Below are 56,491 nucleotides of genomic sequence, written 5' to 3'. Positions count from 1 at the left end.
AGTTATTAAAGAAATTTTTCCATTTAAAGACAGCCATGCATCATTTTTATTTCTGTCAAAAAATCAGGTCTAAGCGTTCTGAATTATTCACTGGCATTGAATGAAGGCATTGGTTAAAAAAGAGTATAAATTTCCCGATGATACGCAGGCACTATGCGAATTAATCTTGATGTATTACTGATCCTCGACGCGCTGGAAAAGCACGGTTCTTTTGCCACCGCGGCAGAATCGCTGTTTAAAACCCCGGCCGCGCTCAGCTACATGATCCAGAAAATGGAAAGCGATCTGAATATCACCCTTCTCGATCGTTCCGGACACCGGGCAAAGTTTACCGATACTGGCCGAATCGTGCTGGAAAAAGGCCGTCTGCTGCTGAGTGCAGCGAAAGATCTTGAGAAACAGGCGGTGCAGCTCAGCTCCGGCTGGGAAAAAGAGCTCGCCATCGCCCTTGATGACTCTTTCCCGTTTGCCGCGCTACTACCCACGATTAACGCCTTTTATGCGCTGAACAAACAGACGCGGCTCAATTTTACGCACCACACGCTGGCGGGTTCATGGGAGGAGCTTACCCACAACGGCGCAGACATTATTCTTGGAGCCATCAACGAACCGCCAACCTCTGCCGCCTGGTCCTACAATATGCTTGGCACGCTGGATAACGTGTTCGTCGTTGCCCCTTCACACCCGCTGGCGCTGGTGGAGCAACCGCTCAGTAACGAACAGCTATGCCTGCATCTGGCGGTGGTGATTAGCGACAGCGCGCGCAGCTGTCACCCGATCAATAGCAACCTGATGGATGAACAGCCGCAGCTGCGAGTGGATGATTTTCACAGCAAGCTGACGCTGCTGCGCGCCGGAATGGGCTGCGGATTTCTGCCACGCTACATCGCCCGCCCCTGGCTTGAAAACGGCGAACTGGTGGAGAAAGAGGTGGTTTCGTTTCGCCAGAAAGATGTCGCCTATATGGCGTGGCGCAACAGCGATGACGGCCTGGCGCAGCGCTGGTGGCGCCAGGCGTTGCTCGAAAGCGAAGCCATTCGCGATATCTACCGCTGACGGCCGCTCCACACCGTGGCCGAAATCGCCGGCAGCGTCAGGACACCGTCGTGCAGGCTGCCGTGCCCCTCAACGCACTGGAGCGACGCTACCGTCAGCAGCGGCGAATCGTCGAGCACCACTTCGCAGGCTTCGCCGCGGTTAATAGCCACCAGCACGCGCTGCTGCTGCCAGACACGGACAAACACCACCACGTTATCTTCGGCATAAACCACCTGGCAGCCGCCGTGACGCAGCGCCTGCTGGCGCTGACGCAGGTGCGCCATCCGCTGATACAGCGCCAGCAGCGCCGTATCCTGTTGGCTGCTCTCCCACGGGAACGGCTTACGACAGAACGGATCGTTGTTCCCGTCAAGCCCCACTTCATCACCGTAATAAATGCAGGGGACACCGGGCCAGCTGAACAACCAGACCACTGCCAGCGGCAAACGCGCCACGTCTTTACCCAGTAAAGATTTAAAGCGCGCAGTATCGTGGCTGTCGAGCTGGTTAAACATCCGCAGCTGCTGCTGATGGGAAAGGCCGGCGCGATAGTTCTCCATCCACGCCATGCAGGTGCGGGCATCAATATGCTGCGGATCGTAAGAGATATCGGTATTAGCCAGGAATCCCCACAGCGGGAAGGTAAAACCGCGATAGTTCATCGCCGCATCTTCGGCATCAACCTGCAGCCACTGACGTGCGTCGCCAAAGTGTTCACCAACCACATAGGCCTCGGGCAGGGTCTCTTTTGCCGCGCGGGTAATGCCGGTGACGTGCTCGAGGTTATGCTTCGCCCCGCCGCCCTCGCCGAGCATATGCACCACATCGAGTCGCCAGCCGTCCATGTTCCACGGTGCTTTCAACCAGTGGCGCACAATACTGTCTTCACCACGGTAAATCTCATCGACCAGCCCTTCAGCACGGTAGTCCAGCTTCGGCAGGCTGGAATACCCCAGCCAGTCCAGCGCCTGACCTTCAGCCGAGAAGCTGTACCACTCTCTCGAAGGCGAGGCGGGATGATGGCAGGCTCCCTGCCCGCTCTGGTTGTGCCGGTCAAACCACGGATGGGTATCGCCGCTGTGATTGAAGACTCCGTCGAGGATCATGCGCATCCCCAGCCGCTGGGTATTGTGCCGCAGACGCAGCAGCGCAGCATCGCCGCCAAACTGCGGGTCGACGTGGCGGTAATCTTCGGTATCGTACTTATGTACGCTGGGGGCAGTGAATACCGGGTTGAGATACAGCGCCGTCACCCCGAGCTTTTTCAGGTACGGCAGCTTTTCGCTGATCCCGTCAAGATCGCCGCCGTAAAAGGTGGAGCCGCCAGCTTCTGCGGTAAGCGGTTCATCCCAGTCGCGCAGTACGGTCTCCCTTCCGGCCGCATGATGCCAGTACACCTTATCCTGTCCGGCGCTGCGGGTCCGGCTGCGGGCAAAACGATCGGGGAAAATCTGGTAGAACACCTGATCTGCCACCCACTGCGGTCCGCTGTCCGGAAAATCTACGGCAAATTGCTCAAGCTTTGCGGGGGGAAAGCGGTTAAAGCCCTGCGGGGTGAACCACAGCTGGCGGTTATCCCACAGCAGCTTAAAGCTGTAGCGACGGCGCGGCTGGCCTTCAGCGAGCGGAATATCCCCGCGCCAGACCGTTACATCGCCTGTGCCGGTGTTGCGCTGGCGCTTCATGGCAATGCCCAGCTCTTCGTTGTCCTGCTCGATACGCAGTACGACTCGCTGCGGCAGCGCATCGCCGCGCAGCCACAGGGTGACCGACAGTTTGTCTTGATGGTGTTTAATAAATGGGGCAACCGGAAGGTGCCAGGCATTCAGCATAACGCATCCCTCAGAACATAATGACGACACCTTGCCATAGCAGGGCACAGTATGACTCATCATCAGAACATTTATTGGGGGAGGATAACGGGGGAGGAGGGATTACCCCCTCTCCTGTCAGGAGAAGGGGTATACTCGTCATACTTCAAGCTGCAGGCGCGTTGGCGCTTTCCAGTTGGCGGTCGCGACGGCGCTTAAACGCCCAGCCAATCAGCAGCAGCACGATCCACGCGAAGCCGACGTACAGCGAAATACGGGTATCCGGGTGGTAACCGATAAGCGCAATGATAAATACCAGGAACACCACGCCCACGCTTGTCGTCACCACGCCGCCCGGGACTTTAAACTTCAACGCTTTGGCTTCTTCCGGCGACAGACGACGGCGGAAGGCAATCTGCGAAACCAGGATCATTATCCACACCCACACCGTCGCGAACGTCGCCAGCGATGCAATCACCAGGAAGACGTTCTCCGGCATGATGTAGTTGAGGTACACCGCCAGCAGCAGCGCCACCGTCATCACCGCAACGGTCACCCACGGCACACCACGGCTCGAGGTTTTAGCGAATACCTTCGGTGCACTGCCCTGCTCTGCCATACCGTGCAGCATACGCCCGACGCCGAAAACATCGCTGTTGATCGCCGAGAGCGACGCGGTCAGTACAACGAAGTTCAGGATACTGGCGGCAAACGTAATGCCTAAATGCTGGAAGGTCAGGACGAACGGACTCCCCTCGGTACCCACCTGGTTCCACGGGTAAATCGACATGATGACGAACAGCGTGCCCACATAGAACACCAGAATACGCATCGGCACAGAGTTGATGGCGCGCGGAATGGATTTCTCCGGGTCTTTTGCTTCCCCGGCGGTAATACCAATAATCTCGATACCGCCGTAGGCAAACATCACCATCTGCAGCGACATCACCATGCCTATCCAGCCGTTACTAAAGAACCCGCCGTTGCTCCACAAATTATGAATACCGGTAGGCTCGCCGCCGTTGCCAATCCCCCAGATGATGATACCGAAACCGGCAACGATCATGATGATGATGGTGGCGACTTTAAAGAACGAGAACCAGAACTCCAGTTCACCGAATACCTTCACGCTCATCAGGTTGATGGCGCAGATGAGCAGCACCACGCTCAGCACCCACACCCAGTGCGGTACCGTCGGGAACCAGACGCCCATGTAAATACCAAAGGCGGTCACGTCGGCAATGGCAACGATCAGAATTTCAAAACAGTAGGTCCAGCCGGTGATGTAACCCGCGAGCGGGCCAAGGTTGTCCTGCGCATAGCGCGAGAAAGAACTGGCGGAAGGGTTATGGACTGACATCTCGCCGAGGGCGCGCATAATAATGTATGCCGCCACGCCGCCGATGATATAGGCCAGCAGCACGCTGGGGCCAGCCATCTTAATTGCATCGGCTGAACCATAAAAGAGGCCGGTGCCGATAGCCGAACCGAGCGCCATAAAGCGGATGTGTCGGGCGGTAAGCCCGCGCTTTAGCTTGTTATTACTTTCCATCGTTCTCTGCCAAATTGTACAAAAACAAAAACCACGGGGTTCGTCACCCCGTGGTTAAATTTGTCACCGCGCACTAATTAATGTGCGTTCGATGCAACCTGACGACCGGCAGCGCGATCCCAGATAATAGCCAGAACCGCCATCACAATCGTCGGCATCAGCCAGGCAAGGCCCTGCTCCGCCATTGGCAGACGAGCCGTCCAGCCCGGCAGAATATCCGCAAACGCTGATGCTTTAACGCCGTCAAGGATACCAAAAATCAGGCTGATAAACATCGCCGGTGCAATAACGCGGGAAGAATTATGCCACCAGCCGCGGGTGAAGCTTAATACCACCAGTACGATACATGGCGGGTAAATAGCGGTCAGCACCGGGATGGAGATTTGAATCAGGTGGCTCAGGCCCAGGTTCGACACCGCCATCGAGAACAGGCCGAGAACGAAGACCAGCGTGCGGTAGGAGAACGGCAGATACTGCGCAAAGAACTCCGCACAGGCACAGGTCAGGCCCACCGCTGTAACCAGACAAGCAATGAAGATCAGCGCCGCTAACAGGAAGCTACCCGCACCACCAAAGGTATGCTGAACATAAGCATGCAGAATAGCAGCACCGTTGGCAGATTGATCCACAAGCGTCGCGCTATCGGAGCCCAGACGGAACAACGCCAGGTACAGCAGCGTCAGACCCACGCCCGCCATCAGGCCAGCAAGAACGGTGTAGCGAGCCAGCAGACGCGCTTCGGTTACGCCACGAGAACGCGCGGCGTTGACGATGACAATACCAAACACCATCGCACCCAGCGTATCCATGGTCAGATAGCCGTTGACGAAGCCGTTAGAGAACGGAGCTGTCTGGTAAGCCTCCAGCGCGTGGCTGATAGGGCCAGCAGGCCAGACAACCGCAGCAACAGACAGGATCACCAGCGCAATAATTTTCAGCGGTGCCAGGAAGTTACCCACGGTATCCAGCAGTTTGCCCGGATAGAGAGAAACCAGCATCACCAGCGCAAAGTAGATAACGCTATAGATGAACAGTGGCATCGCGCCATCACCGGTCAGCGGCGCAATCCCCACTTCAAAAGAAACGGTCGCGGTACGCGGCGTCGCGAACAGCGGGCCAACGGCCAGGTAGCAGACGGTCGCTAACAGAATACCGGCCACTTTACCGATAGGCGTGCTCAGGCTGTCGACACCACCACCCACTTTTGCCAGGGCGACAACGGTCAGCACCGGTAGGCCTACGGCGGTGATCAGGAAGCCGAACGCAGCGGTCCAGACGTGTTCGCCGGCCTGCAAGCCAACCATTGGAGGGAAAATGATGTTACCGGCGCCAACAAACAACGCAAAGGTCATAAAGCCCAGTGCGATGATGTCGCGAGATTTTAACTGATGGGTCATATCGTTCTAACTGCCTGTGGATGTGGTGTTGTCATTATACCCGTCATACTTCAAGTCGCATGTGCGTTGGCTTTCCTCGCTCACCCCAGTCACTTACCTGTGTAAGCTCCTGGGGATTCACTGCGTCGCCGCCTTCCTGCAACTCGAATTATTTGGGGTATAGAATAAATTCGCGTTCACCCTGACGGGATGATACAGCGGTAAGGTCAGCTGACTCAGCGGGATATTCTCCCGGATACGCGTAGCGAAGCATTGTTTTTGGTATTACTACGCGAATGCAGTTGGGATAAACCAGCATGAGGCGCAATTTAAACGCTTATAACGTTTTAAAGCAAGGAGGGATCGTAAAACCAGATGATTATGCTAATACTAATTTTCGCAATGGGATTATCTACCAGTTTTACAAAAAACATGTGGCTAATCATGCGAACAAAAAACAATCAGACGTTCATAAATACAGCGCTAAAAAATGAACTGCAAAGCAAACAGACCAGCCGAAGCTGGTCTGTGGAAAGTTAACCTGACAAGCGTCGATTCAGGCGCTGTTTTTGGCAATTAAACGTTCCGGAAGCAGGAAGCTAAAACGCGTCCCCTTGCCCAGGGTACTTTCAATTTCCAGGCGACTGTCGTGATGATTTACCGCATGTTTCACTATCGCCAGCCCCAGACCGCTGCCCCCGGTTTGCCGCGAACGCGCCTTATCAACACGGTAGAAGCGCTCGGTCAGGCGCGGAATGTGCTCCGGCGCAATCCCCGGGCCGTTGTCCTCCACGCTAAACAGCGCGCCGTGCGGTGCCCGTTGCCAGCGCACGGTTATCTCCGTGCCCGGAGGCGTGTGATTGATAGCGTTATACACCAGGTTGGATACCGCGCTACGCAGCTGCTCGTCGTTGCCCATCACCCGCAGGGAATCATCAATCTCAAAATGCAGCGTATGCTTTTTCTGACTGAGGGTCTGGGCTTCGCGCTCCACCACCCGCAGCATCATCGGCATATCAATACGATCGCTCAGCGCCATCATCGGTGCCGCTTCAATTTTTGACAGAGTCAGCAGTTGTTTAACCAACCCTTCCATCCGGTGAGTCTGTTCACGCATGGTATGCAGCGCTTTTTCACGCGTTGCACCTTCCAGCGTTTGCTCCTGCATCATCTCCAGATAGCCCTGTAATACGGTCAACGGTGTACGCAGCTCATGGCTGACGTTGGCAAAGAAGTTGCGCCGCGCACCTTCCAGCTGGTGCATCTGGGTCACGTCACGCGCCACCATCAGCCACTGATGCTCGCTGTACGGCATCACGCGAATTTCCAGATGACGACCATTATTCAGAACCAGATTCAACGGCTTTGAGAAATCACGATGTTTGAGGTGCTGAGCAAATTCCGGATAGCGCAGCAGGTTGAGGATATTTTGTCCGTTATCGTCCGGCCAGCGCAGCCCCAGCAGCTGTTGGGCCAGTCCGTTACACCAGAAGATAGCGCCTTCTCCGTTGGTCAGTACCACCGCATCCGGCAGCGACTCGGCACCGCTACGAAAGCGCTTGATCAGACTCCCCAGCTCACGGCGACGTTTTTTGTTACGCATCTGCATCTGATGCAGACCGTACAGCAGTGGCTCCCAGCTGCCTCGTCCCGGCGGCGGCGTCATGCTGCGATCAACCCATAACCACCAGGAAAGACGTAATAAATTCCAGAAATGCCAGATAAGCAGCCCGGTTACCGCCGCCAGTAAAAACCACGGCAAATAACCAAAAAATGCCCCGAGAATAAAGGCTGGGATACAACATAAGCAAAGCTCAAGCGCCAGCCTTCTCCATGACAGCCGTTCCAGCACGGGTCATACTCCTGTCAAATTTTAGAAACGGGCAGAAAAACGATATCCCGTACCGCGTACAGTTTGCACCATACGGTCGTGGCCGCTGTGCTCCAGCGCCTTACGCAGGCGGCGAATATGCACATCAACCGTTCTGTCTTCGACATACACGTTCGTTCCCCAGACGTGGTTCAGCAGTTGTTCGCGGCTATAAACACGCTCGGGATGCGTCATAAAGAAGTGTAATAACTTAAATTCTGTCGGCCCCATGTCCAGCGGATTTTCACCGGTCATGACGCGATGCGAAGTGGGATCGAGGCTCAGCCCCTGCATCTCAATTACCTCTTCCACCGCCATCGGTGAAATGCGGCGCATCACGGCTTTAATTCGGGCGACTAACTCTTTCGGCGAGAACGGTTTGGTAATGTAGTCATCCGCTCCGGTTTCCAGCCCCCGCACACGATCCTCTTCTTCCCCGCGCGCGGTCAGCATCATCACCGGAATATCACGCGTCATGGCTTCACGCTTGATATGTTTGATGAACTGTAACCCCGAACCACCCGGCAACATCCAGTCGAGCAGAATCAGATCTGGCCAGGGCTCATTGAGTTGATTCACGGCACTGTCATAATCTTCTGCTTCAACGGGTTGAAAGCCATTTTGCTCCAGAACGAAGCACACCATTTCGCGGATTGGAGCCTCATCTTCAACGACCAGAATTCGTCTCGCCATTATTTACCCTGTGATTTTTTAGTAGCAATTATAGAGTGCGGCGCCATTATGCGTCAGATTTGTGACAGATTTATGAAAAAGATGACCGACAGATGATACCTCTGCGGAGGCTTTATGACAGCCATCGACCCCACCGTATCTGAATGTTTATAATCTCCTTTATGCTTTTTTTGCTACGGAACCGCTATGCGCATCATTCATACCTCTGACTGGCATCTGGGCCAGAACTTTTACAGCAAGAGCCGGGCTCCAGAACACGAGGCCTTCCTCGACTGGCTGCTGCAAACGGCCGAAGCCCGTGAGGTGGATGCCATTATTGTGGCAGGTGACATCTTTGATACCGGTTCGCCGCCAAGCTACGCCCGCGAGCTGTACAACCGTTTTGTCGTCAAGCTACAGCAAACCGGCTGTCACCTGGTGGTGCTGGCGGGTAACCATGATTCCGTCGCCACGCTCAATGAATCACGCGATATTCTCGCCTTCCTTAATACGACCGTTGTCGCAAGCGCGGGCTGTCCACCCTGTGAGCTTATCCGCCGCGACGGCAGCGTGGGGGCCATTCTCTGCCCGGTGCCGTTCCTGCGCCCGCGCGATGTGGTCGTGAGCCAGGCCGGGCATTCTGCCCAGGAAAAACAGCACACGTTGCTTGCCGCAATCACCGATTACTACCAGCAACAATATGAGGCTGCGGTTGTGCTGCGCGGCGACCGCACGCTGCCGATTATTGCCAGCGGCCACCTGACCACCGTCGGTGCCAGCAAAAGTGACGCGGTACGCGACATCTATATAGGCACTCTCGATGCCTTCCCGGCGCAGAACTTCCCACCGGCGGACTACATCGCCCTCGGACATATTCACCGGGCGCAGAAAATTGGCGGCAGCGAGCACATTCGCTACTGCGGCTCACCGATTGCGCTGAGCTTCGACGAAACCGGTAAAAGCAAAAGCGTGCATCTGGTGAACTTCGACGCAGGTAAACTTGCCAGCGTCGAGACCCTTGACGTGCCGGTCACCCAACCGCTGGCGGTGCTGAAAGGTGATTTCGCCAGCGTCAGCGATCAGCTCGCCCGCTGGCCAGAAACGTCGGAAGCCGTCACTTGGCTTGATATCGAAATCAACAGCGAAGAGTACCTGCACGACCTGCAGCGTAAAATTCAGGCCCAGACGGAGGCACTTGCGGTTGAGGTCCTGCTGATCCGCCGCAGCCGCGAGCAGCGGGAGCGCATTATCGCAGGCGAACAGCGCGAAACCCTGAGTGAACTCAAAGTTGAAGAGGTCTTTGCCCGCCGCCTCGCACTGGAAGAATTTGACGACGGTCAGCAGGGTCGCCTGCACCAGCTTTTCGACGATACCCTGCAAAGCCTCTCCGGGGAGGAAAACGTATGAAAATCCTCAGCCTGCGCTTAAAAAACCTCAACTCGCTGAAAGGCGAATGGAAAATTGATTTCACCGCCGAGCCGTTCGCCAGCAACGGTCTGTTTGCCATCACCGGCCCGACCGGGGCCGGAAAAACCACATTGCTCGATGCCATCTGCCTCGCGCTGTACCATGAAACACCGCGTCTTAATACCGTCTCACAGTCGCAAAACGATCTGATGACCCGCGATACCGCCGAGTGTCTGGCCGAGGTGGAATTTGAGGTGAAAGGCACCGGCTATCGCGCCTTCTGGAGCCAGAACCGGGCGCGTAACCAGCCCGATGGCAACCTGCAGGCACCGCGCGTTGAGCTGGCGCGTACTGAAGACGGCAAGATCCTTGCGGATAAAGTGAAAGACAAGCTGGAGCTTACCGCCACGCTCACCGGGCTCGACTACGGTCGCTTTACCCGCTCGATGCTGCTGTCGCAGGGGCAGTTTGCCGCTTTCCTCAATGCCAAACCGAAAGAGCGCGCCGAGCTGCTCGAAGAGCTCACCGGAACCGAAATCTACGGACAAATTTCGGCGATGGTGTTTGAAAAGCACAAAACCGCCAAAACCGAGCTGGAGAAGCTGGAGGCGCAGGCCTCCGGGGTGATGCTTCTGAGCGAGGAGCAGAAACAGGCGCTTGTGCAACGTTTGCAGGTACTTACTGACGAAGAAAAAGCGTACCTGGCGCAGCAGCAGCGTCTGCAAAGCTGGCAGCAGTGGCTGGAGCGTGAACAGGAGCGCCAGCAGGGGCAACGACAGGCCCAGCAAATGCTTGCTCAGGCGCAGCAGGCGCTCGACGAAGCCAGACCGCAGCTTGAATCCCTGGCGCAGGCGCAGCCTGCCGAACAGCTGCGTCCGTTATGGCAGCGGGTACAGGATCACCACAGTGAAGTGACCCAGGTTCAGCAGCAGAGTGAAGAAGTAAATACTCGCTTACAGGCCAGCCTGCGCCAGCGTGAACAGATCCGCACAGCCGCGGATGCCCGCCATGCTGCTCTCACTCAGGAACTGAGTACCCTCAGCGCATGGTTGAAAACCCATGACCACCTGCGTCAGTGGCCGCAGGCACTTGGCGGCTGGCGTGCTGACTTTGCCCACCAGGCGCAGAACGCCAGTCGGCTACAGACGCTCACACTGCGTGAGCAGGCGCTTAGCCAGCAGTTGAACGCGCTCCCTGCCAGCACACTAACGCTTGAAAGCGACGACGTGACCGCAGCGCTGGCCCGGCATACGGCGGCCAGACCGCAGCGCCAGCAATTACACAGCCTGTACAGCAGCGCTGCCCCGCTGGAAACACGCCGCCGGCAGTTGCAAACGGCACTCGACCAGCGTCAGCAGGATGTCGCCAGACAGCGCGCCGAACTTGACCTGCGCCGCCAGCAGTATAAAGAGAAGCAGCAGCAGTTGACCGACGTCCGGGCGCTGTGCGAAATGGAAGCGACCATCGTGCGCCTTGAGGCCGAACGCGCCCGCCTGCAGCCCGGTGCGCCCTGTCCGTTATGCGGTGCCACCGATCATCCGGCGGTCGCCGAGTATCAGGCGCTGCAGCCCGGAGTCAACCAGACCCGCCGGGATGCCCTCGAGCTGGAGGTGAAAAAGCTGGCGGAAGATGGTGCCAGCCTGCGTGGCCAGCTTGAAGCGCTGGATAAGCAACTGGCAAATGAACAACGCGAGCTGCAGAGCATCCTTGAGCAAGAGCAGGCGCTTACTCTGCAATGGCAAACGCTGACCGCCGGGCTACAGATCTCGCTGACCCCGAACGACGACATCCCCGGCTGGCTGAGTGCCCAGGACGAGCACGAGCAGCAGCTCTACCGCCACAGCCAGCGCCTGAGTCTGACCCAGCAAATAGCAGAAGTAGCCCGCGAGCGCAGCGCGTTGATGCAGGAAAGCGAAGAACGGCGTACTCGCCTCGAAACGGCGCTCACCGCTTTCGGCCTGACGTTACCGGCAAGCGGTGAAGAAAACGCCTGGCTTGCCGGACGTGAACAGGAGAGCCAGCAGTGGCAGCGTCAGGGCGAAGTGCACCATCAGCTGGAGCAGCAGCTCGCCCAGCTTCAACCATTGCTGGATACCCTGCCGGCGGCACAATCGGATGAGGCGGCAGCATCGACAGACCTGAGCCGATGGCAGCAGGTGCACAGCGAGTGCGTCTCCCTGCAAAGCCAGTGGCAAACTCTGCAGCAGCAGGCGCAGCAGATCCAGCAGCGCCTTGGGCAGGCGCAAGAGAGCTTTGATAACGCGCTGGCGGCAAGCCAGTTCCGCGATCGCGAAGCGTTCCTCGCCGCCCTGCTGGATGACGCCGAACGCCAGCGTTTACAGACGCTTTCGCAGACGCTTGAAAGTCAGTTACAGCAGGCTCAGGCGCTGGCTAACCAGGCCCGGCAGGCGTTGAAAACCCATCTGGAACAGCGCCCGGCAGACCCGGAAATGCCTGCCGATCGCCTGGTGGTGCAAACGCAGCTTCAGCAACTGGCGCAGCAGATCCGCGATAACAGTGCCAGCCAGGGCGAACAACGTCTGCAGTTAAAACAGGATGAGGAGCATCGCCAGAAACAGCAGGCGCTACACGAAGCGATCGCCCGCGCCGCCGAGACGCTGGAAGACTGGAGCACCCTGAACGCACTGATTGGCTCCAAAGAGGGTGATAAATTCCGCAAATTCGCCCAGGGGCTCACCCTCGACAACCTGGTGTGGCTGGCAAACCAGCAGTTAACTCGCCTTCACGGGCGCTATCTGCTGCAACGCAAAGCCAGCGAAGCGCTGGAGCTGGAAGTGGTCGATACCTGGCAGGCCGACGCCGTGCGCGATACCCGCACCCTTTCCGGCGGTGAAAGCTTCCTGGTGAGCCTCGCGCTGGCGCTGGCGCTCTCCGATCTCGTCAGCCATAAGACACGAATTGACTCGCTGTTCCTTGACGAAGGTTTTGGCACCCTGGATAGCGAAACGCTGGATACGGCGCTGGATGCGCTGGATGCACTGAACGCCAGTGGCAAAATTATTGGCGTGATAAGCCACGTGGAAGCGATGAAAGAGCGCATCCCGGTGCAGATCAAGGTGAAGAAAATTAACGGACTGGGCTACAGCCGCCTGGATAAGGCGTTTGCCGTCGAGTGACAGGCGCTACGCTTTTCCAGGCCCGATAAGCAATGCGCATCGGGCACAAGCCGGATAAGGCTGCGCCTTATCCGGCCTACAATACAGCCCCGAATACTACAGCGGCCACAACCATGCGGCGCCGCGCACGCCGCTGGAATCGCCATGCATGGCTTTGCGAATCGGGGTTTCGCACTCGCCGCCAAACACCCAGTTTTTCACAAGCTCTGGCACCGTCTGGTACAAACGATCGACGTTGCTCATCCCACCGCCGAGCACGATAACGTCCGGATCGAGAATATTCACCACGTGCGCCAGCGACTTCGCCAGTCGCTGCTCGTAACGGCTCATGGCCTGCTCTGCCAGCAAGTCTTTCGCCTCGACCAGGCGCATAATCTCACTCCCGGCAAGCGGCTGGCCGCTAAGGCGCTGATAGTCCGTCGCAAACCCGGTACCGGAGATAAAGGTTTCAATACACCCTTGCTTACCGCAGTAACAGGGAACCTCCGCGCGATAGCGCAGTTCATCTTCATCCATCCACGGCAGCGGGTTGTGCCCCCACTCACCGGCGGTGCCATTACCACCGATATGCGCGCGACCGCCAAGCGCCACGCCCGCTCCGCAACCGGTACCAATAATGACCGCAAACACCGTCTGTGCCCCGGCGGCAGCGCCGTCAACGGCTTCAGATACCGCAAGACAGTTGGCGTCGTTCGCCAACCGTACTTCCCGGTTCAGACGACGGCTCAAATCCTTGTCGAACGGCTGACCGTTGAGCCACGTCGAGTTGGCATTTTTAATCACCCCGGTATAGGGAGAAAGCGACCCGGGGATCCCCACGCCGACCGTCGCGCGCTCGCCTACGGTGGTTTCTGCCATTTCGACAAGCGTTGCAATCGTTTCGATGGTGTTGTGGTAGTCCTCACGCGGCGTCGGCAGACGGTGCCGGTAAAGCTGTACGCCTGCGTTGCTGAGCGCAATCACCTCAGTTTTCGTGCCGCCTAAATCAATCCCAATTCGCACAGATAGCCCCTCTGAACCTGATTAACAATGCAAGCATACCGACAATTCGCTATCATGCCCGCAGGATTTAACGACAAAGCCGTGGAAAAATATCATGCTGTGGTTCAAAAATTTAATGGTTTACCGTCTCAGCCGCGACATCACCCTGCGCGTTGAAGAGATGGAAAAACAGTTAGCCGGGCTGACATTCACCCCGTGCGGTAGTCAGGATATGGCGAAAACCGGTTGGGTACCGCCGATGGGCTCACACAGCGATGCGCTGACCCACGAAGCCAACGGGCAAATCATCATTTGCGCACGCAAAGAAGAGAAAATTCTGCCTTCTCCGGTCGTTAAGCAGGCGCTGGAAGCCAAGATTTTCAAGCTGGAAGGCGAACAGGGCCGTAAACTGAAAAAGACCGAAAAAGACGCCCTGAAAGACGAAGTGCTGCATTCTCTGCTGCCGCGCGCGTTCAGCCGCTTCAGCCAGACCATGATGTGGATTGACACCGTCAATGGCCTCATCATGGTGGACTGTGCAAGCGCTAAAAAAGCGGAAGACACCCTGGCGCTGCTGCGTAAAACGCTCGGCTCACTGCCGGTCGTGCCGCTGGCGATGGAGAACCCAATTGAGCTGACGCTGACCGAATGGGTACGCTCTGGCGACGTTGCCCAGGGCTTCCAGCTGCTGGATGAAGCCGAGCTGAAGGCGATTCTTGAAGACGGCGGCGTTATCCGCGCCAAGAAACAGGATCTGGTCAGCGACGAAATTGCGGTGCACATTGAGGCCGGGAAAGTGGTCACCAAGCTTGCTCTCGACTGGCAGCAGCGCATTCAGTTTATGCTTTGCGACGACGGCTCCCTGAAGCGCCTGAAGTTCAGCGACGAACTGCGCGATCAGAACGAAGATATTGACCGCGAAGACTTTGCCCAACGCTTTGATGCCGATTTCATCCTGATGACCGGTGAACTGGCAGCGTTGATTAAGAGTCTGGTTGAAGGGCTGGGCGGCGAAGCCCAGCGCTAAGCAGCTTAGAATAAAAAACCCGGCGATTGCCGGGTTTTTTATTTCAGATAACGGCAGAGATAAGAGGTCGGCTCTGCAACCTGCAGATGAAACTCGCTGCTGCCAGGTACGTTAAAACTCTGACCCGCGTTATACACCTTCCACTCCGTTTCCCCCGGCAGTAAAACGTTTAACGCGCCGCTGACCACCGTCATCTCTTCCGGTTGTGCGGTACTGAAGGTGTATTCACCCTCTTCCATAACCCCTACGCTGGCTTTGCCCGTGCTGCTGCTGGTAAACCCGATAGACTTCACTTTACCGGAAAAGTATTCGTTACTCTGAAGCATAGACTGGCCCTTTTTTTCATATGGTTAGCCTTCAATATAGGGGGCAGTGACGACCGCTGTCACGCAATATTATTGCTTAAACCAGCAGCTCAGAGGCCAGCCGGGCCACCAGCATGTTCGACAGTAAAACCGGGACATCCAGCGTCTTTTGCAATAGATCACGATGCTTTTGGCTATAGCCCATACAGTCGAGCATTAAGACATCAGCACCGCGCGCAATCAACTCGCGACCAGCCGCAACAAAATGCGCATCGCTGTCCTCCCGTGGGTTGGCAAGCGCATAGTGCGGCGTATGCTCAAGGGTCTGCCATTTTTGCTGTTGCGAAGGGATAAGTTCCTCTGCCGGCACCATGACCCCCACCTGATGTCCGTCAACAATAGAGGCCACCAGCGGTGGGATAATCCGTAAAGGTTCCAGAAGTATGGCGTTGTGTGCCACCAGCCCGCGGATAGGGGCAGTGCTCATGAACAGGATCACGTCGTAATCCTGGTTGTCGAGGACCTCAATCACGGCCTGCAGATCGCGCTCGACCTTCATTCTTGAGACCTGGGCAAGGTCGTTGTCATTGAGAAGCGTCAGAATCGTCTCCTCACCGGGTTCTACCGCGTAATCTTCCATAACGTCGTCACGCGCCATCTTCCCCAACAGACTAATATGGGTGATTTGGTCTTCCCTGATATGCTCAGTTAAAAACGGCATTGATTCACTGACTGGCACCACGCCAATCGTCAGGATCGCCAGACTTGCACTCATGTTATGTACCTTCTCACTACGACTGCTTCAACAACAGGCTACCGCTGACTCCCGCCCCCCTGATGGCAAAAATACAACCGTTCAAAAGCGTAGCAGCTGCATCGTCCTCCGATATGTAAAGATTCCAAATGCTTCCCAAACGCCCATGATATATCTTCATATTAACCTTTCATTAACACTTTAATTAAGTCAAAAGTGTGATGAAGGTAGAAAGTTTGCCGAAGCGAAGGAAAAAACAGCCTGAAGGCCCCACAAAGCCTGCGGGGCATAGAAAGGTATTAACTGGCGCGGGCGACCTGCAGTGCGGTCAGGATCTCATTCACCACCTGCTCTGGCGAGCCGGAGGCATCAACAATATGGTGCGCCGTTTCGCGGTACAGCGCATCGCGCTGCGCCAGCACTTCACGCACCTCTTCACTGATCGGCTTGCCGGTGAGCGTTGGGCGTTGCGCATCTTCTGGAAACGCCTCCAGCCTTCCGGAAAGCACAGAAACCGCCGCTTTCAGGTAAATGACAACCCCGTGACTGCGCATAAACTCCCGATTACAGGCCGCCAGAATAATTCCGCCGCCGGTCGCAATCACGGTGGAAGGATGAGTGACCGACTGTAAGGTTGCCGTTTCCCGTGCCCGGAAACCCTCCCAGCCCTCCTGCGTCACGATATCCGCCACGGACATCTGCGCACGTGCCTGTAAAACCTGATCGGTATCGACAAAGGCAAAACCACAGGCGCGAGTGAGCGCTTCGCCAACGGTCGTTTTCCCGCAACCGCGGGCGCCAATAAGAAAAATAGGTTGAGTCATAACCATAACCTGGGGATCCCCCTGGTACCGCAATGTGCGGAACATACGTTCAAAGAATAGTGTACCATCAAGCGAGTACATCGCAACGTGTCAATAAACGGTTACAACACTGCTTCATTGCTGATTAAAGTGGTTCACAAATAGCGCTATGAGCGCCAGAAAGAGTGTAAAGTTTTTATGTCACTCAGTGTTGCGCCAACCTTACATTAAACAATTACCTTTTGACAAGCTTCTGTCTGCTGCAATCGGTAACACATTTATGCGTAGCTTTACGCTCAACACATTTACACGGCGAATAATTCAGACAAACTACAAAGGTAGATTCACACTGTTACAGAGGGATGTACCATGCAATCTGAAGAGCAACGCCTTATTGATGGGCTGTTTTCACGACTGAAACAAGCCGAGGCTAACAGCGCACCGCGCGATGCTACAGCCGAGGGCGTTATTGCGCAACATGTGAATGCGCAACCTGCGGCGCCGTACTATATGGCGCAGACTATCCTGATTCAGGAAGCTGCCATTAAGCAGCTCAACGATCGTATTCAGGCGCTGGAAAGCGAAGTCTCGCAGCTTCAGTCCGCAAAACAGAGTAGCGGTGGCTTCCTGGCCGGTCTTTTTGGCGGCAGTAATGCCAGCCCGCAGCCTCGCGTAGCGGATCCGATCCCAGGAGCAGATCAATACGCACAGCAATATGGCCAGCGTGCGCAAAACGCCGCGCCGATGGGCCAGAACTATGCCCCTGCGCGCGGTGGCAGCGGTTTTATGGCGGGTGCTCTGCAAACCGCAGCCGGTGTGGCCGGCGGGGTGGTGCTGGGTAATGTGCTGATGAATATGTTCGGCGGCTCGCATCCGCAGGAGATAGTCAACATCATCGAAGAACCGCAGCAAACGCCGCAGACCGATACCGCACAAGCGGCGGATAACAACTTCCAGAACGACGACAGTCAGACCTGGGCGCAAAACGATAACGGCCAGGACGACTCGTTCTTCGACAACAATGATTTTGGTGGTGACGACTACAGCAACGATGACGACAGCTGGGTTTAACCCTGCTGGCGTTTCACCTGCAGCAGCCACTTTTCCAGCTCGGCAGCAAACTGTTGTCTGTCGCGCTGGGACAAACTGTCCGGGCCACCGGTCTGAATACCGCTGGCCCGCAGCGTATCCATGAAATCACGCATCGTCAGCCGCTCACGAATGGTCGCTTCACTGTAGCGCTCACCCCGCGGATTCAGCGCAACGCCTCCCTTAGCCAGTACTTCTGCCGCCAGCGGTATATCCGCGGTGATCACCAGATCGCCCGCTTCGCAAAGGCGCACAATTTCGTTATCGGCAACGTCAAACCCGGCAGGTACGCGCATTGAACGGATAAATCGTGAAGGAGGAACGCGTATATTCTGGTTAGCGACCAGCGTCATCGGTATCTGCGCCCTGTCGGCGGCGCGAAAGAGAATTTCTTTAATGACGTTCGGACACGCGTCCGCATCTACCCAGATTGACATGGTAACCTCTGATTTCTGCACAACATGATAAGCTATATCCTGAATAATACAGAACAACGAGCTGAGGGAGAACGAGATGGACAAGAAGATCGGTTTTATCGGCTGCGGGAATATGGGGAAAGCGATTCTCGGCGGGCTCATTGCCAGCGGTCAGGTGCTGCCGGGTCAGATCTGGGTCTATACCCCATCACCGGATAAGGTCGCAGCGCTCCAGCAGGAATACGGTATCAACCCGGCGGAAAGCGCGCAGGAAGTCGCACAGGTAGCCGACATCGTCTTCGGTGCGGTAAAGCCGGGTATTATGGTTAAAGTGCTGAGCGACATCGCCTCCAGCCTGAATAAAGACTCTCTGGTGGTCTCCATTGCCGCCGGGGTTACACTGGAACAGCTGGCACGTGCGTTGGGACACGATCGTAAAATCGTACGCGCCATGCCGAACACCCCATCTTTAGTGAACGCCGGGATGACCTCGGTGACGCCAAACGCGCTGGTCACCACGGAAGACATCGCTGACGTGCTGAACATTTTCCGCTGCTTTGGTGAAGCCGAAGTCATTGCCGAGCCGATGATCCACCCAGTGGTGGGCGTCAGTGGTTCAGCGCCAGCCTACGTGTTTATGTTTATTGAAGCGATGGCAGACGCGGCGGTGCTGGGCGGAATGCCGCGGGCGCAGGCCTATAAATTTGCCGCTCAGGCGGTGATGGGATCGGCCAAAATGGTGCTGGAAACCGGTAAGCATCCGGGTGAGCTGAAGGATATGGTCTGCTCCCCTGCCGGTACCACGATTGAAGCCGTGCGCGTGCTGGAAGAGAGAGGATTCCGTTCTGCGGTTATCGAAGCGATGACCAAATGCATGGAAAAATCGGAAAAGCTCAGCAAGTCCTGATTCGTGCCCAAAAAAAACGGGTGAAGTCAGCTGGCTTCACCCGTTTTTAGCGTCTGGCTTATTTTTTCTTCAGACAGTCGCTCATAAAGGTCTTACGCGCATCACCTTTCAGAGCTTTTTTGGAAGCTTCTGCGTTACAGGTGCCCATCTTTTGCTGCTGCGGGGTCAGGCTTTTTTCGTTAGACGGAGAGGAGCCATTTTTCAGGCAGTTGCTCATATACGTCTTACGCTCATCACCCTTCATGCTTTTCGCCGTCGCCTGCTGGTTACAGCTGGTCATGCGCTGCTGCTGCGGGGTCATCGTCTTCTCCGCCGCCGCAGGTGCCGCGGCGGTGGTTTGCGCCGCTTGCGCAGTAGCCATACCTGTCATCCCAACCAACAGAGCTGCCAGTAACATCATTTTCATAGCACAATCCTTTTATAAGTTATTCCCGTTAATTCTGGACGTTTATGGGAAAAAAACCACCCGACAGGCACGATTTTCCTGTCGGGTCAGAGGATTATTTCAAACCCAGCGCATTTTTCATGGTGAAGAACAGATCGGTCTGATCGGTTAATCCCACTACGTTTGCCGCCTGCGGGCCGTAAGCCGCAATGCGCAGCTGCGTGCCGGTATGCTCCATGGACTCTTCTTCCGAGTTACCGTAGCTCATCACCATTACCGCGCCGTCTTTGGTGTTCAGCGCCTGGGTCAGGCCCGGAGCTTTAGTTTCCGGCGGAATAATCTGGCTGGCGTGGGCGTGGTCAGCGGTCACGATAACCAGCGTGTTGCCATCTTTTTTGGCAAATTCCAGCGCTTTCTGTACCGCCTCATCGAGGTCGACAGTTTCGCCAATCTGGCCACATGGGTTTGCCGCGTGGTCTTGTTTATCAATAGACGCGCCTTCTACCTGCAGGAAGAAACCTTTCTCGCCGTTACTAAGCAGTGAGATAGCCTTCTCGGTCATCTGGGCAAGCGTCGGTACGCTGGCATCGCGTTTCGGGTTTGGCGTACAGGTGACGGCAGCTTTATCGATGTTGCCGTGGTAAGAGGCTTTTGGCCCTTCCCAGCGGACCGGCATGTTGCCGTCAGAAAACAGCCCGAGCAGCGGTTTGTCCTGGTTAGCATCGGTGATGGCCGCCAGCGTCTGGGCGTTATCAACCAGCTGATAGCCGCGAGCCTGCGCCTGCTCACGCAGGGTTTTCCCCGCCCAGTCACCTGCCGTCGCCGTTTCGGCGAAGGTTTTCGCGCCGCCACCTAACGTGACATCAGGACGCACATTCAGCAGTTGCTCGGTAATCGAGCCTTTACCGCCCTTCTCCAGCGCATTGCTCGGGCATTTTTCACTGGTTACGCTTGGGCCATAGCATTTACGTGAGGTCACATGAGAGACCAGCGCCGCCGGGGTGGCATCCTGCAGTTCGGCGGTTGAAACGTTACCGGTTTTCAGCCCCGCCGCCTTCGCCATTTCGAGGATGGTCACGTGGTCTTTTTCGTGAATATCAACGCCCAGCGCGCCGTTATAGGTTTTTACTCCGGTACTCCAGGCGGTTGCCGAGGCGGCAGAATCCGTCACGTAATCCGGCTTACCGGTTTTTTTATCCAGCGCATAGTGGGTGTACTGACCGGTGAGCGGCAGTGCATCAATCCCTTTAAAATATCCGCCCGCCCCTTCAGCATAATTTCGCGCCGCCGTTATTTCCGAATCCCCCATTCCGTCGCCAATCAGCAGAATAATATTTTTGGCTGGACGCTCGCTAATTGAAGCGCGCAATGCTTCAGTCTGGTCACCAGATAAACGACGGGCACCACCAGGCGCGGTGATATCGCCCTGGGCGGCACGACTTTCAAGCCCCACGGAAACCGGGGCATCAGCGCTGAATACAGGGGCAGAAAACAGAGGTAATAAGGCAATAAATAAGGCGGAATGTTTCACTTTTATCTTCTCCATGTAATAAACAGAGAGACTTTATAAAAGCCAGATGACACTCTTATGACAGCACCCGCGATGGCGGGGTAAGCGTTTAGCTACGCGGATGCCGTAATAGCTTTTTTATATATTGCTGCAGCAATTCGCTATCGCGGTCAGAGACCTGAGTCTGCGGCTTCACCTGATCCATAGCAGATTCAATATCACTAATCAGCGTCTGCTGTTCATCCTGACGCATATGCCGGAGCAGCGCCGTCACCACAATTTCCAGAGCCTCAACCTGTGCCACCAGCTCCTTTGACTCTTCTTCCTTTTCGGCAAGCTTTAACAGCAATTCCGCGATCAGATTTTTCATGGCGCTATATCCTTATCAGACGTTCATTGACGTAAGCGGTATGGCCCGATAATTCCTGGCGTGAACCGGTATTATTTTTATAAAAAATAAAAAAATGCAAATAAAAAAGTCAGCGAAACGTTTTTATGATACTTCGCAGGCAATACTGTGCTAATTGTCGGGTAAACACAAAGCGCCGATAATTACGATATAGTATATATCTGGCAGCAATTAATTTATTGCTGCCAGTAAGCATCAGGCTTTTGTGAGCCGCTGCTGGCGTAATGCAAAGCTCAGCTGAATGACATTTATCAGCACCACGATAGCCGTAGCGACAAATACCCAACGGAAACCGGCCATAGCGGATACCGAGGCACCAATAAGCGGTCCAGCGACATTTCCGAGGTACATAAACGACTGGTTATAACCAAAGATCCGCCCGGTGACCTGATCGCTGGAATATTTAAGCAATAACGTTTGTACCGCCGGTAGCATCGCGCCATCGGCAAAGCCAAGCAGAAACCGCAGGATCCCCAGCTGCAGCGGCGAAGTGACAAACGACATGGCAAAGAACATCACCACCGCGCAGCACAGCGTCGCCAGCAGGATCCTGGCAGTACCGATGCGATCGCCCAGCTTGCCCAGTTTTGGCGCAGAGATAAGTGCCGAGATACCCGGTACCGCGGCAATCATGCCGCTTAAAAAGGCAATATTGTTGCTGTCTGGCGCCATTGATTTAATAAACAACGCCAGAATCGGGCCAATAGATCCGTTGCACATTTGAATGACCATGGTGGTCACGAAAAGGCTAATCACCAGACCTGGATACGGCAGGGAAGCAAATACCGCTTTACCGCTAAGCCGTTCCGCCTTCGAAACCTTAGGCCGCCCGCCCTCTTTAATCAGAAACAGCGTCACCAGGAAGCTCACGGTCAGCAGAAATGCAGTAATGAAGAAAACCGCCCTGAGCCCGACGTGGTCGGCGAGGAAACCGCCGAGCAGCGGCCCACCGATAACGCCGCTAATTTGTGCCGTCGATAACGTGCTGAGCGCCCAGCCGCTGCGCTCGCGCGGCACCTGCGAGGCCACCAGCGCCATGGCGTTTGGAATATACCCAGAGGTCAGCCCCATCACCGCCCGCAGAATAAACAGCTGCCAGACGTTGGTGGCAAAGGCCTGCAGCAGAATGGCGATAGCCATACCGAGGGACGCGCGCAGCAGCATCAGCTTGCGGCCTTTGCGGTCTGCCAGGCTGCCCCACATCGGCGAAACGATCGCGGAAACCAGGAACGTGACGCTGAAGGTCAGCCCCGACCACATCGACAACGCTTCATGCGAAGTCACGCCAAGCTGTGAGACATAGAGCGGGAGAAACGGCAAAATTTGGCTGATAGCAAGCCCGGTGAAGAAACAACCAAACCAGACCGAGATGAGATTAACCTTCCAGGATTCCATAACTGCGCAATTTATTCAGATGCTAAATTTGTTAGCCAGCTTATCAAATTTCAACGTGGCCAGAAGTAAAAGATTATGGCAGATACACTGAAATTGACGTGGTATGTTATGTGTTTTGGAATTTTAGACGGATGGTAGTTGAGATGGCTAAGTTGCGGGTGGGCATTGTTTTTGGCGGTAAATCAGCAGAACACGAGGTGTCGTTGCAGTCGGCGAAAAACATCGTTGAAGCAATCGATAAAACAAAGTTTGACGTGACCCTGTTGGGAATTGATAAGCAGGGCCAGTGGCACATTAACGATGCCAGCAGCTACCTGCTCAACGCCAATGACCCGGCACGTATCGCGCTGCGCCCTTCCGACGTAACGCTGGCTCAGGTGCCAGGCAAAGTGTCCCAACAGCTGATCGATGCCGGTAACGGCCAGCCGCTGCCGGGCATTGATGTTATCTTCCCGATCGTCCACGGTACGCTTGGCGAAGATGGTTCCCTGCAGGGCATGCTGCGCATGGCCAACCTGCCATACGTCGGCTCCGACGTGCTGGGCTCCGCCGCCTGCATGGACAAAGACGTGACTAAACGTCTGCTGCGCGACGCCGGTCTGGCGATTGCGCCGTTTGTCACGCTGACCCGCGCCAACCGCGATAAAATCAGCTTTGCCGATATCGAATCCCGCCTCGGCCTGCCGCTGTTTGTGAAACCGGCAAACCAGGGGTCTTCCGTTGGCGTCAGCAAAGTCACCAGCGAAGCGCAGTATCATACCGCCGTGGCGCTGGCGTTCGAGTTTGACCACAAAGTGGTGGTTGAGAAAGGAATTAAGGGCCGTGAAATTGAGTGTGCGGTACTGGGTAATGACTTCCCGGAAGCCAGCACCTGCGGTGAGATTGTGCTGAACAGCGAATTCTACGCCTACGACACCAAGTACATTGATGACAACGGTGCTCGCGTGGTGATCCCGGCGGATATCGATAGCGCGGTGAATGACAAAGTGCGCGCCATCGCCGTACAGGCCTATCAGACGCTGGGCTGCAGTGGTATGGCGCGCGTTGACGTGTTCTTAACCGAAGACGACGACGTTATCATCAACGAAATCAATACGCTGCCTGGTTTTACTAACATCAGCATGTATCCCAAACTGTGGCAGGCGAGCGGTCTGGATTACACCTCGCTCATCACCCGTCTGATTGAGCTGGCGCTCGAACGCCACCGCGCTGATAACGCGCTGAAAACCTCAATGTAGCCGTTCAGGTATAAGATTTACTTTTCCGCCGTCTCAGCCTCGGGACGGCGGCGAATGATAAACCCCGCCAGCCAAAAGCTAATCACCCAGGTCACCAGCCCTACCGCGTAGGTTTGCCACCCTTTGGCTTCAAAACCGAGCAGTCCGACCACGCCGTTAAGAATGAAGATAAGCCCAATCGCAAAGGCATAGTAATGCCAGTCACGGCGTATTTTTAAAGGCAGATTCATGACCACTCCAGAAGCAGGAAAACCCTATCATCACACATCCGCGTGCCGCCGCAACGTCCGTTTACACTAAGGCAACGCAATTGTGATGCTATGCAAGTTTCGCAAAATTAGGAGCAATCCTTAACGGAAATTACCACTATTCCGATATTGACATTCGCCTTGCACTGCCACACTACAGCCATCTTCAGCAGGCAGGAAGCCAGAATGTCCGGGAGGCTTTTATGACAGATTTTACGATGTCGAAACCCATTATCAGTGGGAAGAAAAGGACCTCTTCTGCGCCAGGTAATATTGCCTATGCGCTCTTCGTTCTATTCTGCTTTTGGGCCGGCGCGCAGCTGCTGAACCTGTTGGTTCACGCACCTGGCGTCTATGAGCATCTGATGCAGATGCAGGACAGCGGTCGCCCACGCATTGAAATGGGCCCCGGGGTCAGCACCTTGTTTGGCCTGGTGCCGTTTCTTGCAGGATGCGCAGTGCTGGCGTTAGTGATGCTCATCGCGCGCTGGCGCCGTCATCACTAATTCTGCGCCATACAGCGAGCCCGACGCTCGTCAACCCGTTTTGCGAACCACGCGGTGGTGAGGTTACGGGTGATCTTCGGGCTCTCTAACTGAATTCCCGGTAAGATCTGTCGCGGCAACGCTTTACCACTTTTCGCCTCGGCGAGCGCATACACCTTCTGATACACCGCCGTCTTCTCAAACTCCAGACTGTCACCCTTCGCCAGTTGGCGATGAATGTCGCTATCGCTTATTCCGAGCTTCGGCGCGAGCTTGCGCACCGCCATTTCGGTCGTGCCGGGTTCATCGCTGTCGTAACGAATCAGGTCGCCATCAAGCGCCAGCTTTACGCCGCTCGCCCGACTCACCGCACTCTGGAATGCGGCATTTCGGCTGGCGTACCAGCCAGCGTTAAAATCAGCAAAGCGGTAAAGCGGCTCCGGGTAGTTTGCCGGGTAATTCAGCAGATGACGGGTCCCGAACCACACGCCGCCGCGCAGGGTAAAGACTTCCTGGCGCACCGTCCCGGTCATTTTCCACGGGTAACCGTCTTTATGCGCTTGTGCAAAGGCGATACTCACCTGCATTGGCCCACCGGTATGCACCGGGTTCAGTGAACCAAACAGGGTTTGCCCCATCGGCACCATCCCGATGAAATCGTCAAAAATGGCGCTCAGCTGTTTCTCCGTTTTCACGGTATCCAGCCGTTCGCTGTAGGTTTTGCCGTTCGGAGATTTGAGCTTCAGCGCGGTATGCACGAGGAAAACCGGGACGTGCATCCGCTCTGCGCGCTTGTCTATCTCCTGCCAGGCAATTTTACTGAGCCCCGGCACCGCCGGATCGGCCTGATAGTTCGACTCCTGCTGCGCCACCGCCAGCACCGAACAGACGTTCTCTTCGGTCGGCGCAATTTTCTGGCTGGCAAAGGTTTCGGCGATGCTCTGTGCCCAGAGCTCGCGGTCTTTAACGGTCGAAGGCATTTTCTGGCGCACCACGCTCGCCACGTCGATAGCCTTCTCCCCTTCTTTCAGAGCGGGAGTTTTACTGCTACAGGCGCTAAGCACCAACCCCGCGAGCACCGTCAGCGAGGGGATCAACAAACGTGGTACGGCCATTCTGCTTCCCTGTTATTGAGAGGTTTGGGTGACTTCCTGCAAATCCTGATTATCCAGTTCACGCTCAAAGCTGCGCAGACGTTTGTAAATCGACATCAGCTCAACCAACGTCGTCCAGGAGCTAATCAGGTACTGGAACGAACCGCGAACCTGCCCGAAGGCGTTGGTTATCTGCTGCATCAGTCCCAGCGTAATAGTACCTGCTGCAATCGACGGGAAAAGCAAGAAAACGCCGAAAACGTTGTCTACCTGCAGATAGAGAATGCGGGCAATGTTGAAGTACATGTAGTGGAAGTAAAGACGGAAATAGTTCTGACGAACAGCGCTGAACAGCTCGCGCACCGTCGGCGGCGTAGCGCGAGCCGCATCGTCTTCACCATAAACCAGCTCTTTACGATAGGCGGCTTCTACGCGCTGATTTTTAAAGGCCAGACCCGGCAGCTTGATCCCAACCACCGCCAGCATCCCGGTCCCCATCAGAGACCAGACGATAGCCGCAATGACCAGGCCATAAGGGACATGTCCGACAATCGGCAGTTCCGGTACGTGCGGCGACAGCGCCACCAGTACCGGAAGGAAAGCAATCAGGGTCATGACCGCCTGAATAAAGCTCACGCCCATATCTTCAAGGGTAGAAGCAAAGCGCATGGTATCTTCCTGCACACGCTGCGCGGCCCCTTCGATATGGCGCAGCTTCTGCCAGTGTTCCATGTAGTGTTCGTTCATCGCCGTGCGCCAGCGGAACACGTAGTGGCTGATGAAAAAGTTGTTCAGTACCCCAACGACCACCGCGATAAGCGCGATCCCAAGGAAGACGCCCACCTCGGAATAAAAACGATCGATAGGGATTTTATTCGGGGAGCTCAGTGCGGTCTGAATGAGGTCAAAAAACGGGGCGTACCACGCGTTGACCGCGACGCCGACTTCCACCAGAAACCAGGTGACGAAGATAATCAGCGAGGAGCCGAGAATTGACCAGTACTGCCAGCGATGCGGACTGCGGATAAACCAGAACAGCGCAAAGGCGCCAACGCAGATGAGGTAATAAGCGTAAAACAGCAGATAACTTGCTGACCAGAAGCGCGCGGCGCTGATAGGAACTTTATCACTGGCGTGGAAAAGTCGTTCAAAAAACGCGCTTCCTCCGGCCTGCCAGAACACCACGGCGATGAGTGCCCAAATAAACGCCGAAAGAAAAAACGGCCCCGGCTTTGGGAAAAAAGACTTGAACATGGTTCTCTCCTGCTAACTTCTTATTTTTGGCTATTGCTGTGGACTAAACGTCCGTCCAGACCGTTCAATCAGACTGGATCTTAACGACATAGTTCGCCGGTTGTTTCTGGATAATTGTTTCGTTGAATGTTTATTTCATTGTTTAATTTATAAACAAATACTACGAAAGCGCCTTTCCAGAAGGAGTTTAATGCTTCCCTTATAATAAGCGCTCGATCACAAAATGGATAACACGCCGCAGTAAAAACAGACATATTTACCCATCGTTACGTTTTTCCCTCATGGTTTAGCGCGAAAGGCCCTTTGCAACATGCCGGTTAGTAGTATAAATACACATTATCTTTTTATTTAGATTCATGGATACTCCCGTTGAAACGTCGTCTGTTATTAAGCGTTGCGCTGTTAACGTCAGCCCTGTCCGTGGCTCATGCCGCCCAGACATCGCCTTCCCCGGTTTTTGCAGCTGATATCGTCGACCGATACGCGAACCTGATATATTACGGCAGCGGCGCTACGGGAATGGCAATCGTGGTGATTGATGGTAATCAGCGCGTATTCCGAAGTTTCGGAGAAACCCGTCCCGGGAGCGACGTCCGCCCGCAGCTCGATTCGGTTATCCGTATCGCTTCTCTTAGCAAGCTGATGACCAGTGAAATGCTGGTGAAGCTTCTGGATCAGGGCACGGTCAAGCTCAACGATCCGCTCAGCAAATATGCCCCGCCGGGCACACGCGTACCAACCTATAACGGTGCGCCTATTACCCTGGTGAATCTTGCGACCCATACCAGTTCTCTGCCCCGCGAGCAGCCAGGCGGCGCGGCGCACCGTCCGGTGTTTGTCTGGCCAACCTATTCGCAGCGCTGGAACTGGCTCACCACCGCCAGCCTGAAGGCCGCCCCGGGATCGCAGGCCGCCTACTCAAACCTGGCGTTTGATCTGCTGGCCGACGCGCTCTCCAGCGCCGCAGGTAAACCCTATACGCAGCTGTTCGAAGAGAAAATTACCCGTCCGCTTGGGATGAAAGACACCACTTTCACGCCTTCACCGGATCAGTGCCGACGCCTGATGGTGGCGGAGAAAGGCGCCAGTCCGTGTAATAACACCCTGGCGGCTATCGGCAGCGGCGGCGTTTACTCCACGCCTGGCGATATGATGCGCTGGATGCAGCAGTTCCTCTCTTCCGATTTCTACTCCCGTTCGCCACAGGCGGATCGGATGCAAACCCTCATCTATCAGCGTCATCAACTGACGCGGGTTATCGGCATGGACGTGCCGGGCAAAGCCGACGCGCTGGGTATGGGCTGGGTCTATATGGGGCCGAAAGAGGGGCACCCGGGCATCATTCAAAAGACCGGCGGTGGCGGCGGGTTTATCACGTATATGGCGATGATCCCACAGCACAACGTCGGCGCCTTCGTGGTAGTGACCCGCTCGGCACAGACCCGTTTCGTCAATATGAGCGACGGCATCAACAACCTGGTCAGTGAGCTGAGCTCGAACAAAAACGTCGTGGTACCGGCTTCCTGAGAAACCATGGCGGTTAATAATCCGAAGGCAAGCGGTTGACCGCAACCAGCTTGCCTTTGTGCATCTGGATATATTCCCCCTCCCGCAGTGCCGCAAGCACTTCGGCAATCACTGAACGTGAAATGTGGGTGCTGCGCTGAATGTAGTTCATCACCCCGACCCTCGCGCGTAGCGACTCCTCCCAGCCCGTCATGCTGAGCAAGGTGGCACGAATTTGGTTGTAGCTGTTACTCCCTACCAGCTGGCACTCGCGTTTTTGCAACACCCTCACCTGCCAGGCCAGCCACTGAAAGGCCTCACGCCAGAGTTGATGTTGTTCAAGAAGACTTGCCGCAGCCTCCGCAGGCAGGTAATAACCGTGGCAGGCACTTTCCGTCACCATCAGGTACTCTTCCTGATTTTCTATTATCCCGGCGGCGAGCCCCGTCACGAACGGAGCCTGAACGTAGCCAAGCAGTAGATTGTTGGTTTTTCGCGTCAGGGAAACGCAGCCCTGTAGTAAAAAAATAGTATGCCCACCGACCTGCTTCCCCGCGGATAACACCGCCTCGCCTCGTCGGGTGTCAAAGGAGGTGCCATGGATGTGAAAACGTTGGTTCAGGACTTCAAATGCTTGCAGAGGTTTTAATTGATTTGGCATAAACGACAGTCCGTATAAAAATGCCCACCATAGTCATGGTGGGCATTCAAACATGAAGGCTACGGGCAGATTACCAGGTGTACTTCACGCCAGCATTGGCAGCCCAGTCTTGATCAACATCGCCGCCGCCCAGGTAGTTCACACCGGTATAGGCGCTGAAGTTTTTGGTGAAGCTGAACTGGCTCCCCACACCGACGCGCACCGCCGATCCTTCAACACCGTTATCAATGGAATCACCGTTGATGTTGGCATCGTTGCTGGAGTCGTCATAGACGTACGCCAGCTTGAAGTACGGCGTCATCGCCTGATCGCCGAAGTTGAAGGTATAACCAGCATCCATACCAAGCTCATAGCGCAGGCTGTCATAATCCTGGCCATTTACACGCATATTATTGCTCAGACGATAGCTGTCGCCAGACTGGAACAGGCCAGAAATGCTGCCGTAGGGCGTCACGTAGCCGTTATTGTCGAACTTGTAGTCGTAGCCCAGTTTCAGACCAAAGCCCCACGCATCGGTCGTGGTGTTACCATCCACATAGTCGCCGTTGCTCATATTGGCAGACAAATCGTTATTGAAGCGGGAATAGCTCAGGTTGCTGTCAAAGAACACGTTGTTGGCAAAGTGCGCCGAGGAGTACAGATAAGCAGACTGGCTATCCTGATCGACCTGACCGGTACGATCGTTCATATCACCTTTCGCAAGACCGGCAGCGGCACCGACGATCCACTGTGCGTTGTTGCCCTCAACTTTAGTATCGAGGCCAACCATAATGCCGTTAACGTCCTGATCGTAGTGGATAGTGCCATTATCGCCGTCAAAGTTACCGCCGAAGTAGCTCACCCATACGCCGCCGTTATCGTCGAAGCCATGACGAGCGCTGTTCAGGCGGTTGGTTAGCGTATCCTGCTGCAGATTCCAGATATTGGTGTTAGCGGAAGGAATGCTCAGCGCCATGTTAGCGTAATCCGTCAGACGATCCTGACGCAGAACGACAGTGTCGCCCTCCTGCTGCGCTTTATAGGTGTAAGCCCCAAGATCGGCGAGGTTCGCCGCGCTGAAGGTTGCAGTAGTAGCTGCGTTATCGTCATAAACCCGAATCAGCTCATTGCCGTTGTAATCAGCCACCGCGCCTTCGCCGGTCGCGTTACCAATACGCACCTTGTAATTACCGGAAACATCACCGTTGACCGCCAGATGACCATCGGAATTCAGCGCCACTACGCCGTAGCCATAGTTGCTCTGGGTCGTGTCGTTGGTATGGCCATTGATCATGCTACCGTTCAGCACATAATCGCGGCTTGCGACGTCAAACGTACCGCCGTTGGTCAAGGTCAGCTGCGCAGTATCGATCTGGCCCAGACCCAGGTTGAGCGAAGCGCCACCGTCAACGGTGATGGTATTCGCATAGAGCTCGGCGGTTTCTTCCGTCAACGTAGCGGAGCTGTAACTGTTGAGGTTAACGCTGTCTGTCGCGACATAGCCGGTATCACCAATATTCAGCGATGACGCATTGTTCAGCGTGATGCTGTCTGCCACCAGCGTTGAGTTTTCAACGTTCACCTGCGAGGCGTTACTGACGGTTAATGTGTCGACGAGAGAAGATTTGCGCGTATCCCACTCTGAACCGTGGTCCAGCGTTACATTGAACAGACCGCTCTGATACACCTCATTGCCGACAACGTGGCTGCCTTCGCTCCATGCGGTGTTATCGTTATCAACACCATAGGTCGAGGTTGGCCACAGGCTGTTGGCGGAGATATCGTACAGCGTTGCGGTGGCTTCAGTTCCGGCGGCGAAGCTGTCATAGACACCGTCTCCGTCACTGTCGACCTGATGGACGGAGACCGCCGCGCCGACCCACTTGCTTGCGTTATCCAGCGTCAGATCCAGACGATCGGTGCCGTCCCAGCCGTTGGTGTCATTATCGCCGTCGGTGTCGCGATAGCTGTCGGCACCGTTCGGGAAGAAGTTTTCGTCGAAGTTGCTCGAGAACACCACGTCGCCGGTCAGGGTCGAATTGCTGAAGAGCGCGGTGGTTTGCATCGCGTTATCCGCATTCGGGTCAGCGATCGCCGCCAGCGCGACGTCGTCAGCGGTCCAGGATTTGCCATCGTAGTCACTGGCGCTGTCGGAACGTCCAAACCAGCCTTCGGTCCCTTCATCGGACCAGGAGCCCGACGTCACTACCGAGTCACTGACGGTAATGGTGTTATTAAACACTTCACCGCTATTCACGCCGGTGCTAACGGTATTATCGTCAACATCCTGCCACTCATAGCCCTGGGTTAGCGTAATCCCTGCCACGTGCGAGTTATTCTGGATATTCAGGTCTACTTCCTGATCCAGGGTAATCGCGGTACCGAGATTATAAACATCAACAACGTGGGTATCCGGCGCATCATTCCAGGTACCGTTATAGGTATAGTGTTCGTAATTATCGTCGATCGTGGAATTATCAACCGTCAGCGCCAGACGGTCGTAATAATAATCCGTACCGCTGCGGTTGGTGCAGTCAGTGGTCATACATTGTGACGTAATCATTCCGTGAATGGTGCTATTGCTGATACTCAGACTGTTAGCATTACTATTTGTAGAAAGACCGTCATCAAGATAATAGGTTGAGATAACGCCATTCACCACAGAATTATTAATAACGGGGTAAATATCACCATTATAAATACTATCGGTCGCGTAGTTATTCCAGCCAACATAACCGTCATAGTAGACACCATCAGCGTAGCTGGCATCATTGTAGTGAACAAAGGTCGTGTAGTCAGTACCGGAGATATCCGTGCTCGCATTTGCCTGAGAAGCGATTGCCAGCGCACAGGCCATTGCTAATTGAGATACCGCTAGTTTCTTTTTCCAGGAGTGCATTAGTCATCCCTCCTCAGGGACTTATTATAAGTTGGTCCATCAATTAATATTTTATTGCGGAGGGAATTATGCGTTCCGGTTACAAAACAGTTCAATAAATCTTTGGCATAAGTTTGAATCCGGACGAATACTGAAAAAAGAACATAACCAGCCAGCGCATCATTCAATTTAAAATTCAATAAATTAAAAAGAAAATATCACCACGAAATATATAACAACGTAGTTCCAATACAATATAAAATATATTCAACAATGTAATGAATAATAAAACCCCATCCTTATAAATAATAATTCACGCGATGTTTCGGCCGTCACCCACGTTCAGAAAACGCCCCACTTTGATAAACATTCGTCGCACAAATGGAGTAGACTAGCGTCAATGTTCCACAAACATTAGGCAAACCATGACTGTGCTAATTAATCGCCCTCGTCGCCTGCGCAAATCTGCTGCGCTGCGCGCTATGTTTGAAGAGACAACACTGACCTTAAACGATCTGGTGTTGCCGATCTTTGTTGAAGAAGAAATTGACGACTACAAGCCCATTGAGGCTATGCCGGGCGTGATGCGCATTCCGGAGAAGCATCTGGCGCGTGAAATTGAGCGTATTGCCAATGCCGGGATCCGCTCGATCATGACCTTCGGCATCTCTCACCACACCGATGCAACCGGTAGCGATGCCTGGAAAGAAGATGGCCTGGTGGCGCGGATGTCGCGTATCGCCAAGCAAACCGTGCCGGAAATGATCGTCATGTCCGATACCTGCTTCTGCGAGTACACCTCCCACGGTCACTGTGGCGTACTGTGCGATCACGGAGTGGATAACGACCAGACTCTCGCCAACCTCGGCAAGCAGGCGGTCGTTGCCGCCGCCGCCGGTGCCGATTTCATCGCGCCTTCTGCTGCGATGGACGGTCAGGTGCAGGCCATTCGCGAGGCGCTGGATGCCGCCGGTTTCACCGATACCGCCATCATGTCCTACTCGACGAAATTTGCTTCCTCCTTCTACGGCCCGTTCCGTGAAGCGGCGGGTACTGCGCTGAAAGGCGATCGTAAAACCTATCAGATGAACCCGTTGAACCGCCGCGAAGCAATTCGCGAATCCCTGCTCGACGAAGCTCAGGGGGCGGATTGCCTGATGGTGAAACCCGCGGGCGCGTATCTCGATATCCTGCGTGATATCCGCGAGCGCACCGAGCTGCCGATTGGCGCTTATCAGGTCAGCGGCGAATACGCGATGATCAAGTTTGCCGCTATGGCAGGCGCCATTGATGAGGAGAAAGTCGTGCTGGAAAGCCTGGGGGCCATTAAGCGCGCCGGTGCCGACCTCATCTTCAGCTATTTCGCCCTCGATCTGGCTTTGAAGAAAATCCTGCGTTAATCCTCCGGCCCGGTGACACACCGCCGGGCCTGACCCCGAATCTTCATCCCCTTGCCACAAAAACGTCACGCTGGCCTTCTACTGTCTGCTCAGGACCGGGAGGAGGAACCGCCATGTTTAGTCTCGACAACGTACTTGAAGATCTCTGGCCGCAGGCAAAACCGGCCCCCTGGCAAAAAAGCCTGCTGCGAAAACTGCTTCACGAGGAAGAGTTTCAGCAGTTTGCCGACCGCCACCGGCACCTTAAAGGGCTGGATATGGTGGAACAAGTCCTCGAACATCTGCAAATACGCTGTGAAATCCCGCCAAAATCCCTGGAAAACATCCCCGAAAGCGGCCCTCTGGTCATCATCGCTAACCACCCTACCGGTACCCTCGACGGGTTGGCGCTGCTGTATGCCGTCTCCCGCGTGCGCCGCGATGTGAAAGTCGTCACCAACCGAATGCTGAGCCACCTTGAGCCGCTAAGCTCACTGTTTATTCCGGTCGATAATATCAACGGCCGCACGCGCAAGAGCGCCTTTACGTTGATGGAGCAGCAGCTCCAGCAGGGCGGCGTGCTGATTTTCTTCCCGGCAGGTGAAGTCTCACGCCTGACGCGTCGGGGTATCAGCGACGGCTACTGGCACTCCGGTTTTATCAAGCTTGCGGCAAAATACCGCACCCCGCTGTTGCCGGTGTTTATTCACGCCCGCAACAGCGCCCTGTTCTATGCCAGCACGCTGATTTCTTCAACGCTGCCGTTATTGTTACTGGTGCAGCAGATGTTCCGCCGCCGCAACTCGAGCCTGCCGGTGACCGTGGGCCAGCGTATTCCCTGGGAAAGCTGGTACAACACGCAAACGCCATCGCGCGAGCTCGCCAAAAAATGCCGCCAGCACGTCGCGCTGCTGGGTAAAGGTCTTGCAGGGAAATTCAAAACCGAAAGCGCCATCGCCCGCCCGGAAGACCGCACCGTACTGCGCCGCGAACTGGCGCAGGCGGAATGCCTGGGCAGTACCGCCGACGGTAAACGGATCTACCTGTGGCAGCGAAACGGCCAGGAAGAAGCACCGCTGCTGCGCGAACTGGGACGACTGCGCGAGATTGCGTTTCGCGCCGTGGGCGAAGGCAGCGGCAAGCGTCGCGATGTCGACAGCTACGACGACAGCTACCTGCACCTGATCCTCTGGGATGATGACGATCTCGAGATTGTCGGCGCTTACCGCTTTATGCCAGGTGCCATGCTGCAACAAAAACAACGCGTAGAAGATCTCTACAGCCACAGCCTGTTCCACTACGACGCCTCGATGGACGGCATTTTGCAGGAGGGGATCGAGCTTGGGCGCAGCTTTATTCAGCCGCGCTACTGGGGCCGCCGCGGTCTGGATTATCTGTGGTTCGGCATCGGCGCTTATCTGGCGCGCTATCCGCAGTATCGCTATCTGTTTGGCCCGGTCTCAATTTCAGGCGGTATGCCGCCCGCAGCGCGCGATCTGCTGGTAGCGTTTTACCGTCAGTGGTTCCCGGCGACCTGCCAGCTTGCGGTCTCACGCCGTCCCTACCCCACCAATCTGACCGAGGCGCTGGGGCAGTTTACCGGTGAGGATTACAACGAAGATCTGACCCGGCTTAAATCCCTGCTCGGCAACCTTGGCTGCGGTATTCCGCCGCTGTACAAGCAGTATTCAGAGCTTTGCGAGCCAGGCGGCGTACAGTTTATGGATTTTGGCAGCGACCCGGATTTCAATGACTGCGTGGATGGCCTGGTCATGGTTGACCTCACCCGACTTAAGGCCAACCGCTACCAACGTTATATCGGCGCCCATCTCTAACCCCGATAAAACGGCTTATCCCCCAGAATGGTCGCCCGGTGCATAATGCGCCGCTGCGGCAGATAATCGGCGTTGGCGTAATGCTGCGTCACCCGATTATCCCAGATGGCCAGGTCGTTCGGCTGCCAGCGCCAGCGCACCTGAAACTCCGGTTTGGTGACGTGGGCGAAGAGAAAGTTCAGCAGCGCATCGCTCTCTTTTGCCGTCAGTCCGTCAATGCGGGTCGTAAAACCTTCGTTGACGAACAGCGCCTGCTTGCCGCTGACCGGATGGGTACGCACCACCGGGTGCAGCAGCGGCGGATGCTTAGCCACCGCTTCACGCCAGCGCTGATGCTCACCTTCGCTTCTAAGGTGCTTATATTCCGGGAACGACTTTCTGAAATCATGCTCCGCCTGCAATCCGCTCAACAGCGTCTGTAGCGGCGGTGAAAGCGCTTCAAAAGCGGCAATCCCGCTGGTCCACAGCGTATCGCCACCGGTGGAGGGCAGTTCCTTCGCTGCCAGAATGGCGCCAGCAGGCGGCGTGTCAATAAAGGTCACATCGGTGTGCCAGTTGTCGTTATCCGGTGGATTATCGTTATGGGTATCGAGCAGGATTATCTCCTCCACCCCGTCGGCATGCGGATACACCGGATGAATATGCAGGTCGCCGAAGCGCTGCGCCAGCGCCCGCTGCTGCAGGGGGGTAACCGGCTGTTCGCGCAGGAAAATCACCTGATGGCGCAGCAGCGCATGATAGAGCTGCTCGAACTGGTTATCGCTCAGCGGACGGCTGAGATTCAGGCCAGAAACCTGCGCGCCAATATACGGGCCAAGGGGAATTATCGTCAGACGTTCACTCATTGTGTTTCTCCATGCCAGGGCGTCAGGCGGCGTTGCAACGCGCGCAGTCCCAGTTCTAAAACGAAGGCGATCGCCGCGATCACCGCGATCCCGGCCAGTACCACATCGGTCGCCAGAAATTCACCGGCCGACTGCACCATAAAACCTAAGCCCCGGGTGGCGGCGATAAGCTCCGCGGCGACAAGCGTTGACCAGCCGACGCCAAGGCCAATCCGCAGCCCGGTCAACATCTCCGGCAACGCGCCGGGCAAAATCACGAACCACAGCACCTGCAGCCTGCTGGCTCCCAGCGACTGCGCCGCCCTCACCCGCACCTGTTGGGTACTCTTCACCCCGGCCAGCGCCGACATGGCCACCGGTGCAAATATCGCGAGGTAAATCAGCAGGATCTTCGAGGTTTCACCGATACCAAACCAGATAACCATCAGCGGTAAATAGGCGAGCGGCGGCACCGGGCGATACAGTTCAATCAGCGGATCGAGGATCCCGCGCAGCGTTGGGCTCAGGCCCATCGCAATCCCTACCGGGATACCGATAATCGTGGCGGCCAGCAGGGCGATAAGGATCCGCATCAGGCTGGCCGCCAGATGCTGCCAGAGGGTCGCATCCATAAACCCCTGTGCGCCAGCGATGGTCACCAGCTTGTGCAGTACCTGTCCCGGCGGCGGCAGGAACAACGGGCTAATCAGCTGTAACGCCGCGACTGCCCACCACACCGCGAGCACCACCAGCAGCGTTGCCGCGCTCAGGGTCAGCTGACGTGAGAACGGCCAGCGCCAGGCAGCACGGCGACGAGCCGGTTTATCATTAATGACGATGCTCATGAGAAGGCCTCCCGCTCGTCAAAGACCCGGCTTAAGATGTATTCCCGCTTTGCGATAAACTGCGGGTCAGACTTGATGCTGCGGCAGGATTCCCCGGCGATAAAACGGTGGGCAAAATTCAGCGACAACCGTTCCACCACCCGGCCTGGGCCCGGCGAAAGCAGGACAAGGTCGGTCGCCATAAACACCGCCTCTTCGATATCGTGAGTGATCAGCAGTACCTGTTTGCCGGTATCGTGCCACAGGCGCAGCAGCAGGGTTTGCATCTGCTCGCGGGTAAAAGCATCCAGCGCGCCGAAGGGCTCGTCGAGCAACAAAAGCTGTGGATCCGCCGCCAGCGCCCGCGCAATCCCGACCCGCTGACGTTGGCCGCCGGAAAGCTGCCAGATAAAGCGCTTTTCAGCCCCTTCCAGCCCGACTTTTTTCAGCAGCTGCTGCGCGACGGCCCGGCGCTCTTCACGACCCACGCCCGCCAGCTGCAGACCAAACGCCACGTTGTCCTGCACGTTGCGCCACGGCAGCAGACCTTCATTCTGGAACACCACGCCACGTTCAGCCGCAGGCCCGTTAACCTTCTGCCCGTTCAGCAGAATGTTGCCCGAGTCGTACGGCTGAAACCCGGCAATCAGGTTTAGCAACGTTGTCTTACCGCTGCCAGAAGGGCCGAGCACAACCAGCAGCTCGCCGCGCTCAACGCTGAGGTTAATGTCCTCGAGCACCGTTTTACCGCCGTAGCGCGCCGATAAATGAGAAACCTGCAGCATCATGCCCTCCTTATTTCACAAAGCGGTCGGTCACATACTGGCTGTAATCGCTGGCCACAGCCGGAACTTTGCCCTGCGCTTTCAGGAACTCAGCGGTGTCGACGATGGCTTTATTCACCGGTCCGGAGAGCTGTTGCACCTGCTGTTCACGGGTGAGATAGGTGTTACCTTTCACCAGCCCCGGCACGTCGGCCTCCGGTACCCCGCTCAGGCGCGCCAGACTCTGGATGTTCTGCGGCTGCCTGAGCCAGGCTTCCGGGTTGTCGATATAGGGACGCTGTGCCGCAATCGCGCTGTTGGCAAATGCTTTCACAACTTCAGGATATTTTTGCGCGAAGTCTTTACGCACCACCCAGACGTCGAGCGTTGGCGCTCCCCAGCTTGCCACGGTCGAGGAATCGGTCAGCACCGTGCCGTCTTTCTCCAGCGCGTTCACCGCGGGCGCCCAGACGTAGGCACCGTCAATGTCTCCCCGTTGCCAGGCCGCAATAATCGCCGGTGGTTGTAAATTGAGGATCTGCACCTGGCCGGGCTTGATGCCCCAGTGCTTGAGTGCCGAAAGCAGGCTGTAGTGCGTGGTTGAAATAAACGGTACGGCAATGCGTTTTCCAATCAGGTCTTCTGGCTTGGTGATCCCCTTTTTCACCACCAGCGCTTCAGAGTTGCCGAGCTGCGAGGCCAGCAGGAAAACCTCAATGGGTACCTGTTGACTGGCGGCCACCGCCAGCGGACTGGATCCGATATTGCCAATCTGCACATCGCCCGAGGCAAGCGCGCGCACTACGCTCGCACCGCTGTCGAATTTGCGCCAGTCGACGGTCGCCCCGCTCTCTTTCGCAAAGGTGTTCTCTGCCTGAGCGACTTTCGCCGGTTCAGCTGACGTTTGATATGCCACGGTCACGTTAACGGCCTGAGCCTGAAATGCCAGCAGCGCCAGCGCCGCAAGCCATGTAATACGCGATGTCTTTGCCATATTGACTGCCCCTCATTTTGTTATGAGAGGCAGTATTTCCGTCATCGCGGAGTTGATAAAGGAATAAAAACGTCTGGTTCATTCCAAATCGTTTTTAGAAAAAAACCAGTAATCGATAGTGAAAAAACCGCTAAGCCACCAGGTGCAGGCGGGCGCGCCGTGGGCTGAGCCGGGGATGTTGGGTGATGATAATATAGAGGAAGGGTCGCCAGGCCATTGCAGTATCTCCCAGGCAGTACTTTATTTAAGCCTTATCTTATTCCGGGAAATAACCTTCAACCGAAGGTATGAACATTAATTACACAACTCATGAAAAAGCACGAGAGATTATTTCAATCGCTTTAATATTTAATTTTAAACTTATCGTAAATATACAAATTTAAATTTTACACTATCCTTCTCACCTGTTTTTTAAAACCTAATTAGAATAGCCCCCATTGTTCTGGCTCACCTTCGGGTAGAGCCTTTTTACTTTTATCCCCTGGAGTCAATATGGTTCTGGACTATGTGGCTTTAGCCGTCCTGGTGGCGGTAAGCCTGATCCTGTTTTACGGTATCATCGCTATCCACGATATTCCGTATGAGCTGTCAAAAAAACGCAACCACCCCCATCAGGATGCTATTCATTACGCGGGCTGGGTTAGCCTCTTCACCCTGCACGCCTTGTGGCCTTTCCTGTGGATCTGGGCCACCCTCTGGCGTGAAGATCGCGGTTGGGGACTAAAACATCTGACCGATGAGCACCGGGATATTAGTCAGCAGATGGTGGTTCTGCATAATCAGGTTCTGGTACTGACTCAAGAACTCGGACAATTAAAAGAGAAGCTGGATAAAAAAACTACCGCTGAGGGTAATAAGTAATGGATGCTTTATTACTGCTGACCTATGCCGCTCTGTGCATTGCTGCATTTAAAATTTTCAAAATTCCATTAAATAAATGGACGGTGCCAACTGCGGTACTCGGCGGTGTCGTATTGGTGGGGTCATTAATCCTGCTGATGAACTACAACTTCCCGTACAGCGATATTGGTAAACAAGCCTACCGTACCATTCCGATTGTGTCTCAGGTTCGCGGTCGGGTGATGGAAGTGCCGGTCAAAGCCAACGTGATGCTGAAAAAAGGCGACGTGCTGTTTACCCTCGACCCGACGCCGTTCCAGGCGCGCGTTGACGATCTGCGTGCGCAGGTCAAAGCCGCCAGCCAGGATGCGTTGTCGCTTGATTCCGGCCTGAGTGAAGCCAAAGCCCAGCTCAATAAAGCCATCGCCGAGCGCGATCAGGCCCAGCGTGAATATGCCCGTTATAACGAAGGGCACGCAAAAGGCGCGTTCTCCGATCAAATGGTCGATACCCGCCGTCAGACCTATAAAGCTGCGGAAGCTACCGTCGTTGCCGCCCGGGCGAACGTCGCCTATGCGCAAAACAGCCTCGATTCCGTTGTGAATGGGCAGAACACCAAAGTCGCATCACTGTTGGCTCAGTTGCGCAAAGCCGAATTTGATCTGGAAAATACCGTCATTCGTGCCCCCTCTGCGGGCTACGTCAGCATGGTTGGTCTGCGTCCTGGTACAATGTCAACGGCGCTCGGTCTGCTGCCGCTGATGACGTTTGTACCGACCGACGATAACACCGAGCTGACCTTCGTTGCGGCCTTCCGCCAGAACTCAATGCAGCGTCTGAGCGAAGGTTACAAAGCCGAACTGCTGTTCCCGGGAATTCCGGGTACGGTCTTCAGCGGTGAGGTAGTCGAAGTGCTGCCTGCCATTGGTGAAAGCCAGTTCCAGGGCCAGGGCACGCTGTTAACTACCAATACGCTGAGCCAGCAAGGGCGAGTGATGGTCAAAGTGAACGCCACCGACGAACGCCTGAAAAACTACAAGCTGCCGCAGGGTACAGAGGTGCACATCGCCATCTATTCTGACCACTTTAAACACGTGTCGATCATCCGAAAAATATTGATCCGCATGAAGAGCTGGGAAAGCTATCTGTACCTCGATCACTAATCCTCTAAAGCCGGTCTGCCATGACCGGCTTTTTTTTTGCCTGCCCCACCAATTCACGCGGCTATCCGAAAAAGCGTTATTAGGCTACTTATATAGCCCCTCAGATCCCCCTTCTGAAAATACGGTCAGAAAGTCCTCAAATTCGACGGATTGAACTGCGCCGTACCTGCAACAATGTGTAAAGTTGTGTGTGTTTTTATTTGCATCAACCTGATGGGATCTGCAGTCTTTATCTTTCTCTTGTGAAATGGAGTGTTTATGAAAAAGTGGATGAAGTGGTTAGCCGCCTTTGCGGTTGTGGGTGCGCTGGCTGGCTGTGCGCGTACTGCACCGATTGATAACGTGCAATCAACCGTGAGCGCCGGTCATACCGAAGCACAGGTTAAAAATGCCATTCTGAAAGCGGGCGCACAGCGCCAGTGGATCATGAACGACGCGGGCCCGGGCGTGATTAAAGCGCGTCAGCAGAACCGCGACCACGTTGCTGAAGTTCGCATCACTTACTCAGCTACTGGCTACAGCATCAAATACGACAGCAGCCTCAACCTGCTGGCTTCCGGCGGTAAAATTCACAAAAACTACAACCGTTGGGTACGTAACCTCGATAAAGACATCCAGATCAATCTGGCCTCCGGCGCGGCACAATAAATCGCGCTAAAGTCGGGCCAGTTTTGGCCCGATAACTCTTTTTTGCCCAGGACAGGTCGCCCACGCATGTACGAAAAGGACTCCCTCAGCGCGCTTGATGCCATCACCGAAGCTCAGCGTATTGCATTTGCCCCTATGCTCTTTCAAACCGCACTCAGCCTGCGTAACGCGGGCGTGCTGGCCTATCTTGATAAGCAGGGGAAACAAGGAGCAACGCTCGACGAGATCGTTGCTCACGGCGCGCTCAATGAGTATGCCGTGAGTGTTCTGCTCGACATGGGGCTCAGCGGTCGCATCGTCACCTGTAAAGATGAGCGCTACTGTCTGTCGAAGGTGGGGCATTTTCTGCTCCACGACGCGATGACCCGCGTGAACATGGATTTCACCCAGGACGTGTGTTACCAGGGGCTTTATTTCCTCGACGATGCGTTAAAGGCAGCGAAGCCTGCCGGGCTGAAAGTCTTCAGCGACGCCGAGACTATTTATCCCGTACTGTCGCAGCTGCCGTCCCCGGCGCGGGAGAGCTGGTTTGCCTTCGATCACTACTATTCTGACGCCGCCTTTAACGCCGCACTGCCGCATATTTTCGCAAGCTTGCCCGGAGTCCTGTACGATGTCGGCGGAAATACCGGTAAATGGGCGCTGCGTTGCTGCAAATTCGATGAAAATGTCGCGATAACGATCCTTGATTTGCCACAACAAATTGCGCTGGCCCGCCAGAATGTCGAAAATGCAGGATTATCTCATCGCATCAGCTTCCATGCGGCGGATATGCTAAGCGATGCGCCGCTACCCGGCGAAGCCGATATCTGGTGGATGAGCCAGTTCCTCGACTGTTTTTCACCCGAGCAGATTGTCGCCATGCTGACACGCATTGCTGCGGTGATGAAACCCGGTGCCCGGCTGTGCATCATGGAACTGTTCTGGGATGCGCAGAAATTTGAAGCGGCTTCGTTCAGCCTGAACGCCTCGTCGCTCTATTTCACCTGTATGGCCAATGGCAATAGCCGTTTTTACAGCATTGAAAAGTTTTACCGCTATCTGGAAATGGCAGGTTTCCGGGTGGAACAACGCCTCGATAATCTCGGCGTTGGGCATACTTTATTGATATGCGAGAAGTTTTAATATCCAACGGACACACGTTGATGAAATTTGCATTAAACCTTATCGACTGGCAGGCACGAGCGCCTGGACTGAGTGAAACGTCACAGTGGCAGCAATGGTCACGGCAGCCCTTTGCCATCGATCCCAGCGCCGCGCAGGCAAAACTGACCGAATTGCCAATGATGACCGCCCGACGTCTTAACTCGGGCAGCAAACTCGCCGTTGAGTGCGGGCTGGCCATGCTGCGCCAGCATGCCATCGACGCCGTGCTCTACACCAGCCGCCACGGCGAACTGGAGCGCAACTACCGCATCCTGCAGGCGCTGGCGACCGAACAGGCGGTCTCACCCACCGACTTCGCGATGTCGGTACACAACTCCGCCGTCGGTAACCTGACCATCGCGGCAAAACAACCGGTGGTCTCTTCATCGTTGTCTGCCGGGCGTGACACCTTCCAACAGGGGTTATGTGAAGTTATCTGCCTGCTGCAGGCGGGCTATAAGCGTGTGCTGATGGTCGATTTTGACGGCAGTTTGCCGGAGTTTTATCATCCGGGTCTGCCGCCGCAAATGCCCACCTGGGCCTACGCCGTCGCGCTGGTGTTTGAAGCCGGAGAGGCGCTGCAGTGCACCTCAACGCCGGCAGACGAAAGCGCAGAAACACCGTTGCCGCAGAGCCTGCAATTTTTACAGCACGTTCTTAGCGATACCCCGGACTTTACCCTTGCGGGCGATAACCTGCAGTGGCGCTGGAGCCGCACGCAATGAGCCTGGCCGCCCGTCTCAATCAGTTCTGGCGTCTGCTGATGACCGGAATGTGCTTCGCGCTGTTTGGCGTGGGCGGGTTGCTGCTGTCGCTGGTCTGGTTTAACCTTCTGTTACTCACGGTGCGTAATAATAACCGCCGTCGACGCATCGCCCGGCGCAGCATCTCTTTCAGCTTCCGCCTCTTCCTGCGGGTCGCCAAACTGACCGGCGCGCTGGATTACCGCATCGAGGGCGCTGAAATTTTGCGTCAGGAGCGAGGATGTCTGGTGGTGGCGAATCATCCCACGCTGATTGATTACGTGCTGATTGCGTCCGTGATGCCGGAAACTGACTGTCTGGTTAAGAGTGCCCTGCTGAAGAATCCCTTCATGAGTGGCGTTATCCGCGCCGCAGATTACCTGGTCAACAGCCAGGCCGATGCCCTGTTGCCGCAAAGCCAGCAACGACTGGCGCAAGGTGACACTATCCTGATTTTTCCGGAGGGCACACGTACCCGTCCGGGAGAAAAAATGTCGCTCCAGCGCGGCGCGGCCAATATCGCCGTGCGCTGTGAGAGCGACCTGCGCATTGTAGCGATTCGCTGCAGTGAACACCTGCTCGATAAACAGAGCAAATGGTATAACGTGCCGCCCGCCAAACCGCTATTTACCGTCACGGTGGGTGAACGGGTACGCATTACCGATTATTATGATGCTAAAACACAAGAACCGGCGCTGGCGGCAAGGCAGCTTAACCGGCATCTTTTAGAGCAATTACAATTAGTTGAAACTCCTTTTTCAGGACTTAATGATGCAAGCGCTTTATCTTGAAATTAAAAATCTTATTATTGAAACCTTAAATCTGGACGAACTGACCGCGGACGACATCGATGCCGATGCTGCGCTGTTCGGGGATGGATTAGGTCTGGACTCTATCGACGCATTAGAGCTTGGTCTGGCGGTGAAAAATCAGTACGGCATCGTCCTGTCCGCAGAGAGTGAAGAGATGCGTCAGCACTTCTACTCCGTGGCAACCCTGGCCGCTTTTATTCACTCACAACGCGCCTGATAACGAGTCCGATATGACAGAACAACACGCTATCTACCAGGAAGTCTCTGCGCTTCTGAGCAAACTTTTTGAACTCGCCCCGGAAGACATTACCCCCGAGGCACGCCTGTACGAAGATCTCGAGCTGGACAGCATTGATGCCGTCGACATGATCGTGCATCTGCAGAAGAAAACGGGCATCAAGATCAAACCGGAAGAGTTTAAAGCCGTGCGTACGGTGCAGGATGTCGTCGACGCCGTAGAACGTCTGATGCAAGACGCCTGATCCCATGCGAGGCTTCAGAACGCTGCCTGTCGTTCAGGTAGCGACCGGGGCGCTGCTGCTGGCCTGGCCGTTTGTCATCTGGTTTGGTCTGGCACACAACAGTTTGCACTGGCTGCTGCCGCTGATGGCACTGCTGCTGGTTTTACGCTTACGCCAGGCGCGGAAAAATGCCGGGCCGATGCGCTTTGTCATGCAGAGCGTGGCGCTGGCGGGCATCGCGCTGTGCGTGGCAAGCGTACTGCTGAAAACCCACCAGCTGCTGCTGTTTTATCCGGTCGTGGTTAATGCGGTGATGCTCAGCGTCTTTGGTGGGTCGCTGTGGAGCGCCATGCCGCTGGTCGAGAGACTGGCGCGCCTGCGCACCCCCGATCTCCCCCCGCAGGGCGTACGCTACACCCGTCGTGTGACGCAAATCTGGTGCCTCTTCTTCATTTTTAACGGAACTATCGCGCTCTTTACCGCCCTGCACGGCGATATGCAAATGTGGACCACCTGGAACGGGATGCTGTCCTATTTGCTGATGGGCGCACTGATGGCGGGCGAATGGCTGATTCGCCGCCAGGTCATGAAAAGAGACACACCATGAATCAGACGCTTCCCCTGTCGCAGTGGCTTTGCGCCCCGCGCAGTGATGAAACCGTCATCGCCTGGCTTGGCGATCACAGCTGGACTCTGGCTCAGCTACGCTACGACGTCGCGACGCTGCTCGCAGACCTGAATAAGCAGGAAGGCTCCCGCTGGGCGCTGTGCTTTGAGAACAGCTATCTGTTTATCGTCGCGCTGCTGGCGACGTTGCATGCGGGTAAAACACCGGTTATCCCCGGCCACTGCCGCGCTTCGCTGCTGGACGAGCAGCGCGCGCTGTTCGACGGCGTATTGAGCGACAGCCCGCTGGCGTGGCACGGCCCGCAGCTGCTGGTCGATTCCGCGAAATGCGCTAAGGCACCAGCAACCGCGCTGCCAGCCATAGCCGCCGATGCTTTTGTCGAGCTGTTCACCTCTGGCTCAACCGGGCAACCGAAACGGGTGGTAAAAACCATCGCCATCCTCGATGCGGAAGCCGCCCTGCTTGGCACGCGTTTCGCTGAACGTCTGGTGGGTTGCCGGGTGGTGGCCTCCGTGGTGCCGCAGCACCTCTATGGTCTGACCTTCCGTATTTTCCTGCCGATGGCGCTGGGGCTACCGCTGCACGCAGCCATGCTCTACTACGCCGAACAGCTGGCAGCGATTAGCCCGCAGCACCGCTATCTGTTCGTCAGCAGTCCGGCGTTCCTCAAACGCCTTGACCACCAGCTTGCGCCGCCGCCGATAGAAATGATCCTCTCCGCGGGCGGTATGCTGCCCTGGCAGGACGTAACCGATTCGCAGTCCTGGTCTGGTATCTGGCCGGACGAAATTTACGGCAGCACCGAGACCGGGATCCTCGCCTGGCGTCACCGTCAACAGGACGACATTCCGTGGCTCCCCTTCCCCGGCGTGCAGATAACCCCGGAAGGCGATGCCTTTCGCGCACGATCTTCGCTTATCACCGATGCCGACGGCCTGCTGCTTGACGACGTGCTGCACTTCAACGACGACGGACGTTTCCGCCTTGCCGGACGTCGCGGGCGGGTCGTGAAAATTGAAGAGAAACGTATTTCACTGAGCGAAGTGGAACGGCGTTTGACCGATCTCGAAGGGATCCGTGAAGCGGCGGCTATCCCTGTCGCCCGCGGAGGTCGTCAGGGCATTGGCGTGCTGCTGGTGCTGGATGACGCTCTCCACCACCGCTGGCAGGAGACGCACAGCAAAGCGCTGGAGCTGTCCTGGCGCCGGGCGCTGCTGCCGTGGCTTGAGCCGGTAGCCATCCCCCGCTACTGGCGGGTGCTGGACGAGATCCCGGTCAACAGCATGAACAAGCGCGTTTATGCTCAGTTACAGGAGTTATTTGATGAAACCTAATGAAATTCAGCGCCAGCAGGCGCCGGGCGGGGAGACGGAGATTGTGCTGCATCTCGATCCAGCCCTTTTCTGGTTTCAGGGCCATTTCGCCGTACAGCCGCTGCTGCCCGGCGTCGCCCAGCTGGAGTGGGTGATGCACTATGCCACCACCCTGCTGGCGCCCGGTTTTCGTTTTCACAGCATTCAGAACGTCAAGTTTCAGGCGCCGCTGCTGCCTGACACCACCGTAACCCTGACGCTGAAGTGGCTGGAAGCGAAGCAAATGCTGACCTTCAGCTTCCAGCGCCACGAAGGCGACGCCCGCCACACCGCCAGCAGCGGGAAGATCCGTCTATGTCAGTAGCGTTCTCTCCCTGCATTCTTATCCCCTGCTATAACCACGGCGCAATGATGCCGAAGGTTCTGGCGCGTCTCGCACCGTTCGACCTGCCGTGCATTATTGTCGATGACGGCAGCGACGAGGCCACCCGCACGGTACTGGAAACGCTGGTCGCAGAGCAGCCCGACGTGACGTTGCTGCGTATGGCGCAAAACGCCGGTAAAGGTGCGGCGGTGATGCATGGCCTGCAGGCCGCGCAGCAGATGGGCTTCAGCCATGCAGTGCAGGTGGATGCCGACGGTCAGCACGCTATCGAAGATATTCCGCGGATGCTGGCCCTTGCTGAACAGCACCCGCAGGCGCTGATTTCCGGTCAGCCGATTTATGATGACTCTATTCCCCGCGCCCGGCTGTATGGCCGATGGGTCACTCACGTCTGGGTGTGGATTGAGACCCTGTCGCTACAGCTGAAAGACAGCATGTGCGGCTTTCGCGTTTATCCGGTCGCCCCAACGCTGCAGCTGGCGCGCCGGGTGAAGATCGGCAAACGGATGGACTTCGATACCGAGGTGATGGTTCGCCTCTACTGGCAGGGTAACACCAGCTATTTTGTTCCCACCCGGGTGACCTATCCCGAGGATGGACTGTCGCACTTCGACGCCCTGAAGGACAACGTGCGCATCTCATTGATGCACACCCGGCTGTTCTTCGGCATGCTGCCGCGCATTCCTTCCCTGCTGCTGCGCCGTCGTTCATCGCACTGGGCGCAGCAGAAAGAGGTCAAGGGTCTGTGGGGGATGCGCTTTATGCTCACCGTCTGGCGGCTGCTCGGGCGCAACGCGTTTACCGTGCTGCTGTGGCCGGTGGTTGCCGTCTACTGGCTGAGCGCGACCCGCGCCCGCCAGGCCTCGCAGAACTGGCTCGCGCGGGTGCGCCTGCAGCTTGCCGCCCGGCAGATGCCGGTGCCAAAGCCCTTCAACAGCTATCACCATTTCCTGCGCTTCGCCAACGCCATGCTGGATAAGATAGCCAGCTGGCGCGGTGAGCTGCACTTTGGCCGCGACGTGGTCTTTGCTCCGGGAGCCGAGGCCACGCTGGCGCTCGATAAACCGCAGGGCAAACTGCTGCTGGCCTCGCATCTTGGCGACGTTGAGGCCTGTCGGGCGCTGGCGAGCCTAAAAGGTACCAGCACTATCAACGCGCTGGTGTTCAGCGAGAATGCTCAGCGCTTTAAGCAAATCATGGAAGAGATGGCCCCGGAAGCCGGAGTGAACCTGTTACCGGTGAACGACATCGGCCCGGAAACCGCCATCATGCTGAAAGAGAAGCTCGAACGCGGTGAATGGGTAGCCATCGTCGGCGATCGTATTGCGGTCAACCCGCAGCGCGGCGGCGATTTCCGCGTCACCTGGAGCCCGTTTATGGGCCAGCCGGCACCGTTCGCCCAGGGACCGTTTATTCTCGCCTCGATTCTGCGCTGCCCGGTGCTGCTGATTTTTGCGCTACGCCAGCAGGGCGTACTTAACATCCACTGCGAACCGTTCGCCGACCCGCTCCTGCTGCCGCGCGCCGAGCGCCAGGCCGCGCTGGAGCAGGCCATCCACCGCTACGCCGCGCGTCTTGAACATTACGCGCTGCTATCGCCGCTGGACTGGTTTAACTTTTTTGATTTCTGGCAGCTGCCAGACGCCGCCGATAAGGAGTAAAGGGTGCTGACCGATCCCCGCTTTACCGCCGAGGTTGAACTGACCGTACCGTTCCACGACGTCGATATGATGGGCGTGGTGTGGCATGGCAACTATTTTCGTTACTTTGAAATCGCCCGCGAGGCGCTGCTCAACCAGTTTGATTACGGCTACCGGCAGATGAAAGCCTCCGGCTACGTCTGGCCGGTGGTGGATACCCGGGTGAAGTACCGCGACGTACTGACCTTTGAACAGCGTTTTCGCGTGCGCGCGAAGCTCGAAGAGTATGAAAACCGCCTGCGTATTGGTTATCAGATTTTCGATGCCGCCAGCGGTAAACGCACCACGACCGGCTACACCATTCAGGTAGCGGTAGAGGAACAAAGTCGGGAGATGTGCTTCGTCAGCCCGGCGGTCCTGTTTGAACGTATGGGAGTCACGCTATGAAATTCTGGCCCGTTGTTCTGCTGCTACTGAGCCCGTTCGTCAGCGCCGTAACCCTCGACGAGCTGCAGCAGCGCTTTACCGAGCAGCCGGTGGTGCGCGCTCATTTTGATCAGACCCGGACGATAAAAGATCTGCCACAGCCGCTCAGATCGCAGGGTGAAATGTTGATCGCCCGCGATACCGGCCTGCTGTGGGATCAGAAAACGCCGTTCCCGATGCTGCTGATGCTCGACGATAAGCGGATGGTGCAGGTGATAAACCACCAGCCAGCACAGGTGATCACCGCCGAAAATAACCCGCAGATGTTCCAGTTTAACCATCTGCTGCGCGCGCTGTTCCAGGCCGACAGAAAGGTGCTGGAGCAGAACTTCCGTATTGATTTCCAGGATAAGGGACAGGGCCGCTGGACGCTGCGTCTGACGCCAACCACCACGCCGCTGGATAAGATCTTCGCCACGATCGATCTGGCGGGACAAACGTATCTGGAAAGTATTCAACTGAATGATAAGCAGGGCGATCGCACCGATATCGCGCTTTCTCAACATCAACTGACGCCCGCCACGCTGACCCATGACGAACGCCAACGCTTTGCCGCCCAGTAATTCCCGCCGCCCGGCGCTGCTGTGGGGCATATTGTGCCTGGCGCTTGTCGGCGCACTGCTCGTGCTGCTGCCGCAGTCGCGGATGAACAGCAGCGTGCTGGCGATGCTGCCAAAACAGGCGCTGGGGGCAATCCCTCCGGCGCTGAATGACGGCTTCATGCAGCGCCTCGACCGCCAGCTGGTGTGGCTGGTAAGCCCGGGGAAAACCGCCGATCCGAAAGCCGCACAGGCGTGGCTCACCGCGCTGCAAAAATCATCCGCACTCAGCGAGGTGAAAGGCCCGATGGATGCAGCCGGTCAGCAGGCCTGGGGCGCGTTCTTCTGGAGCCATCGCAACGCGCTTATCGATAGCGCTACCCGTGCGCGGCTGCAAAACGGCGGCGAAGCGCAGGCGCAATGGATCCTCTCCCAGATGTATTCGGCGTTTTCCGGCGTCAGCGGGAAAGAGCTTAAAAACGATCCGCTGATGCTGATGCGCGGATCGCAGCTGGCGTTAGCGCAGAACAGCCAGCGCCTGCAGCTCAAAGACGGCTGGCTGGTGACCCAGGACGAGCAGGGCAACTACTGGTATCTGCTGCACGGCGAGCTTGCGGGCAACTCCTTCGATATGCAGCAAACCCACCAGCTGGTTACTACCCTTGCCGGACTTGAAGGCGAGCTTAAAGCGCAGTACCCACAGGCGCAGCTGCTGTCACGCGGCACGGTGTTCTACAGCGATTACGCCAGCCAGCAGGCCAAACGCGATATTTCGACCCTCGGCGTGGCCACCATTCTTGGGGTTATTCTGCTGATTGTGCTCACCTTCCGCTCCCTGCGACCGCTGCTGCTGTGCCTGATTTCTATTGGCATCGGCGCGCTGGCGGGTACGGTGGTGACGCTGCTGCTGTTTGGTGAACTGCATCTGATGACGCTGGTGATGAGCATGAGCATCATCGGTATTTCGGCTGACTATACGCTCTACTACCTCACCGAACGGATGGTGCACGGCGCGGAGCATTCGCCGTGGCAAAGCCTGCTTAAAGTGCGTAATGCTCTGCTGCTGGCACTGCTCACCACCGTGGCCGCCTACCTGATTATGATGCTGGCCCCCTTCCCCGGCATTCGCCAGATGGCGGTGTTCGCGGCGGTGGGACTGAGCGCTTCCTGCCTGACGGTGCTGTTCTGGCACCCGTGGCTGTGCCGTGGTTTACCGGTGCGCCCGGTTCCCGCCATGGCACCGATGCTGCGCTGGCTGGCGGCCTGGCGGCGCGACAAGCGGCTGCGTATTGGTCTGCCGGTGGCGTTGACGCTGCTGTCGCTAACCGGGCTGGCGCTGTTAAAAGTGAATGACGATATCTCGCAGCTGCAGGCGCTGCCGCCGTCAATTCTGGCACAGGAAAAAGCCATCACCCGCCTGACCGGCCAGAGCGTCGATCAGAAGTGGTTTGTGGTGTACGGCGATACGCCGGAGCAGACCCTGACGCGCATGGAAGCCTTTACGCCAGCGCTCGAAGCGGCGCGCAGAGACGGTGTGCTGAAGAGTTACCGCACGATCCCATTAAACTCGCAGGCGCGCCAGCAGCAGGATCTGCAGCTGCTGCGCGACGCAACGCCTGCGGTTGAGCGCACGCTGCAAAGCGCCGGACTCAGTGCCGTCACGCCCGATCTCAGCCCGATGACCGCCACCGTCGACGCCTGGCTGCAAAGCCCGGCCAGCGAAGGCTGGCGGCTGATGTGGTTGACGCTGCCAAACGGTGCCAGCGGGGTGCTGATCCCGGCCGATGGCGTCACCGACAGCCACGCGCTGGCGGTGCTGGCGGCGAAACAGCCGGGTATTGCGTGGGTCGATCGTAAGCTGACCTTCGATGCGCTGTTTGCCGAGTACAGAACCCTGCTGACCGGCCTGCTTGGCATCGCGCTCGCGGTGATTGCCTGCGGCGCGGTTGCCCGCCTGGGCTTACGCAAGGGGCTGATAAGCCTGGTGCCGTCGGTACTGTCGCTCGGCTGCGGGCTGGCAGCCTTGTCGCTTAGCGGTCATTCGGTGAACCTGTTTTCACTGCTGGCGCTGGTGCTGGTGCTCGGTATCGGCATCAACTACACCCTGTTCTTCAGTAACCCGCGCGGTACGCCGCTGACCTCGCTGCTGGCGATTACCCTCGCGATGCTGACCACGTTATTAACCCTTGGCATGCTGGTCTTCAGCGCCACCCTGGCTATCAGTAGTTTCGGCATTGTGCTGGTGAGCGGTATTTTCACCGCTTATCTGCTTTCGCCATTAGCCATGCCGGACAAAAAACGAGAAAAACGATGATGAAACTCTCCCTCTGGCGCGCTGTCGCCCTGCTGGCCGCCTTCACCCTTGCGGGCTGTAGCCATTCGGTTCAGGAAAATAACGGTCGCCCGCAGGCCTGGCTGGAACCTGGCGCGCGCGTCACATTACCGAAGCCGGGGATAAGCCCGGCGGTCAACTCGCAGCAGCTGCTGACCGGCAGCTTCAACGGCCAGACCCAGTCGCTGCTGGTGATGCTCAACGCCGACGACAAAAAGCTGACCCTCGCGGGGCTCTCTTCCGTCGGGATCCGTCTGTTCCTCGTGACCTATGATGAAAAAGGGCTGCATACCGAGCAGTCGATCGTCGTGCCACAGCTGCCGCCGGCAAGCCAGGTGCTGGCAGACGTGATGCTAAGCCACTGGCCGATCAGCGAGTGGCAGCCGCTGCTGCCAAAAGGCTGGACCCTCATCGATAAGGGTGATAAACGTGAACTGCGCAACGCCCGTGGCACGCTGGTGACGGAAATTATCTATCTGCAGCGCAAGGGCAAACGCGAGCCTATCAGCATTGAGCAGCACGCCTTTAAATACCACATCACCATTCAATATCTGGGTGACTGAGATGATCTACATTTCTGCCATCGGCATGATTAATGCGCTGGGCAACAACGCAGCAGACGTGGCGGCGAACCTGACCCGTGGCGTGTCGCCGGGGATGCGCCCACGCGCAGGCTGGCTGCAGGGCTTCCCTGAGGCGGTACTGGGCGGCGTGGACGCGGAGCTGCCGCCCATTCCCGATAGTTTTTCTGCTCATCGAACGCGCAACAATCAACTGCTGCTCGCGGCGCTGGCGCAGATCCAGCCGCAGGTGGATGAAGCCATTGCACGCTATGGCCGCGACCGTATCGCCGTGGTGATGGGCACCAGCACCTCGGGGCTTAACGAAGGCGACGCGCACGTTAATCTTTCGCTGAACCAGCAGCCGAGCCCGCACTGGCAGTACCCGCAGCAGGAGCTCGGCGATCCGTCACGTTTTCTCAACCGCTGGCTGGGGCTTGCGGGCCCGGCGTTTACCCTTTCCACCGCCTGCTCATCCAGCGCCAGAGCTATCATCAGCGGTCGCCGCCTGATTGAGGCCGGGCTTGCCGACGTGGCCATTGTCGGTGGTTCTGACACCCTGAGCCGGATGCCGGTTAACGGTTTCAACAGCCTGGAATCCCTTTCCCCCACCCTGTGCCAGCCGTTTGGCCGCGACCGCAGCGGCATTACCATTGGTGAAGGTGCCGCGCTGATGGTGCTGACCCGCGAACCGCAGCCCATTGCGCTGCTGGGCGTCGGGGAATCCAGCGACGCATGGCATATCTCCGCGCCGCATCCGCAGGGCGAAGGGGCGATTCGGGCGATTACGCAGGCACTCAACGACGCCGGGCTACAGCCGGATGACGTGGGCTATATCAACCTGCACGGCACCGCCACACCGCTCAACGATCAGATTGAATCCAGAGTGGTGCATGACCTCTTTGGCGAACGAGTTCCGTGCAGCTCGACCAAACATCTCACCGGCCATACGCTGGGCGCGGCGGGGATAACGGAGGCGGCGATCGCCACGCTTATTCTGCAAATGCAGCTGCCGCTGCCGCCGCAGGACTTCAGCCGCGGCGAGATTGACCCGACGCTGCCTGCCTGCGGCGTTCTGCGTGAGGCGCAGCCGCTGGCCCGCCCGGTTATCCTCTCCAACTCATTTGCCTTTGGCGGTAACAACGCCAGCATTCTGCTGGGGAGAGTGTCATGAGCCACTATTTAGCCCCTGCCAGCTACCTGCCGCACGAGGCGCCGATGCTGTTGCTGGAAGAGGTGGTTAACGTCACTGACAATACCGCCCATTGCCGGGTCACCGTCAGCCGCCACGGCGTACTGGCACCGTTTATCGATACCCAGGATCATCTGCCAGGCTGGTATGCGCTGGAGCTGATGGCCCAGACCGTCGGCGTATGGTCAGGCTGGCACCGTCAGCACGACGGCAAAGAGTGCATCGCGCTCGGCATGGTGCTCGGCGCGCGCGAACTGGTCTGCGCCGAAGGGCATTTACCGGCGGGAGCAACTCTCGATATTGAGGTGAAACTGCTGATGCAGGACGAACGTTTTGGCAGCTTCGAATGCACCATTAAAGCAGATGGCGCTCAGCTTGCCAGCGGTCGCGTTAACACCTTCCAGCCGACGAACGAAGAATTAACCACGCTTTTTAATCAGGGAGATAGCGCATGAGTCGCTCAGTGCTGGTCACCGGAGCCAGTAAAGGAATTGGACGCGCAATTGCCCGTCAACTTGCCGCCGATGGATTTACCGTTGGCGTTCACTACCACCGCGATGAGGCGGGGGCAAAAGAGACGCTGGCCGCCATTGAGCAGGCGGGCGGCACGGGCCGCGTACTCGGTTTCGACGTTGGCAACCGCGAGCAGTGCCGCGAGGTGCTGGAGCAGGAAATAGCCCAACATGGTGCCTGGTACGGCGTGGTCAGCAACGCGGGCATTACCCGCGACGGCGCGTTTCCGGCCCTGAGCGAAGACGACTGGGACAGCGTTATCCATACCAATCTCGACAGCTTTTACAACGTCATTCACCCCTGCATTATGCCGATGATTGGCCTGCGCCAGGGTGGGCGGATAATTACGCTGTCTTCGGTATCCGGAGTTATGGGTAACCGCGGCCAGGTGAACTACAGCGCGGCGAAGGCCGGGATCATCGGCGCGACCAAAGCGCTGGCTATTGAGCTCGCCAAACGCAAAATCACCGTTAACTGCATTGCCCCCGGACTGATTGATACCGGGATGATAGAAATGGAAGAGGCGGCGCTGAAAGAAGCGATGGCGATCATCCCGATGAAGCGCATGGGTCAGGCCGAGGAAGTCGCCGGGCTTGCCCGCTATTTAATGTCCGACATTGCGGGCTACGTCACCCGACAGGTCATTTCCATCAACGGAGGGATGCTATGACTCGTCGCGTTGTGATAACCGGGATGGGCGGCGTCACCGCCTTTGGCGAGAGCTGGGATGCGGTTTCCCGCCGTCTGCTGGGCTACGAGAACGCCGTACGCAAAATGCCAGAATGGCAGGTTTATGACGGCCTGAACACCCTGCTCGGCGCACCGATCGACGATTTCACGCTTCCCGAGCACTATACCCGCAAGCGCATCCGCGCAATGGGCCGCGTGTCGCTGCTCTCGACCCGTGCCAGCGAACTGGCGCTGGAGCAGGCCGGGCTGATTGATGACCCGGTACTCACCAACGGTGAAACCGGGATTGCCTACGGCTCTTCTACCGGCAGCACCGGTCCGGTGAGCGAGTTTGCCACCATGCTGACCGAGAAACACACCAACAACATCACCGGCACCACCTACGTACAGATGATGCCACACACCACGGCGGTGAACACCGGGCTGTTCTTCGGCTTGCGCGGTCGGGTGATCCCGACCTCCAGCGCCTGTACCTCCGGCAGCCAGGCCATCGGCTACGCCTGGGAAGCCATTCGCCACGGTTACCAGACCGTGATGGTGGCAGGTGGCGCGGAAGAGCTCTGTCCTTCGGAAGCCGCGGTGTTTGATACGCTGTTCGCAACCAGTCAGCGCAACGACGAACCCAAAACCACGCCTTCACCGTTCGATCAGAAGCGCGACGGGCTGGTGATTGGCGAGGGTGCAGGCACGCTGGTGCTGGAAGAGTTAGAGCACGCCAAAGCGCGCGGGGCGACCATCTACGGGGAGATCGTCGGCTTTGCCACCAACTGCGACGCGGCGCACATCACCCAGCCCCAGAGCCAGACGATGCAGGTTTGCATGCAGAAGGCGCTGAATATGGCAGGGCTTGGACCACGCGATATTGGCTACCTCTGCGCGCACGGCACCGCGACCGATCGTGGCGATATTGCCGAGAGCCAGGCCACTGCGGCAATCTACGGGGATAACGTGCCAATCTCCTCGTTGAAAAGCTATTTCGGCCATACCCTGGGTGCCTGTGGCGCGCTGGAAGCGTGGATGAGCCTGCAGATGATGCGCGAAGGCTGGTTTGCCCCTACCATCAATTTGACCCATCCGGACGAGCAGTGCGGCGCGCTGGACTACATCATGGGTGAAGCCCGCCGTATCGACTGCGAGTATCTGCAGAGCAACAACTTTGCTTTCGGCGGGATCAACACCTCCATCATCATTAAGCGCTGGGCGTAACGTGCTGCGGGTCTGGCTTGGAAGTCTCTCACAGCTGAGTCAGGCCCCGTTGCCCGCGGGGCTGCAGGTGCCGGTTTCACCACGCGCAGGCTGGCATGCCGGCCGCGTGCTTCTTGCGCACGCCCTCTCCCCTTCCCCATTACCAGAGCTGGTGACCCATCAGAACGGTAAACCGGCGTTCGCCGGGAAACCGAGGCTGTGGTTTAACCTGAGCCACAGCGGCGATGATATTGCGCTGGCGATAAGCGATGAGGGCGAAATCGGTTGTGATATCGAGGTGGTTCGCCCGCGTAAAAACTGGCAGGGCGTGGCCGAGGCGGTATTCAGCGACGGGGAGCGTCAGCAACTGACCGACGCGCCGGAGCCGGAGCGGTTAAACCTCTTCTG

55 protein-coding genes (1 of these 55 running past the window's edge) are annotated in these 56,491 nt (G+C 56.7%); 32 read left to right on the top strand and 23 right to left on the bottom strand.

Features of this window, described 5'->3' with window-relative positions; genetic code table 11:
* Window positions 1-153 precede the first annotated feature (153 nt).
* Complete coding sequence (locus C7387_RS20555) at window positions 154-1,056, top strand: LysR substrate-binding domain-containing protein (RefSeq protein ID WP_120817383.1); 903 nt, start codon at window positions 154-156, stop codon at window positions 1,054-1,056.
* On the opposite strand, the gene malZ is transcribed toward C7387_RS20555, so the two are convergent.
* The 5 genes from malZ to phoB form a co-directional block, all read right to left on the bottom strand.
* Window positions 1,047-2,870, bottom strand: a complete 1,824-nt coding sequence (gene malZ / locus C7387_RS20550; RefSeq protein WP_120817382.1) for a maltodextrin glucosidase — start codon at window positions 2,868-2,870, stop codon at window positions 1,047-1,049. The genes C7387_RS20555 and malZ overlap by 10 nt on opposite strands.
* A 145-nt stretch (window positions 2,871-3,015) precedes the next feature.
* Window positions 3,016-4,401: a proline-specific permease ProY gene (proY, locus tag C7387_RS20545; RefSeq protein WP_120817381.1), complete on the bottom strand. Its 1,386-nt coding sequence runs from the start codon at window positions 4,399-4,401 to the stop codon at window positions 3,016-3,018.
* Window positions 4,402-4,478: 77 nt separating this feature from the next.
* Window positions 4,479-5,798 carry a branched-chain amino acid transporter carrier protein BrnQ gene (gene brnQ, locus C7387_RS20540; protein WP_120817380.1) on the bottom strand — a complete coding sequence of 440 codons (1,320 nt, stop codon included), beginning with the start codon at window positions 5,796-5,798 and terminating at the stop codon, window positions 4,479-4,481.
* 535 nt (window positions 5,799-6,333) lie between these two features.
* Window positions 6,334-7,629 carry a phosphate regulon sensor histidine kinase PhoR gene (gene phoR / locus C7387_RS20535; RefSeq protein ID WP_040903354.1) on the bottom strand — a complete coding sequence of 432 codons (1,296 nt, stop codon included), beginning with the start codon at window positions 7,627-7,629 and terminating at the stop codon, window positions 6,334-6,336.
* A gap of 21 nt (window positions 7,630-7,650) precedes the next feature.
* On the bottom strand, window positions 7,651-8,340 hold the full coding sequence (gene phoB / locus C7387_RS20530; protein ID WP_006818736.1) for a phosphate response regulator transcription factor PhoB: 690 nt from the start codon (window positions 8,338-8,340) through the stop codon (window positions 7,651-7,653).
* 186 nt (window positions 8,341-8,526) lie between these two features.
* Between phoB and sbcD the strand changes: the two genes are divergently transcribed.
* Both sbcD and sbcC read left to right on the top strand, forming a co-directional pair.
* Window positions 8,527-9,726, top strand: coding sequence for an exonuclease subunit SbcD (gene sbcD / locus C7387_RS20525; RefSeq protein ID WP_120817379.1), 1,200 nt, complete (start codon window positions 8,527-8,529; stop codon window positions 9,724-9,726).
* Window positions 9,723-12,863: an exonuclease subunit SbcC gene (gene sbcC / locus C7387_RS20520; protein WP_120817378.1), complete on the top strand. Its 3,141-nt coding sequence runs from the start codon at window positions 9,723-9,725 to the stop codon at window positions 12,861-12,863. Before sbcD ends, sbcC begins: the two co-directional genes overlap by 4 nt.
* Before the next feature lie 96 nt (window positions 12,864-12,959).
* On the opposite strand, the gene mak is transcribed toward sbcC, so the two are convergent.
* Complete coding sequence (gene mak / locus C7387_RS20515; protein ID WP_038254201.1) at window positions 12,960-13,865, bottom strand: fructokinase; 906 nt, start codon at window positions 13,863-13,865, stop codon at window positions 12,960-12,962.
* 94 nt (window positions 13,866-13,959) lie between these two features.
* On the opposite strand from mak, the gene rdgC reads away from it, so the two are divergent.
* Entirely contained in the window at window positions 13,960-14,871 is a 912-nt protein-coding gene (gene rdgC, locus C7387_RS20510; protein WP_006818732.1) for a recombination-associated protein RdgC, read from the top strand.
* Window positions 14,872-14,909: 38 nt separating this feature from the next.
* On the opposite strand, the gene ppnP is transcribed toward rdgC, so the two are convergent.
* The 3 genes from ppnP to aroL all read right to left on the bottom strand — a co-directional run bounded on the left by ppnP (window position 14,910) and on the right by aroL (window position 16,754).
* On the bottom strand, window positions 14,910-15,197 hold the full coding sequence (gene ppnP, locus C7387_RS20505) for a pyrimidine/purine nucleoside phosphorylase (RefSeq protein ID WP_006818731.1): 288 nt from the start codon (window positions 15,195-15,197) through the stop codon (window positions 14,910-14,912).
* Between the two features lie 76 nt (window positions 15,198-15,273).
* Complete coding sequence (locus C7387_RS20500; RefSeq protein WP_006818730.1) at window positions 15,274-15,951, bottom strand: AroM family protein; 678 nt, start codon at window positions 15,949-15,951, stop codon at window positions 15,274-15,276.
* A 278-nt stretch (window positions 15,952-16,229) separates the two neighbouring features.
* Window positions 16,230-16,754 (bottom strand): shikimate kinase AroL, encoded by a 525-nt coding sequence (gene aroL, locus C7387_RS20495; protein WP_038254300.1) that lies wholly within the window; start codon window positions 16,752-16,754, stop codon window positions 16,230-16,232.
* A 348-nt stretch (window positions 16,755-17,102) separates the two neighbouring features.
* Between aroL and C7387_RS20490 the strand changes: the two genes are divergently transcribed.
* Window positions 17,103-17,804 carry a DUF2076 domain-containing protein gene (locus tag C7387_RS20490; RefSeq protein WP_120817377.1) on the top strand — a complete coding sequence of 234 codons (702 nt, stop codon included), beginning with the start codon at window positions 17,103-17,105 and terminating at the stop codon, window positions 17,802-17,804.
* Here C7387_RS20490 and C7387_RS20485 read toward each other — a convergent pair.
* The gene (locus tag C7387_RS20485) at window positions 17,801-18,259 is read right to left on the bottom strand and encodes a YaiI/YqxD family protein (protein WP_038254196.1); all 459 of its coding nucleotides are present in this window, start codon (window positions 18,257-18,259) and stop codon (window positions 17,801-17,803) included. The two genes, C7387_RS20490 and C7387_RS20485, sit on opposite strands and share 4 nt — an antisense overlap.
* Window positions 18,260-18,335: 76 nt before the next feature.
* On the opposite strand from C7387_RS20485, the gene proC reads away from it, so the two are divergent.
* Window positions 18,336-19,145, top strand: a complete 810-nt coding sequence (gene proC, locus C7387_RS20480; protein ID WP_006818726.1) for a pyrroline-5-carboxylate reductase — start codon at window positions 18,336-18,338, stop codon at window positions 19,143-19,145.
* A gap of 58 nt (window positions 19,146-19,203) precedes the next feature.
* On the opposite strand, the gene C7387_RS20475 is transcribed toward proC, so the two are convergent.
* The 4 genes from C7387_RS20475 to C7387_RS20460 all read right to left on the bottom strand — a co-directional run bounded on the left by C7387_RS20475 (window position 19,204) and on the right by C7387_RS20460 (window position 22,844).
* The gene (locus tag C7387_RS20475; RefSeq protein ID WP_006818725.1) at window positions 19,204-19,551 is read right to left on the bottom strand and encodes a PsiF family protein; all 348 of its coding nucleotides are present in this window, start codon (window positions 19,549-19,551) and stop codon (window positions 19,204-19,206) included.
* A gap of 94 nt (window positions 19,552-19,645) precedes the next feature.
* Window positions 19,646-21,076 carry an alkaline phosphatase gene (phoA, locus tag C7387_RS20470; RefSeq protein ID WP_166791136.1) on the bottom strand — a complete coding sequence of 477 codons (1,431 nt, stop codon included), beginning with the start codon at window positions 21,074-21,076 and terminating at the stop codon, window positions 19,646-19,648.
* A 73-nt stretch (window positions 21,077-21,149) separates the two neighbouring features.
* Window positions 21,150-21,410, bottom strand: coding sequence for an anti-adapter protein IraP (gene iraP, locus C7387_RS20465; RefSeq protein ID WP_006818723.1), 261 nt, complete (start codon window positions 21,408-21,410; stop codon window positions 21,150-21,152).
* A 234-nt stretch (window positions 21,411-21,644) separates the two neighbouring features.
* A complete protein-coding gene (locus C7387_RS20460) occupies window positions 21,645-22,844 on the bottom strand; it encodes a multidrug efflux MFS transporter (protein WP_006818722.1) in 1,200 nt (399 codons plus the stop codon).
* Between the two features lie 143 nt (window positions 22,845-22,987).
* Between C7387_RS20460 and ddlA the strand changes: the two genes are divergently transcribed.
* Entirely contained in the window at window positions 22,988-24,082 is a 1,095-nt protein-coding gene (ddlA, locus tag C7387_RS20455) for a D-alanine--D-alanine ligase (RefSeq protein ID WP_120817375.1), read from the top strand.
* Between the two features lie 17 nt (window positions 24,083-24,099).
* Here the strand turns inward: ddlA and C7387_RS20450 are convergent, their stop codons facing one another.
* The gene (locus C7387_RS20450; RefSeq protein ID WP_038254190.1) at window positions 24,100-24,312 is read right to left on the bottom strand and encodes a DUF2754 domain-containing protein; all 213 of its coding nucleotides are present in this window, start codon (window positions 24,310-24,312) and stop codon (window positions 24,100-24,102) included.
* A gap of 221 nt (window positions 24,313-24,533) precedes the next feature.
* On the opposite strand from C7387_RS20450, the gene C7387_RS20445 reads away from it, so the two are divergent.
* The gene (locus C7387_RS20445; protein WP_006818719.1) at window positions 24,534-24,836 is read left to right on the top strand and encodes a DUF2755 family protein; all 303 of its coding nucleotides are present in this window, start codon (window positions 24,534-24,536) and stop codon (window positions 24,834-24,836) included.
* On the opposite strand, the gene C7387_RS20440 is transcribed toward C7387_RS20445, so the two are convergent.
* Complete coding sequence (locus C7387_RS20440; protein ID WP_006818718.1) at window positions 24,833-25,930, bottom strand: DUF1615 domain-containing protein; 1,098 nt, start codon at window positions 25,928-25,930, stop codon at window positions 24,833-24,835. The genes C7387_RS20445 and C7387_RS20440 overlap by 4 nt on opposite strands.
* A 12-nt stretch (window positions 25,931-25,942) precedes the next feature.
* Window positions 25,943-27,163 carry a peptide antibiotic transporter SbmA gene (gene sbmA / locus C7387_RS20435; protein WP_006818717.1) on the bottom strand — a complete coding sequence of 407 codons (1,221 nt, stop codon included), beginning with the start codon at window positions 27,161-27,163 and terminating at the stop codon, window positions 25,943-25,945.
* 369 nt (window positions 27,164-27,532) lie between these two features.
* On the opposite strand from sbmA, the gene ampH reads away from it, so the two are divergent.
* The gene (ampH, locus tag C7387_RS20430) at window positions 27,533-28,690 is read left to right on the top strand and encodes a D-alanyl-D-alanine-carboxypeptidase/endopeptidase AmpH (RefSeq protein WP_038254185.1); all 1,158 of its coding nucleotides are present in this window, start codon (window positions 27,533-27,535) and stop codon (window positions 28,688-28,690) included.
* A 13-nt stretch (window positions 28,691-28,703) separates the two neighbouring features.
* Here ampH and C7387_RS20425 read toward each other — a convergent pair whose 3' ends face one another.
* Together C7387_RS20425 and C7387_RS20420 are read right to left on the bottom strand one after the other, a co-directional pair.
* The gene (locus tag C7387_RS20425) at window positions 28,704-29,330 is read right to left on the bottom strand and encodes a helix-turn-helix domain-containing protein (RefSeq protein ID WP_120817374.1); all 627 of its coding nucleotides are present in this window, start codon (window positions 29,328-29,330) and stop codon (window positions 28,704-28,706) included.
* A 70-nt stretch (window positions 29,331-29,400) separates the two neighbouring features.
* A complete protein-coding gene (locus tag C7387_RS20420) occupies window positions 29,401-32,208 on the bottom strand; it encodes an autotransporter outer membrane beta-barrel domain-containing protein (RefSeq protein ID WP_120817373.1) in 2,808 nt (935 codons plus the stop codon).
* A gap of 404 nt (window positions 32,209-32,612) precedes the next feature.
* Here C7387_RS20420 and hemB point away from each other — a divergent pair, with 404 nt between their 5' ends.
* Both hemB and olsF read left to right on the top strand, forming a co-directional pair.
* Window positions 32,613-33,587: a porphobilinogen synthase gene (gene hemB, locus C7387_RS20415; protein WP_038254178.1), complete on the top strand. Its 975-nt coding sequence runs from the start codon at window positions 32,613-32,615 to the stop codon at window positions 33,585-33,587.
* 113 nt (window positions 33,588-33,700) lie between these two features.
* Window positions 33,701-35,401 carry a bifunctional ornithine lipid synthase OlsF gene (gene olsF / locus C7387_RS20410; RefSeq protein WP_120817372.1) on the top strand — a complete coding sequence of 567 codons (1,701 nt, stop codon included), beginning with the start codon at window positions 33,701-33,703 and terminating at the stop codon, window positions 35,399-35,401.
* On the opposite strand, the gene tauD is transcribed toward olsF, so the two are convergent.
* From tauD to tauA, 4 genes are read right to left on the bottom strand one after another with little or no spacing between them, the layout of a single operon-like run.
* Window positions 35,398-36,246 carry a taurine dioxygenase gene (gene tauD, locus C7387_RS20405; protein WP_120817371.1) on the bottom strand — a complete coding sequence of 283 codons (849 nt, stop codon included), beginning with the start codon at window positions 36,244-36,246 and terminating at the stop codon, window positions 35,398-35,400. The two genes, olsF and tauD, sit on opposite strands and share 4 nt — an antisense overlap.
* Window positions 36,243-37,070, bottom strand: coding sequence for a taurine ABC transporter permease TauC (tauC, locus tag C7387_RS20400; protein ID WP_006818710.1), 828 nt, complete (start codon window positions 37,068-37,070; stop codon window positions 36,243-36,245). Before tauC ends, tauD begins: the two co-directional genes overlap by 4 nt.
* Complete coding sequence (gene tauB / locus C7387_RS20395) at window positions 37,067-37,834, bottom strand: taurine ABC transporter ATP-binding subunit (protein WP_038254172.1); 768 nt, start codon at window positions 37,832-37,834, stop codon at window positions 37,067-37,069. The genes tauC and tauB overlap by 4 nt, the downstream gene beginning before the upstream one ends.
* A gap of 10 nt (window positions 37,835-37,844) precedes the next feature.
* The gene (tauA, locus tag C7387_RS20390; protein ID WP_006818708.1) at window positions 37,845-38,807 is read right to left on the bottom strand and encodes a taurine ABC transporter substrate-binding protein; all 963 of its coding nucleotides are present in this window, start codon (window positions 38,805-38,807) and stop codon (window positions 37,845-37,847) included.
* 492 nt (window positions 38,808-39,299) lie between these two features.
* On the opposite strand from tauA, the gene C7387_RS20385 reads away from it, so the two are divergent.
* The 21 genes from C7387_RS20385 to acpT all read left to right on the top strand — a co-directional run.
* Window positions 39,300-39,668, top strand: a complete 369-nt coding sequence (locus tag C7387_RS20385; protein ID WP_006818706.1) for a DUF3302 domain-containing protein — start codon at window positions 39,300-39,302, stop codon at window positions 39,666-39,668.
* Window positions 39,668-40,810: an HlyD family secretion protein gene (locus C7387_RS20380; protein WP_006818705.1), complete on the top strand. Its 1,143-nt coding sequence runs from the start codon at window positions 39,668-39,670 to the stop codon at window positions 40,808-40,810. Before C7387_RS20385 ends, C7387_RS20380 begins: the two co-directional genes overlap by 1 nt.
* 258 nt (window positions 40,811-41,068) lie before the next feature.
* Window positions 41,069-41,458, top strand: a complete 390-nt coding sequence (locus C7387_RS20375) for a lipoprotein (protein ID WP_006818704.1) — start codon at window positions 41,069-41,071, stop codon at window positions 41,456-41,458.
* A gap of 66 nt (window positions 41,459-41,524) precedes the next feature.
* The gene (locus C7387_RS20370) at window positions 41,525-42,583 is read left to right on the top strand and encodes a methyltransferase (protein WP_006818703.1); all 1,059 of its coding nucleotides are present in this window, start codon (window positions 41,525-41,527) and stop codon (window positions 42,581-42,583) included.
* A 20-nt stretch (window positions 42,584-42,603) separates the two neighbouring features.
* Window positions 42,604-43,329, top strand: a complete 726-nt coding sequence (locus C7387_RS20365) for a beta-ketoacyl synthase chain length factor (protein ID WP_120817370.1) — start codon at window positions 42,604-42,606, stop codon at window positions 43,327-43,329.
* Window positions 43,326-44,138, top strand: coding sequence for a lysophospholipid acyltransferase family protein (locus C7387_RS20360; protein WP_120817369.1), 813 nt, complete (start codon window positions 43,326-43,328; stop codon window positions 44,136-44,138). The genes C7387_RS20365 and C7387_RS20360 overlap by 4 nt, the downstream gene beginning before the upstream one ends.
* A complete protein-coding gene (locus tag C7387_RS20355) occupies window positions 44,119-44,376 on the top strand; it encodes a phosphopantetheine-binding protein (RefSeq protein WP_023245908.1) in 258 nt (85 codons plus the stop codon). Before C7387_RS20360 ends, C7387_RS20355 begins: the two co-directional genes overlap by 20 nt.
* A 13-nt stretch (window positions 44,377-44,389) precedes the next feature.
* Window positions 44,390-44,641 (top strand): acyl carrier protein, encoded by a 252-nt coding sequence (locus C7387_RS20350; RefSeq protein WP_120817368.1) that lies wholly within the window; start codon window positions 44,390-44,392, stop codon window positions 44,639-44,641.
* 4 nt (window positions 44,642-44,645) lie between these two features.
* Window positions 44,646-45,227: a COG4648 family protein gene (locus tag C7387_RS20345; RefSeq protein WP_120817367.1), complete on the top strand. Its 582-nt coding sequence runs from the start codon at window positions 44,646-44,648 to the stop codon at window positions 45,225-45,227.
* Window positions 45,224-46,582, top strand: coding sequence for an AMP-binding protein (locus tag C7387_RS20340; RefSeq protein WP_120817366.1), 1,359 nt, complete (start codon window positions 45,224-45,226; stop codon window positions 46,580-46,582). The genes C7387_RS20345 and C7387_RS20340 overlap by 4 nt, the downstream gene beginning before the upstream one ends.
* Window positions 46,572-46,925 carry an ApeI family dehydratase gene (locus tag C7387_RS20335; protein ID WP_006818696.1) on the top strand — a complete coding sequence of 118 codons (354 nt, stop codon included), beginning with the start codon at window positions 46,572-46,574 and terminating at the stop codon, window positions 46,923-46,925. The genes C7387_RS20340 and C7387_RS20335 overlap by 11 nt, the downstream gene beginning before the upstream one ends.
* On the top strand, window positions 46,916-48,607 hold the full coding sequence (locus C7387_RS20330; protein ID WP_120817365.1) for a glycosyltransferase family 2 protein: 1,692 nt from the start codon (window positions 46,916-46,918) through the stop codon (window positions 48,605-48,607). Before C7387_RS20335 ends, C7387_RS20330 begins: the two co-directional genes overlap by 10 nt.
* A 3-nt stretch (window positions 48,608-48,610) precedes the next feature.
* Window positions 48,611-49,033 (top strand): acyl-CoA thioesterase, encoded by a 423-nt coding sequence (locus C7387_RS20325; RefSeq protein WP_006818694.1) that lies wholly within the window; start codon window positions 48,611-48,613, stop codon window positions 49,031-49,033.
* Window positions 49,030-49,635 carry an outer membrane lipoprotein carrier protein LolA gene (locus tag C7387_RS20320; protein WP_006818693.1) on the top strand — a complete coding sequence of 202 codons (606 nt, stop codon included), beginning with the start codon at window positions 49,030-49,032 and terminating at the stop codon, window positions 49,633-49,635. Before C7387_RS20325 ends, C7387_RS20320 begins: the two co-directional genes overlap by 4 nt.
* Window positions 49,604-51,925, top strand: coding sequence for an MMPL family transporter (locus tag C7387_RS20315; RefSeq protein WP_120817364.1), 2,322 nt, complete (start codon window positions 49,604-49,606; stop codon window positions 51,923-51,925). Before C7387_RS20320 ends, C7387_RS20315 begins: the two co-directional genes overlap by 32 nt.
* A complete protein-coding gene (locus C7387_RS20310) occupies window positions 51,922-52,506 on the top strand; it encodes a DUF3261 domain-containing protein (protein ID WP_120817363.1) in 585 nt (194 codons plus the stop codon). Before C7387_RS20315 ends, C7387_RS20310 begins: the two co-directional genes overlap by 4 nt.
* Before the next feature lies 1 nt (window position 52,507).
* Window positions 52,508-53,677, top strand: coding sequence for a beta-ketoacyl-[acyl-carrier-protein] synthase family protein (locus C7387_RS20305; RefSeq protein WP_038254145.1), 1,170 nt, complete (start codon window positions 52,508-52,510; stop codon window positions 53,675-53,677).
* Window positions 53,674-54,150 carry a hotdog family protein gene (locus C7387_RS20300; protein ID WP_120817362.1) on the top strand — a complete coding sequence of 159 codons (477 nt, stop codon included), beginning with the start codon at window positions 53,674-53,676 and terminating at the stop codon, window positions 54,148-54,150. The genes C7387_RS20305 and C7387_RS20300 overlap by 4 nt, the downstream gene beginning before the upstream one ends.
* Entirely contained in the window at window positions 54,147-54,878 is a 732-nt protein-coding gene (locus tag C7387_RS20295) for a 3-ketoacyl-ACP reductase FabG2 (RefSeq protein WP_006818688.1), read from the top strand. The genes C7387_RS20300 and C7387_RS20295 overlap by 4 nt, the downstream gene beginning before the upstream one ends.
* Entirely contained in the window at window positions 54,875-56,104 is a 1,230-nt protein-coding gene (locus tag C7387_RS20290) for a beta-ketoacyl-ACP synthase (protein WP_120817361.1), read from the top strand. The genes C7387_RS20295 and C7387_RS20290 overlap by 4 nt, the downstream gene beginning before the upstream one ends.
* Before the next feature lies 1 nt (window position 56,105).
* Window positions 56,106-56,491, top strand: the 5' portion of a protein-coding gene (gene acpT, locus C7387_RS20285) for a 4'-phosphopantetheinyl transferase AcpT (protein WP_120817360.1). It continues 217 nt past the right edge of the window; the window shows 386 of its 603 coding nt (coding positions 1-386); the start codon lies at window positions 56,106-56,108; the stop codon falls past the right edge of the window.

It is taken from the genome of Yokenella regensburgei, assembly GCF_003634235.1.
Classification (GTDB): domain Bacteria; phylum Pseudomonadota; class Gammaproteobacteria; order Enterobacterales; family Enterobacteriaceae; genus Yokenella; species Yokenella regensburgei.
This window is presented reverse-complemented; position numbering and strand designations above follow the sequence as displayed.

What these genes read in the sequence shown, in the direction of transcription:
- C7387_RS20440 (WP_006818718.1), bottom strand. Translation starts at nt 25,930, where the DNA reads ATGGCCGTACCACGTTTGTTGATCCCCTCGCTGACGGTGCTCGCGGGG.
- tauA (WP_006818708.1), bottom strand. Translation starts at nt 38,807, where the DNA reads ATGGCAAAGACATCGCGTATTACATGGCTTGCGGCGCTGGCGCTGCTG.
- C7387_RS20380 (WP_006818705.1), top strand. Translation starts at nt 39,668, where the DNA reads ATGGATGCTTTATTACTGCTGACCTATGCCGCTCTGTGCATTGCTGCA.
- proC (WP_006818726.1), top strand. Translation starts at nt 18,336, where the DNA reads ATGGACAAGAAGATCGGTTTTATCGGCTGCGGGAATATGGGGAAAGCG.
- sbmA (WP_006818717.1), bottom strand. Translation starts at nt 27,163, where the DNA reads ATGTTCAAGTCTTTTTTCCCAAAGCCGGGGCCGTTTTTTCTTTCGGCG.
- C7387_RS20350 (WP_120817368.1), top strand. Translation starts at nt 44,390, where the DNA reads ATGACAGAACAACACGCTATCTACCAGGAAGTCTCTGCGCTTCTGAGC.
- iraP (WP_006818723.1), bottom strand. Translation starts at nt 21,410, where the DNA reads ATGAAAAATCTGATCGCGGAATTGCTGTTAAAGCTTGCCGAAAAGGAA.
- C7387_RS20370 (WP_006818703.1), top strand. Translation starts at nt 41,525, where the DNA reads ATGTACGAAAAGGACTCCCTCAGCGCGCTTGATGCCATCACCGAAGCT.
- phoA (WP_166791136.1), bottom strand. Translation starts at nt 21,076, where the DNA reads ATGGAGAAGATAAAAGTGAAACATTCCGCCTTATTTATTGCCTTATTA.
- olsF (WP_120817372.1), top strand. Translation starts at nt 33,701, where the DNA reads ATGTTTAGTCTCGACAACGTACTTGAAGATCTCTGGCCGCAGGCAAAA.
- C7387_RS20385 (WP_006818706.1), top strand. Translation starts at nt 39,300, where the DNA reads ATGGTTCTGGACTATGTGGCTTTAGCCGTCCTGGTGGCGGTAAGCCTG.
- C7387_RS20290 (WP_120817361.1), top strand. Translation starts at nt 54,875, where the DNA reads ATGACTCGTCGCGTTGTGATAACCGGGATGGGCGGCGTCACCGCCTTT.
- C7387_RS20295 (WP_006818688.1), top strand. Translation starts at nt 54,147, where the DNA reads ATGAGTCGCTCAGTGCTGGTCACCGGAGCCAGTAAAGGAATTGGACGC.
- C7387_RS20420 (WP_120817373.1), bottom strand. Translation starts at nt 32,208, where the DNA reads ATGCACTCCTGGAAAAAGAAACTAGCGGTATCTCAATTAGCAATGGCC.
- malZ (WP_120817382.1), bottom strand. Translation starts at nt 2,870, where the DNA reads ATGCTGAATGCCTGGCACCTTCCGGTTGCCCCATTTATTAAACACCAT.
- ppnP (WP_006818731.1), bottom strand. Translation starts at nt 15,197, where the DNA reads ATGCTTCAGAGTAACGAATACTTTTCCGGTAAAGTGAAGTCTATCGGG.
- C7387_RS20365 (WP_120817370.1), top strand. Translation starts at nt 42,604, where the DNA reads ATGAAATTTGCATTAAACCTTATCGACTGGCAGGCACGAGCGCCTGGA.
- C7387_RS20335 (WP_006818696.1), top strand. Translation starts at nt 46,572, where the DNA reads ATGAAACCTAATGAAATTCAGCGCCAGCAGGCGCCGGGCGGGGAGACG.
- rdgC (WP_006818732.1), top strand. Translation starts at nt 13,960, where the DNA reads ATGCTGTGGTTCAAAAATTTAATGGTTTACCGTCTCAGCCGCGACATC.
- C7387_RS20460 (WP_006818722.1), bottom strand. Translation starts at nt 22,844, where the DNA reads ATGGAATCCTGGAAGGTTAATCTCATCTCGGTCTGGTTTGGTTGTTTC.
- C7387_RS20315 (WP_120817364.1), top strand. Translation starts at nt 49,604, where the DNA reads ATGACGAACGCCAACGCTTTGCCGCCCAGTAATTCCCGCCGCCCGGCG.
- C7387_RS20355 (WP_023245908.1), top strand. Translation starts at nt 44,119, where the DNA reads ATGCAAGCGCTTTATCTTGAAATTAAAAATCTTATTATTGAAACCTTA.
- hemB (WP_038254178.1), top strand. Translation starts at nt 32,613, where the DNA reads ATGACTGTGCTAATTAATCGCCCTCGTCGCCTGCGCAAATCTGCTGCG.
- tauD (WP_120817371.1), bottom strand. Translation starts at nt 36,246, where the DNA reads ATGAGTGAACGTCTGACGATAATTCCCCTTGGCCCGTATATTGGCGCG.
- C7387_RS20310 (WP_120817363.1), top strand. Translation starts at nt 51,922, where the DNA reads ATGATGAAACTCTCCCTCTGGCGCGCTGTCGCCCTGCTGGCCGCCTTC.
- C7387_RS20475 (WP_006818725.1), bottom strand. Translation starts at nt 19,551, where the DNA reads ATGAAAATGATGTTACTGGCAGCTCTGTTGGTTGGGATGACAGGTATG.
- C7387_RS20490 (WP_120817377.1), top strand. Translation starts at nt 17,103, where the DNA reads ATGCAATCTGAAGAGCAACGCCTTATTGATGGGCTGTTTTCACGACTG.
- phoB (WP_006818736.1), bottom strand. Translation starts at nt 8,340, where the DNA reads ATGGCGAGACGAATTCTGGTCGTTGAAGATGAGGCTCCAATCCGCGAA.
- proY (WP_120817381.1), bottom strand. Translation starts at nt 4,401, where the DNA reads ATGGAAAGTAATAACAAGCTAAAGCGCGGGCTTACCGCCCGACACATC.
- ddlA (WP_120817375.1), top strand. Translation starts at nt 22,988, where the DNA reads ATGGCTAAGTTGCGGGTGGGCATTGTTTTTGGCGGTAAATCAGCAGAA.
- C7387_RS20375 (WP_006818704.1), top strand. Translation starts at nt 41,069, where the DNA reads ATGAAAAAGTGGATGAAGTGGTTAGCCGCCTTTGCGGTTGTGGGTGCG.
- C7387_RS20360 (WP_120817369.1), top strand. Translation starts at nt 43,326, where the DNA reads ATGAGCCTGGCCGCCCGTCTCAATCAGTTCTGGCGTCTGCTGATGACC.
- C7387_RS20305 (WP_038254145.1), top strand. Translation starts at nt 52,508, where the DNA reads ATGATCTACATTTCTGCCATCGGCATGATTAATGCGCTGGGCAACAAC.
- sbcD (WP_120817379.1), top strand. Translation starts at nt 8,527, where the DNA reads ATGCGCATCATTCATACCTCTGACTGGCATCTGGGCCAGAACTTTTAC.
- C7387_RS20500 (WP_006818730.1), bottom strand. Translation starts at nt 15,951, where the DNA reads ATGAGTGCAAGTCTGGCGATCCTGACGATTGGCGTGGTGCCAGTCAGT.
- C7387_RS20555 (WP_120817383.1), top strand. Translation starts at nt 154, where the DNA reads ATGCGAATTAATCTTGATGTATTACTGATCCTCGACGCGCTGGAAAAG.
- C7387_RS20345 (WP_120817367.1), top strand. Translation starts at nt 44,646, where the DNA reads ATGCGAGGCTTCAGAACGCTGCCTGTCGTTCAGGTAGCGACCGGGGCG.
- C7387_RS20330 (WP_120817365.1), top strand. Translation starts at nt 46,916, where the DNA reads ATGTCAGTAGCGTTCTCTCCCTGCATTCTTATCCCCTGCTATAACCAC.
- C7387_RS20445 (WP_006818719.1), top strand. Translation starts at nt 24,534, where the DNA reads ATGACAGATTTTACGATGTCGAAACCCATTATCAGTGGGAAGAAAAGG.
- aroL (WP_038254300.1), bottom strand. Translation starts at nt 16,754, where the DNA reads ATGACTCAACCTATTTTTCTTATTGGCGCCCGCGGTTGCGGGAAAACG.
- tauB (WP_038254172.1), bottom strand. Translation starts at nt 37,834, where the DNA reads ATGCTGCAGGTTTCTCATTTATCGGCGCGCTACGGCGGTAAAACGGTG.
- sbcC (WP_120817378.1), top strand. Translation starts at nt 9,723, where the DNA reads ATGAAAATCCTCAGCCTGCGCTTAAAAAACCTCAACTCGCTGAAAGGC.
- C7387_RS20340 (WP_120817366.1), top strand. Translation starts at nt 45,224, where the DNA reads ATGAATCAGACGCTTCCCCTGTCGCAGTGGCTTTGCGCCCCGCGCAGT.
- C7387_RS20425 (WP_120817374.1), bottom strand. Translation starts at nt 29,330, where the DNA reads ATGCCAAATCAATTAAAACCTCTGCAAGCATTTGAAGTCCTGAACCAA.
- C7387_RS20450 (WP_038254190.1), bottom strand. Translation starts at nt 24,312, where the DNA reads ATGAATCTGCCTTTAAAAATACGCCGTGACTGGCATTACTATGCCTTT.
- C7387_RS20320 (WP_006818693.1), top strand. Translation starts at nt 49,030, where the DNA reads ATGAAATTCTGGCCCGTTGTTCTGCTGCTACTGAGCCCGTTCGTCAGC.
- C7387_RS20300 (WP_120817362.1), top strand. Translation starts at nt 53,674, where the DNA reads ATGAGCCACTATTTAGCCCCTGCCAGCTACCTGCCGCACGAGGCGCCG.
- brnQ (WP_120817380.1), bottom strand. Translation starts at nt 5,798, where the DNA reads ATGACCCATCAGTTAAAATCTCGCGACATCATCGCACTGGGCTTTATG.
- tauC (WP_006818710.1), bottom strand. Translation starts at nt 37,070, where the DNA reads ATGAGCATCGTCATTAATGATAAACCGGCTCGTCGCCGTGCTGCCTGG.
- C7387_RS20485 (WP_038254196.1), bottom strand. Translation starts at nt 18,259, where the DNA reads ATGTCAATCTGGGTAGATGCGGACGCGTGTCCGAACGTCATTAAAGAA.